The sequence below is a fragment of the Desulfurispirillum indicum S5 genome (genome assembly GCF_000177635.2).
GTDB classification, from domain to species: domain Bacteria; phylum Chrysiogenota; class Chrysiogenetes; order Chrysiogenales; family Chrysiogenaceae; genus Desulfurispirillum; species Desulfurispirillum indicum.
Genome location: NC_014836.1, coordinates 1,882,057 through 1,939,727 on the forward strand (window position 1 = coordinate 1,882,057; position 57,671 = coordinate 1,939,727).

The window sequence follows — 57,671 nt, forward strand, 5'->3', positions numbered from 1 at the left end:
GGGTGGCATCCGCCAGCGAGCAGCTCAGCAGCTCCTCCAGCCAGATGAGCGCCGCCATAAATTCCCAGGCGGAAGGCATCTCCCAGATCGCCACCGCGACACTGGAAATGACCCAGACCGTCAATGAGGTTACGCGAAATATCTCTTCCATTCAGGAAAGCTCCCATCAGGCCCTTGATCAGGCCCGCCAGGGAGGGAAGCTTGTCCAGCTCTCCACCCGTGAAATGGAAGCCATCGCCCGCGAGGCAGCCGAGGCCACGCGTTCCGCCCAATCCCTTGAGGAGAAAGCCGCACGGGTTGAGGAGGTCATTCAGGTCATTAACGACATCGCCGACCAGACCAACCTGCTGGCCCTCAATGCCGCCATAGAGGCCGCCCGCGCCGGTGACGCCGGCAGAGGCTTTGCGGTGGTGGCCGATGAAGTTCGCAAACTGGCCGAGCGCAGCACGGAATCCACCCAGGAGATCATCAGCATTGTGCAGAGTATTCAGGGGGGCGTTGACCAGGTCACAGGTGCCATGTCTTCGGTAAACGAGAAGACCCAGAAGGGCAATGAGCTTTCCCAGCAGGCCAACAGTGCCTTCGTGGAAATCCTCGGAGGAATGGAAAGCCTGCAGGAGCTGATTGAGCAGAACGTGGCTGCCATGGAGGAGATGTCAACCACGGCCGACCATATCAGCAGTGATATTCAGACGATTTCAGCTGCCGCCGAAGAATCCGCCCAGGCTTCAGAGGAAGTCGGGCACGCCTCTTCTGATCTGGCACGGCTGGCTGCTGATGTACAGGATCGCCTGAGTGCCTTCCATACGGAAGACGCGGAACTGTCGGCCCAGCTGCCCGGCTTGCCGCCGGCGCGGCGATGAAAGGACGGGAGTGAAGTTGACACGCGAATCAGGGTACCATATAGCCCAGGTCTTTGATGCTGACCACGGCGTCATTGCCGATTTTTCCGCGCAGGCGGTAGACGAGGGTGCGCAGGCTTCCGGGGGCCATGCCCCCTTCATCCTCAAGGTGAATGCAGATATCGGGGGCGTTGATGACCTGGGCGCGACGACGCAGCAGGTAGTCGAGCAGCAGTTTCTCATTGCGGGTCAGGATGCTGGTTCTGCCTTCGAAAAGTGCCTCACCGGTCACACTGTTATAACTGGCACCGCTTTTCAGGGTGGTAACCAGCCGGCCACGTTGATTCATCTCCTCGACACAGCGGCGCAGGGTCTCCTTGAGCTGCGACATGTTGACTGGCTTGACCAGGTACTCCATGAGCCGCAGTCGCACAGCTGCCGAGACATTCTCAAAATCGCTGTAGGCGGTCAGGATGATGATGGGGAGATCGGGATCATCGCGACGGATCTCGGCGGCAACCTCCAGTCCGCTGAACTGAGGCATCATGAGATCCAGGATGGCGACATCAACACAGTGGCGGGCGTACAGATCCAGGGCCTCACGGCCATCAGTGGCAGTGATGGCCTCGCCAAAGAAAAGCTGCAGCGTTTTCTGCAAAGACGCGCGGGCCATGGCATCGTCCTCGGCAATCAGTACCGTCATTTCTTTGAGTGGCGCCAGACTCGCCTGAAACATGCCAAGCTCCTTCGGAAACTGGTGATGGATAATCGTGAGAATACCATTCCCTGCCATGATTTCCAAGTGTCATAATGTGACAATCCCGTGACATGGGCAGGGTATGATCACGGCTGAAGAAAAATCATCATGAAAACGAATTTCACAAGGATGCCTATGTCAGTTCTGGACGACTCTTTCAAAGACAAAACGGTTCTCATAGTTGAAGATGATTCCATGGCACGGCTTGGCCTGCAGCGTTTGCTGCGATTCCGCTTTCAGGATATTCACCTGGCAGTCCATGGCCGCGATGGCCTGGAAAAAGTCGCACAGTTTCATCCCGATGTGGTGCTGACCGATCTGGAGATGCCAGTGATGAGCGGAAGTGATATGCTCAGGCAGCTCAAAAGCAACTCTCCTGAGCTCCCTGTCATCGTCATCACGGCATTTGCCGACGACGCCAGCCACGTACCTGAAGCCGATGCCGTGCTGACCAAGCCGATTCTCAAGGCAGAGCTGCTGCAGGCGCTGCGCAAGTGCCTGCGCTGAGAGCACACATGGGAGTGTACGGTACACGGACTTTTGATTCTCTGTGGGGTGACTGAATATGTTCTTTCTGCGCGCTTTTCTTCTGCCGTCAGCCCGCCGGGCGCTGAGCCTCATCGCGTTGCTGATGTGCACCGCCACCTCGGCGCTCGGCCAGTCATACACCCTGGGAGTACTGTCCTACCGCCCGGTGGAAATTACCCGGGAACGCTTTCAACCCCTGGTTGACTATCTGAATCAGCATATTCCCCATTTCTCCATTGAGCTGCGCGTCCTGAGCTACGCAGACCTGGAGCGCGCGCTCACCAACGGAGAGATCGATTTTGTGCTGACAAATCCGGCGCACTATATTCTGCTGGCCCGCCAGAACAGTCTGTCCTCCCCGTTGGCGACAATCATCCCCATGGAACATGGCATACCGGTGCGGGGATTTGCCGGTGTCATCCTGGTTCCTGCCGAGCGCGATGAACTGCAGACAATAGCCGATCTGAAGGGAAAAACCGTTGCCGTGGTTACCACAAAATCCCTTGGCGGCTACCAGATGCAGGCGTTCGAGCTACTTGGTCACGGCGTGCAGCCACACCGGGATATCCGCATCAAGGAAACGGGAATGCCCCATGATTCTGCCATCCTGACCATGCTCCATGGCCAGACTGACGCCGCTTTTGTGCGCAGCGGTATCATGGAGTCCATGATACGGGAAGGCAGGCTGCAGGCCTCTGCAATACGGGTGCTCAACCCTGTCGAGGCGCGGGGAATCCCCTATGCTGCCTCCACTGCCGTCTACCCGGAGTGGCCTCTGGCCGCTCTTGCCCATACCAATGAACAGGTTGCGCTTCTGCTGGCATCGGCTCTCTACGCGCTGCCCCACGGCAGCAAGCTGGCGCGCCAGGTCGGAATTTACGGGTTTTCCGTTCCCGCTGACTACCACAGTGTTGAAAGACTGATGCGCGAACTGCGCCTGCCACCCTTTGACCTGGCTCCCGAATTCACCCTCAAGGACGCCTGGGAACGCTGGGAACTGCCCATCGCGCTTTTGCTGCTGGTTGTCATTCTGATTCTCCTGCTCAGCGCAGCACTCTTCCTGGCTCGCCGCCAGGCGCTCCGGGAGCAGCAGCATGGCCAGATTCTCCTGCACCGGCTGGAGGAAGCCCAGCGCATAGCCCGCCTGGGCCACTGGGAAGCCAATCTGGTGAGCGGGCAGCTGTGGTGGTCAGATACCATCTACGCCATTTTCGGCTTTGATCAACAGACCTTCTCGCCAAGCATTCAGGCCTTCCATGACCGTGTTCATCCCGAAGACCTGCCCCTGGTACTGGCCAGCGAGGAGCGCGCCCGCCGCGATGGCATCCACGATGTGCAGCATCGCATCATTCGACCCGATGGTGAAGTACGCTGGGTTCACGAACTGGCACGGCTGGAACGTGATGAACAGGGAAACCTGGTTCGCCTCATCGGTACCGTTCAGGACATCAGCGCACAGAAGCGCGTGGAACAGGCGCTGACAGAGAGCGAACTGCGACTGCGCCAGTTTGCCGAAAACAGTGACACCATATTCTGGGTGCGCACCGCTGATATCATGCACTACATCAGCCCCGGCTACGAAAAGGCCTGAGGACGATCCTGCCAAAGCCTCTACGATGACCCGGCGTCTTTTCTCGCGTCTGTGTGGCACGAAGACAGGCGGCGAGTGCAGAAGTATTTTGACCTGGAGATTGCAGAGCACCTGCCCTTTGACCTGGTGTACCGTATCCAGCGGCCCGATGGCTCGCTGCGCTGGATACACGCACGCAGTTTTCCGGTGTACGACCATGATGGCGCATTCTCCTGCTGGACCGGCGTTGCCGAGGATGTCACGACCCAGAAAGAGTATGAAGACACGCTGGAGCGATTCAATGACGAGCTGATCAAGCGGGTGGAGGAAGAAGTCTCGCGACGCATGGCCACTGAGCAAAGCTACCGGACCCTTTTTGAACACTCACCGGAGGGCATTCTCCTGCTGGACCGTACCGGTCGTTTCTGCGAATGCAATCCTGCTGCAGCCAGGATGCTGGGACGTGAACCGGGTCAGATCATCGGCAAGCGGCCGCAAGACCTTTCCAGTCTCTCTGGGAATTTCTCGTCCCAAAACACCTCGGCGCACGTTGACGCCGTGATCAACCGCTCTTTCGCCGGTGATGTCCAGGTATTCGAGTGGAAAGCCACTACCGCCGATGGTGGCGAAATTCTGCTGGAAGTACTGCTCTCACCCCTTGGAGCGCATCGTCCCGATCACCTGCTGGTGATGTGGCGCGACATCGGCGAGATCAGGAAACTGCAGCGGGAGAAACAATTACAGGAGATTGCCCTGATTCAACAGTCAAAAATGGCAGAACTGGGCAGTATGATGGGGGCCATCGCCCACCAGTGGAAGCAGCCCCTCAACAATATTGCCCTCTACACGCAATTTCTGCCCGAACAGCTCAAGTCCGGCGAGCTTGATGCCGCCACCCTCAATGAGGCGGCCTTCAATATCATGAAACTGGTGAACTTCATGGCGCGCACCATTGACGACTTCCGTGACTTCTTCAAGCCGTCAGAAGTCGAGACGACATTCAACCTGCTTGAAAGCATTCAGGGCGTCCTTGAGCTGATTGGCGGCCAACTGCTCCGGGACAGTGTCGACCTGCGCCTGTGCACCACATGCCGCAGCTACCATGTCCGGGGAGTGAAGAACGCATTCCAGCAGGTGATTCTCAATATAGTCAACAACGCCCGTGAAGCCCTTGTGGAACGCAGAACACCGGAACCTTTCATCAGAATCAGCTGCCAGAAGGTCGCAGGGCACATCCATGTCACCATAAGCGACAATGGCGGAGGAATTGCCGAACACCTGCTGCCTGACAAAATCTTTGAGGCCTTTGTCACCAGCAAGGGTGATGGAGGAACCGGCATCGGCCTGTCCCTGAGCCGAAGCATCCTGCACAAAATGAACGGCTCCATTGGAGCTGCCAACACCGCTGAAGGTGCCTGCTTCACCATCCATCTCCCCGACGCGGGAGGTGACGTTTTTCATTGAGAAAATGTCGGGGAATTCCCATTATTCAGATATTACCTGTTCACTTTCGGAAATCACGGAGCACTATGATGCGACATCTCAAGGCCAGGATCTTCCCCTCCATGATTCTGCAGCAAACGACGCCTGCGCGTATCACCGGATACGCGCAGGGAAGTGCTGTAGCGCCTTGGGGTCGGATCGTCCTGGGCAGGCGCAGAGTTGCCGCGTTTCACACAGAGTATTTCACCTGAACAACAGCTATTGCAGACGGTTTCCGAAAAACATCTCCGGAAATACTGTAACGAAACGTAATAAGCATGCCAATTGATGTTGAATGTTCTTTTTGAAAAGGTGTATACTTTAGGAGTTTTTCTTATCTCCTTTCCGGGAGCGGCATACATGCCTGCTGCCCACACCTGTTGCCATCAACATGATGGAGACACGGGCACACAGGATGTGTGCCGAATCCACAACTGAAGGAGCTTCCCATTCGCTACCTTTTCATTACTGCTCTCATAGCCGGCTGTTTTCTGCAGGGTGTCGGGGCGCGTGAGTTGACCTACGCGCCCCTGCCCCTTGAAAATCCCCGTCAGGTCATGACCCAGAGCCAGCCCCTGGTCAAATACCTGGAAATGGGGATGGGCCAGGAGGTGACGGTACGCCTGCTGGCCCATCACGGACAGGTGGTCAGCGAGTTTGCCGAGGGCAACATTGACCTCGCCCTCCTGGGACCCCTGCCCGTAATGGCGCTGTGGCATATGGAGGTGGATGCCGTGCCACTGGTTTTCTTTCACGAAAGCGATGGAACCCCGGCCTACACCTGCGCCATTGCGGTCCCCTTTGACGGCCATGCCACTCTTGCTGAACTCACCGGTGAAACCGAGGGACCTTTCGCTCTGACACACCCCCTCTCCACCTGTGGGTACTTCGCCACGTACTGGCAACTGCAAAGGGCTGGTGCAGAAATATCCGCTCTTCCCCACGCCTTCCTTGGGAACCACGAAGATGTTGCCCTGGCCCTGGCCCGTGGTCACTATGCTGCCGGCGGGTTGAAAGCCACAGTTGCCAGACGCTATGCCCATATCGGAGTGCGCATTCTGGCGGAGTCTCCGCCGTTGCCCGGATTCTCACTGGTAGCCAATGCCCGCACCATGAACGCTGAGCAGATGGAGGCCATACGCCACTTACTGCTCGACATCCCCCCGGACACTCTTCACTCTTTTCTGCTCGGCCGCTTTGGCTTCAGCCCCAGTACAAGGGAGGATTTCCTGACCATGGAGCAGATGCTGCGGGAACTTGGGATGCCCATGGAGTACTACCTGGAGGTATCCCATGAGTAAACTCTCCCTGAAGCGCAGCCTGCGATTCAGTATCGTGATTTTCCTGGGAAGTCTGCTGGTGGTAACACTGTACCTGGACTATCGCCGCGACGAGGGTATTCGACACTATCTGGATATGACCACGGCAGCCCAGGACATAGCCTGGCAGGCGGCCATCAACCTTCACCGCAACAGTGTTGAAACCTATTTCACTGAATATGTCATGCGTGGGGATATTCTCGAAATTCTGCGCGCAGCCCAGGAGAGCGCCACCCGCGACCGGGCGCGCATGGAGCTGTACCGCAGCCTGTTTGCCATCAACGAACACCTGCAGAGCAAAGGCCTGCGTCAGCTGCACTTTCATCTGCCCGATGGCGAGAGCTTCCTGCGCTTTCACAAACTCGATCTCTACGGCGACAAGCTCTGGGATGTGCGCGAAGCAATCCGCATTGCCAATACCGAGCTGCGGCCTGTCTTTGGCTTTGAAACCGGTCGCATTGTTTCGGGTTTTCGCAATGTCTTTCCCATAATCACCCCTGAAGGCCAGCACCTTGGCAGCGTTGAACTCAGCATGCCCTTTGAAGCCGTGCGCCATGAGGTGGCCAGGCTCCTGCCCGAACGGGAATTCGAAATGCTCCTGTGGAGAGAGTATGTCGACTCCATCATCTTTGATGAACAGCAGCTTCTCTATGAGCCCTGGGTGGGACACCCCGAACTCATGGTGGAAGATCCTTACCGCCAGCTGCCCGACGCGCCACCCCCACTTTCAGAGGATGCTCAGCGCGTCGCGGCACTTCTCCCGGACAGCGTCGCTGCCATGAAAGTTCTGGCCAGGGGCCAGAGCAGCGCAGCGGCCATCAAGCTTGACGGACGCTACCATACGGTGACATTTACGGCCATTTACGATACCCGTCAGCGCCAGGTGGGTTATCTGGCCTCCTATGCCCCGGCCCCCCGCCTGTGCTCCTTAACCTATAATTTTTTCATCAGCCTTGGTTTTTCCACCCTGGTGCTGCTGATACTGAGCGGCGCGCTGTACTCTCTCATGAGGAGCAGGGCGATGCTGGCCCATGAAAGACGCCATCTGCAGGTCATCAACGACACCCTGGGCGAAGGACTCTATGTAATGGACTCCAGCGGCGTGATCACCAATGTCAATCAACGGGCCACGGAACTCCTGGGATATACCCGTGATGAACTGCAAGGTGCCATAGCCCATGATCTCTTCCACTGCCATAACGAGAACGGGCGCATCCCCCTTGAGAAATGCCCCATTTTCAATACGGTTCATCAGGGGGAAGAGTACGACAACAGAGAAGCCTTTCGACACTCCAGCGGGACTATTTTCACGGCGCGCGTCATCAGCCGCCCGGTAATGCATGAAGGACAGGTGGTCGGGTCGGTGACGTCCTTTGCCGATATTACGGAAAAGCTGCGCACGGAGCAGGAGCTGCGCGACAACGAGGAGCGGTTGCGGCTCACCATGGAAGCCGTTTCCATCGGCCTGTGGGATTGGAATCTGCTGGACGATCGGGTGCAGTGGGACGATGTGTGCTATGAGATGCTTGGATATGCTCCCGGCGCTTTCCCATTGCGATATGAAGACTGGCGCAGGCTGATCCATCCCGATGACGTGGACGCGGCAACCGACCAGGTACTGGAGCAACTGGAGTGCGGACGCTCCTTCGTCATCGAATTCCGCTATCGCAAAGCAGACGGAGAGTGGCTCTGGGTTCAGGGTCGGGGCAATGTGGTGCAGTGGGACGCCAATGGAGGCATTGTTCGCGTCCTGGGCACTCACACGAATATCCAGCAGCGCAAAGAAGCGGAACTGGCCCTGGCCCATTCGGAAATGCGTCAGAAAACCCTCATGCAGTCAAGCCCCGCTGTTCTGTACGCCATGCCACCTGGAAATTTCACCCAATTTACCTATATCAGCGAAAATGTGCATTCGGTGCTTGGCTATCGCCCTGCCGATATCGTTTCTGAACCTGGCTGGATGGCTGAGGTGGTCCATCCCGACGACATTGAAGGACTTCTGCAGAAAAACAGCCAGTGGCTGCGGGATGGCGCTGTCGGGCACTGCTCCCATGAATTTCGCGTAAAGACGATCGAGCACCACTCACTGTGGGATGGGCAGTGGATATGGATTGAGGACATCATGTCAGCGGTGCGCGATGAGCGAGGGCGAATTATTGAGCTGGTGGGGGCTTTCCTGGACATCAGCGACCGCGTGCAGTTTGAACAGCGCCTGAGCAAAATTGCCGGCCATGTTCCGGGAATGATCTTCCAGTATTGCCAGCTGCCCGACGGCACGTCCTATTTTCCGTACTCCAGCAACGGGATATGGGATATTTACGGCGCCGGACCGGAGGTTGTTTCCAGAAGCGCCGAGCCGGTCTTTGCCACCCTGCATCCCGACGACAGAGAGTATGTTGCCCACACCATCAGAGAGTCGGCACAGCACCTGAGCTCCTGGCAATGCGAGTACCGGGTACAGCACCCCAGCGGCAGGACACTCTGGGTTCGCGGTGAGTCGACGCCCCAGCGCGGCGCCGATGGCAGCACAATCTGGCATGGCTATATCAGTGACATTACCCGTCGCAAGGAAGCGGAACGACTCCTGGCTGATCGCGAAGAGCGCTATCGGTCCATTCTGGCGGCGCTGGCGGAAGGTATTGTGATGCAGAGCGCCAGTGGCGAGATCATCTCCTGCAATGAAGCAGCGCAGCTGCTGCTTGGCCTCTCCACAGAGCAAATGGAGGGACGCCGATCCACAGATCCCCACTGGAAGGCCATACGTGAAGATGGCACCCCCTTTCCCGGAGAAGAACACCCGGCCATGCATACGCTGCGCACAGGAGAGCCACAGCGCAATGTCATCATGGGCGTGCATCGCCCCGATGGCTCGCTGGTGTGGATTCTCATCAACTCGGAACCGCTGTATGCTGGCGGGCAGGAGGCGCCCTACGCCGTGGTGACGTCTTTTGTGGACATCACCGAACGCAAAAAATACGAGGCTATGCTGGAAGGCTTTAACGACGCGCTCTCCCAGCAGGTGGCAAAGGAGCTCAATCGCGCGTTGGAGCAGGAAACCCGTTTCCATCACCTGTTTAACGCCATTCCCGATGCGGTGGTGGCCCATGGATATGAGCCGGACGGCCTCCCCGGGCGTTTCAGTGAAGTGAACGACAATGCCTGTACGCTCTTTGGCTACACCCGTGAGCAGTTCCTGACACTGACCCCGATGAACCTGCACTGCCCCGAAGATCGGGATGGCGTACTGGCCAACGCGACCGCTCTCCATGAGCAGGGCCGCATTGAATTCGAATGCGACCTGCTCACGGCTGATGGGAGCGTCTTTGCGGCTGAAGTCACGGTACACCGCCAGGAACTTTCCGGCCGCATCATGGCGCTGACCGTTATCCGCGATATCACCGAGAAAAAATACCTTGAGCGCGAACGCCAACTGGAACAGCAGACCATGATTCAGCAGGCCAAGATGGCCGAACTCGGCAGCATGATGGGTGCCATCGCCCACCAGTGGAAGCAGCCCCTGAACAACATCGCGCTGTTGCTGCAGTTTCTTCCCGAAATGTACGAAGCCGGTGAGCTCAACCAGGAGAACATAGACGAAACCGTGCGCGATATCATGAACCTGCTCGGATTCATGTCCAATACCATTGACGATTTCCGCCAGTTCTTCAAGCCCTCCACCGAGATCACGGCCTTTGACCTGTGTCGCTGTGTCGGAGATGTTCTGGAGCTCATCAAAGGCCAGCTGAGCAAGGATTCCATAACCGTTCAGCAGGAATCCTGCTCTCCCGTCATGGTATGCGGCTACCACAGCGAATTTAAACAGGTGGTGCTCAATGTCATCAACAACGCGCGGGAAGTCATGCTGGAGAAACATGTTCAGCCGGCAATCATAGAGATTTCCTTTGAAGTGACTGCCCGCAACGCCATACTGCGTATCGCCGATCATGGGGGCGGAATTCCACAGCATCTCCTGCCCGAAAAGCTCTTTGAACCATTTGTGTCAACCAAAGGAGAGCAGGGAACAGGCATTGGCCTCTCCCTGGCGCGCAGAATCATGCTCAGGATGCATGGCTCCATTGAAGCCGGCAATACTGAAAGAGGAGCGGTATTCACCCTGATGCTGCCCTTGTGCGACCAATCTTCCAACCATCAAGGATACTGAACATGAGTGCCCACATTGTCAAAATTACCATTGCCCAACTTGAGCCGGGGATGTATGTGCATGATCTGAGCAGTGAGTGGACCGACGTCCCCTTTGGAAAACGCTTTCTGGTGACCGACCAGGGCATGGTGGAACGGATACGCGACTTTGGTATCCGTGAACTCTATGTGGATACTCTCAAGGGAAATTATCCCCAGGGAGTCTCTCACCCGCTGCCCCAGGTGGAGCAGAGACTTGATCACGAGCTGCAGCAGGTGGTCAGCGAACCGGAACCGGAACCACAGGTCAGCTACATGGAAGAAATTTCCATCGCCCGGCGGGTCCACGAGGAAGCTGCCGTCAAAGTCACCAGCATTCTCCACGATGCCCGCATGGGAAAGCGCATTGAGGCGGAACACCTTGAACCCGTGGTGGCCAACATGGCTCAGTCCATTTTCCGCAACCCCAGCGCCATGATGAGCCTTGGGCGCATCCGACATGTGGATCAGTACACCTTCGAGCACTCCGTCAGCGTAGGGACTTTTCTGATTGCTTTCGCGAAACACCTGAATTTTGACGAAAACATCATCCACCATATCGGCATGGGAGCCCTGCTGCACGACATCGGCAAGACCAGGGTTCCCGATACCATTCTCAACAAACCCGGCAAACTCAGTGATGAAGAGTTTGTGGTCATGAAACGCCACGCCCAGTACAGTGGCGAGATTCTCTCCCAGTCAAAATCCCTCTCTTCAATCGCCGTTGAAGTTGCGGTGCAGCATCACGAACGATTTGATGGCACCGGCTACCCCAAGGGCCTCAAAGGAGCACAGATCAGTCCCTATGGGCAGATGGCGGCCGTAGTGGACGTCTATGACGCCATTACTTCAGATCGCTGCTACCACAAAGGGGAGGCTCCTACGGCGGTGCTGCGCAAACTGCTGGAGTGGAGCAAGTTTCACTTCAACCCCACGGTGGTGCAGCAGTTCATCAAGTGCGTGGGGATCTACCCGTCGGGAACTCTGGTGAAGCTCAAGAACAAGCAGCTGGCCATTGTCCTGGACTCGGGGCCATCCAAAACACTGCAGCCGACCATCCGGGTTATCTTTGATACGGCTCAGCTCAAGTATGTCCGGCCCTTTACCGTGGATCTGCAATCTGATGAAGGCAAGTTCTACGGCGTGACGGGCTTTGAAGATCCTGCTGCCTGGAAAATTCGAGTGGAAGATTTTATTCCGCGCCAGTAGCGGTCATATTGCCACGGAGACGAAAAACGCTTGCCTGACAGCCCCCTCCATGATACTTCCATGGACAATACTGTTCGCGGGGGAATTATGGTTACACTTCTGCCCAGCTGCGCGCTGCATGGAATCGAAGCCCAGGCGGTTGAGATTCAGGTCTCATCATCCCAGGGCATGCTCCCTTCCATCGTCATCACCGGCCTGCCCGACACCAGTGTCAAGGAGAGCAAGGATCGCATTGATGCGGCCATCCGCAGTATCGGTGAACGTATTCCGCCCCGTCGAATCACCATCAACCTCTCTCCCGCCGACAGGAAAAAAAGCGGAACCCACTTTGACTTTGCCATCGCCGTTGCACTGCTTATGCAGACGGGCAAGATTCCCAAACAGCAGGATAACGTGAAAACCACGTTTCTCGGCGAACTGGGCCTTGATGGCAGCCTGCTGCTTGGCAGACAGGTAAACGGGCTGCTCATAGCCTGTCAGGAACTGGGAATTGAGCGGGTCTTTCTCCCCCGCAGCGCCAGCGAACACATCCACTTTGTACCGCAGATAGAGGTGCTGCTCGTGGACACGCTCTTTCACGCCCTTGAAGTACTCCGCGGCCAGGTTGCGCCTGAAGCCCTGGCCAGAGAGGAGTGTCAGGACTCCCTGCATGCTCCGGCAGATACCCGACTCGATTTCTGCCATATCCAGGGTCAGCATCTTGCCGTGCAGAGCGCGCTGATTGCGGCTGCCGGTCATCATAACCTGCTGCTGTGCGGTCCTCCCGGCATTGGCAAGAGCATGATTGCCGAAGCCCTTCCGGGTATCCTGCCGCCACTGACCTATGGGGAGTACCTTGAAGTACTCAAGGTTTATTCTGTAAGCGGCGAACACTACGCCAGCAGTCGTCCGCCCTACCGCAGCCCCCATGCGTCAACCAGTGAAGTGGCACTCATTGGCGGTGGAACCCACGCCACGCCCGGTGAAATATCCCTTGCCCACCGCGGCGTGCTGCTGCTGGATGAAATGCCGGAGTTTCGCCGCAAGAGCCTTGAGGCTCTGCGTCAGCCACTGGAAAGCGGAACCGTCCAGATTTCCCGCGCTGCCCAGAAACAGTCGTATCCAGCGGGATTTCTGCTGATAGGAACCATGAACCTGTGCCCCTGTGGCAAAAGCGGTCACGATGATGACAGCTGCACCTGTTCAGAGTATGACAAGGAGCGCTACCTGGCCAAACTCAGCGCTCCGGTGCTTGATCGCATTGACCTGCACGTTACGATGCAGCGCGAGCATGGAGCCAGGGCACACGCATCCACTGCCATCATGGCTGAACATGTGTTACTATGCCGGCAAAGACAGATGCACAGGCAACAGTGCCTGAATGGCAGACTTCAGGGAGAAGCCCTCTCGGAACACTGCCAGCTGCGCGGAGAACTCGCGCAGACGCTGCAGACCGCGGCACGCACCTATGACCTTTCCCTGCGAGGACAGGATCGGGTGCTGAGAGTGGCGCGAACCATAGCTGACCTGAGCGGCGCTCCCCATATCGACCGCTCTGCACTGTTGCAGGCTCTGCATTATCGACCCAAGGTGAAAATATGAACTCTGCTTATCCGATTCCCGGCGTCGCCGCAGTAATTTTCAACGAACGCAATGAAGTCTGCCTGGTGCAGCGCAATCAGCCTCCTTCAGCTGGGACCTGGACATTTCCCGGTGGAAAACTGGAGCTGGGTGAAGGCATTATTGAGGGACTGCAACGGGAAATACGCGAGGAGTGCAACCTGGAAATTCAGGTGCTCTCGCCTCACCAGCCCCTGTGTGTCGTTGAACGCATGGATCTGGAATGTCCGGAATTCCCCCACCATTACATTATCCTGGACTATCTGTGCGTCTATGCCGGTGGCAAACTGAAGGCTTCCAGTGACGTGTGTGATGCGCGTTGGGTTCCCTATGAGCAGATCCGCTCTTTCACATCCAACACCAAAACCCTGGACGTGGCCCAGATGGCCTGGAGGAAACTGCAGCGCCTCTAACAGCTTTGCCATAAACGGGAACAGCGAACACAAAAAAAGGCACCCTCAGTGAGGGTGCCTTGAAGTATTGCAGGAAATGAGCTCTTATTTTTGAGCGTCGGCGGCCCACTTCTCCAGCATGGCAGTGGTAACAGACTTGGGGCGCTCGATGGGGTAACCGAGGGCGCGGTCCCAGGTGATGTTGGCAAGCACGCCGATGGCGCGGCCGATACCGAAGAGCACGGTGTAGAAGTCATACTCGGTAACACCGTAGTACCACTGAATAACACCGGACTGGGCGTCAACGTTGGGCCAGGGGTTCTTGGCTTTGCCCTGCTTGGTGAGTACGCCAGGCGCTACTTTGTAGATCATGCTGACCAGCTTGAACAGGGGGTAGTCCTTCAGGCCTTCGGTGTTCAGACAGAACTCGCGCTGAGAAGTGTAGCGGGGATCCGTTTTGCGCAGTACGGCGTGTCCATATCCGGGGATAACCTGACCGCTGTTGAGGGTGTCCCACAGAGCTTTTTCGATGAGCTCTTCGGTGGGCTCGGCTCCACCCAGCTTCTCCATGAAGCCCTGGGTCCAGCGCAGTACTTCCTCGTTGGCCAGGCCGTGGAGGGGGCCAGCCAGGCCGTTGATACCGGCAGACAGTGAGTAGTAGGCGTCGGAGAGAGCGGAGGCAACCAGGTGGGTGGTGTGGGCGGATACGTTTCCTGACTCGTGGTCGGAGTGGAGGATGAAGTACATGCGGGCAACATCATCATAGGGAGCATCAACGCCCATCATGTGGGCAAAGTTTCCACCAAAGTCCAGGTCGGGATTTGATGGAATGTGCTGGTCACCCTTGTACTTCATGCGATAGATGTAAGCGCCGATAGCGGGCAGCTTGGCCAGCAGGTCCGTAGACTCTTCATACATGGGTTCCCATGCGTTCATCTTGTTGAATTTGCCGCTCTTGTAGTAGGCGGAGAATTTGGATTCACGCTGCATGGCAACAATGGCAGCCGAGAACATGGCCATGGGGTGAGAGTCGCGGGGCAGGGCGCGCAGTACATCGATAACGTACTGGGGAACCTGGGAGCGGGCCTTGAAGTCAGCAATAACCTCTTCAGCCTGCTGCGCTGTGGGAGCTTCACCGGTGAGGAGGAAATACCAGAAGGCTTCCACGGAAGGGTAACCTTTGCCAGGTACCTTGGGCAGGCAGGCGAAGGTTTCGTCGATGGTCTTTCCGCGGAAACGGATGCCTTCTTCGGGGTCAAGGTAGGAGATATCAGTTACCAGACACTTGACGGAGCGAGCACCACCAATAGCTTGTTCGATGGTAACTTCACCGATCTTTACGTCGCCGTGTTCTTTCATCAGTTTTGCGGTACGTGGACGATGCTCTTCAATTTTCTGCTTGAGCGTTTCTTTCAAACCCATAAAGGCCTCCTTGAAGTAGAATGAAATAAAATGCGGTTTTCACCTTTATAACAGCAGGGCCGCAGCCGACACTGCTTAACGAGCAACTTTACAGTCCTTGTGCTTGTGTATACAATAACGATAGTATACTCATATTCAGATGGGTTGCAAGAGATATTCGAGATTACGTTTTATTTTTTTCACAACCACCGGAAACCGCCGTCAAATAAGCTATCATGGGCATTTCAGAAGTTGCCCGGCCAACTTTACGCAAAGGAAGAACCGATGAGTATTACCAAATGGAATCCTTTACATAACCTGGTTTTTCTTTACGACAGAATGAATCTCTTCTATGAGGAGGTCAAGGAGAAATCCGGCCAGGAGCAGTGGCATTTCGAGGAACAGTGGCAACCAGTGGCGGACGTTGCCTGCACCGACAAAGAGTACGTGGTGGATATCGCCCTGCCAGGTGTGCCCTCCCAGGATATCCACCTGGAAATTGTCGACAATTCCCTCTGTGTTTCGGGAACCCGCCTGTCCCGCAGTCAACGCGACTCGGCCAGTTGTCTGCGCCTGGAGCGTGAGCACGGCGCCTTCTCCCGTGCAATCAAACTTGAGCGGGCAATATGTGAAGAGAGTGTAAGCGCTGATTACCGCGATGGCATACTGCGGGTAACCCTGCCATTTGCCGTACGCAAGAAGGTGAATATTGAAACCGGATAACGCGTTGGCGGATGGTGCATCAACGGCGATACTCATCTTAGTCGCCAGCGAGCTGGAGCTGCAGGGGTTGACCCTGACACTCCCCTCCCGGGTACAGATCGCCTGCACGGGGGTCGGCAAAATTGCCAGTGCCGTGGAAACGACGCTGCAGATCCGGCAATGGCGACCAGAATTGGTTATCTGCGCCGGCATCGGCGGCTACTACGGCAGCGCCCTGGAACTCGGCGACCTGGCCCTGATCACGCGAGAGCTGCTCATTGATGAAGGAGTCGCCACTGCTGGAGGCTTTCTTTCCATGGAGACCCTCGGCTTTCAGCGATGTACCATACACTCGCCGGCGGCAGTGCCACCGGTGTTTGACCAACTTCCCTTTGCGCAGCGCCATATCCCCGGCGCCACCGTCAGTACCGTCAGCGGCACCCAGAAAATGGCCGATGAGCGCTATGGAGCTTTTCTGCCCGCAGGCATATGTGAAAACATGGAGGGAGCCGCCGTTGCCTGGGCCTGCCAGCGGGCCGAAGTGCCATGGATTGGTATCCGCGCTCTCAGCAATTTTGTTGAAGAGCGCGATCTGGAGCGCTGGAACATCCCCCTGGCCCTGGCCAGCCTGAGCGCCTACCTTGAACTGTTTCTGCAGGAGTATTCACCCCAATGACCCCGCTGCGACTGGGCATCAGCCCCTGCCCCAATGACACCTATATCTTCTTCGCCCTCCTGCGGCACTTTCAGGATCAGTTGCCTGTGGAGGTGCATTTCCACGACATCGAGGAGCTCAACCAGCTGGCCCTTGAGGGCGCCTATGACGCGGTCAAGATCTCCTGCGCCCTGCTGGATTCCGTAAGCGCGGAATATGGCCTGCTGCGCAGCGGAGGCGCTCTGGGCCGAGGCTGCGGCCCCCTGCTGGTCAGCGCTGGCGCGAAGGCTCTTTTTCCGGGAGCCCGGGTGCTCTCGCCAGGGAGGCATACCACCGCCCAGCGACTTTTCCAGCGCTACTGCCCCCTCTCAGTCAACCTTGAATACCGGCTCTTCAGTGACATCATGGAAGCCCTTGCCGCCGGCAAAGCGGATTTCGGCATCCTGATTCACGAAAGCCGCTTCACCTATCAGGAGCATGGCCTGAGCCTGGTTCAGGATCTGGGTGTCTGGTGGGAGGAAACCACGGGAGCTCCCATCCCCCTGGGTGGCATTGTGCTGCGCCGCAGCTGTGACCCCGCGCTGGCCAGTCAGCTTGAGACGCTGATCCGCCAGAGCATCGCCTACGCCCGGAACCACCGCGCGGAGGTGCTGGATTTCTGTCGTCAGTACGCCCAGGAGATTGATGACGCGGTCATGGGCAGCCATATCGAACTCTATGTCAACCAGTACTCCCATGACATCGGCCCCGATGGCATCCGGGCCATTGCCTACCTGCTCTTTGGCGACCACACCGCCGAACCGAATTTCCTCTGGAGTCAAACATGAACATCAAGGGCGTGAACAGCGTACGCGAAGCCCTGCGCTGCGGCAGCAACATTGAAAAGATATTTCTCAGCCGTTCCCTGCCCGACATAGAAACGGCAGCCCGTGAGCACGATATCCCGATCAAAATCCTCAACCGCGACAAGATGGACAGCCAGTTCGGTCAGCATAACCAGGGTGTCGGCGCCATCGTCGGCGCTATCGCGACTCAGGACCCCCTGACGTTTCTGGTTGATGCCAGCTGCATTGTCCTGGCGGATCGCGTGCAGGACCCCGGAAACCTGGGGGCCATTATCCGCAGTGCCGCCGCCTTTGGTGCCGATGTGGTAATCACGGAACACCAGAGTGCCCCCATCAGCGATACCGTTATCAAAGCCAGCGCCGGCAATATCTACCATACCCGCGTCGGACGCGTGGTCAACGCCGCCCGCTATGTGGAAAAGGCGAAGGAAAACGGCTTCTGGACTGTCGCCCTGGATGGAGAAGGCGAATCGCTCTTCCGCCTGAAGCTTGATGGCAAAATTCTGCTGATGGTCGGCAACGAAGGCAGTGGCCTCAAGGATATTCTCCTGCGCCACGCCGACTGGCGCGCCAGCATACCCATGCGTCCCGGTGTGGAAAGCCTGAACGCTTCCGCAGCCACCGCTATCGCCCTCTACGAAATTGCCCGCCAGAACCATGGGTAATCAGTATTTGACCGATTCGCTGCTCTTTCCCTTTGTGGAGCGTTTTATGGAAGACCTGGAGCCCTCTGCTGCCAGCACAGCCATGTTCCGTACCGTGGCCAGCAACCATGGTATACCGGCTGTACGCAGCAGTGTGGCACGCCTGCTGAGCTCCCTGACAGCGCTGTCACGGCCCCGTTCCATTCTGGAAATTGGCACAGGCGCCGGATTTTCCACCCATGCCCTCATGGAGGGCGCTGACAGGAAAACCCTTGAGCGCTTTGTCACTCTGGAATTTAATCACAAGCGCCTTGAAGTTGCCCGGCAGATGGCTGAGCGACTCGGTTGGGCCAACCGGGTGCAGATGCTTCACACCAATGCCCTGGAATTCATGGCGTGTAACAGAGATGATTTTGATTTTATCTTTGTAGATGCTATAAAAAGGCACTACCCGATCTATATGGAATATATCCGCCGCCTCAAGTGGAAGGTGGCGGTGTTCGATAATGTGCTGTACCGAGGCCTCGTGTCCATGCCCAGAGCTGAGGTTTCTCCGGCCCTGCGCAGTTCGCTGCAGGGCATGGAGAATTTCCTTCGCCAGATGCTGGAGGATCCCACTGTCCAGGCAACGCTGATCCCGGCCGGCGACGGAATACTGCTGATGCAAAACCGCCACGGGCAGTTGCGGCCGGAGAACACCTAACACGCTACCAGGGGTGCTTTCACTCAACCGGGGAAACAGACTATGACTCAGAACCGACAGGAAGAATTCAGCGAAGATCTCTCCATGCGCGAAGATGTGCTGAAACAGACGGCTACCGAAAACTACATTCCCTCCGGCGACAGTCTGAGGGATTACCTGCGACGCATCAGCCGCATCACCCTGCTGACTGCGGAAGAGGAAAAGGAGCTGGCCCGCAGGATAAGCGCCGGCGACGAACAGGCGTTCCGGGTTCTGGTGGAGTCCAACCTGCGCTTTGTGGTCAAGATTGCCATGAAGTACCGCGATATCGGCATCAACCTGCTGGATCTGATCAACGAAGGCAATATCGGCCTGCTGGAAGCCGCCCGCCGCTTTGATCCCGAACGAGGCAACCGGTTTATCACCTACGCGGTCTGGTGGATCAAGCAGTCCATCATCCAGGCGATTATCTCTTCCAGCAACACCGTGCGACTGCCTGGCAAGCAGGCCCGGTTTGCCAGCAAACTCAACAGCGCGCGGCGCGAATTCGCCCGCGATCACGATGGCCGCGAACCCACCGAACAGGAACTGCGCGACGAGTATGGCCTGGATATCAGCAATATCGAGGATATCCTGCGGGCGACCCGTTCCTACATCAGTCTTGATACGCCCATCGGCGAAGATGACGAGCGCACCCTCAAGGATGTGCTGGAAAGCCCCGAGGAAAGCTCCACCGAAGAGCAGTATGTCCGGCAGAAAATATCGACGGAAATCCGCTCCATCATCGCCGAACTGGAAAGCCGCGACGCCCTGGTGGTGGATCTGCGCTTTGGCATCAGCGAAGGCATTCCCCAGACCCTTGACGAGGTGGGAACGCGCCTGGGACTCTCCAAGGAACGGGTGCGCCAGATCGAGGAACGAGCCCTGAAGCGCCTGCAACGCAAGGCCATGAATCGTAAACTCTCGGAATACCTGCACTGAAGGGTTCTCCGCAAACCGCACCATCAGGGTGCACGTGAACCAGATCCATGCACTTTCTCCTGCTGATCATCATCCTGCTCATCGCCCTCGCCCTGCCCCAGTGGTGGGCCACCAGGGTCATCGGCCGTCACAGCACAACGCGAGACGACATCCCCGGCACAGGCGGTGAACTGGCCCGTCACCTGCTCGATATCCACCGTCTCGAAGGCGTCGCGGTGGAGTCCACGGAGCGCGGCGACCACTACGACCCCGAAGCCAAAGTGGTGCGCCTGCGTGGCGAAGTCATCCATGGGCGCTCCCTCAGCGCCGTGGCCATTGCCGCCCACGAAGTCAGCCACGCCCTCCAGGACGCGTCGGGGCACCACCTGCTGCGCTGGCGCACCACTTTGGTGAAATTCACGGCCAACGCAGGGAAATTTGCCATGGGGGGCCTGCTCCTTTCGCCGGGAGTACTGGTCATGAGCCCCTCCCTTGGACGCCTGCTGATCGTGGCAGCTGTCCTCAGCATGCTTCTGCCAACGCTGGTTCACCTGATTACCCTGCCCCTGGAACTGCACGCCAGCTTTTCCGTTGCCCTGCCCACGCTGGATCGCGGCGGGTACCTGGGCAGCGCCCGCGATTTCGCGGATGTGCGCTCCATCCTGCTGGCCTGCTCACTGACCTATGTGGCGGCCTCGGCGGCCAGCCTGCTGAACGTGTGGCGCTGGTTTGCCCTGCTGCGCCGCTGACCCTTGACTTCACCGGGGTGAGTCCGTAATATTTTGTCAGTTCGGAAGCTGCTGAAGAATTCCCGTCTGTCGTTTTCAGATTTTCCCATATGTACGAAAAACCGGAGGCTCACCATGATCAGCAAGAAGATGCAAAATGCCCTGAACGAGCAGATTAAACACGAAATCTACTCTGCTCACCTCTATCTGGCCATGTCGGCCCACTGTGAATCAAACGGCCTCAAGGGCTTCGCCCACTGGCTGCAGCTGCAGTACGATGAAGAGATGATGCACGCCATGAAGTTCTATCGCTACGTGCTTGATCAGGGAGCCACGATCGCCCTGCAGGAGATTCCCGCTCCGCCTTCGAAGTTTGAGTCGGTGCTGGAGATGTTTGAAGAAGTACTCAAGCACGAGCAGTTTGTCACGGCATCCATTCATAAACTGGTGGATCTGGCCCTGGCCGAGAAGGATCACGCCACCACTATCTTCCTGCAGTGGTTTGTGACTGAGCAGGTTGAGGAGGAGGCCTCCGCCCAGGATATTATCGATCAGCTGAAGCTGGTGGGTAAAGAAAAGAGCGGTCTGTTCATGATCAACCGCGAAATGGGCACCCGCACGGCAGCGACAGCTGACGCCTGATTCCTTCCACAGTCGAGGTTGCAGGCTGTCCTTCTCTGGGGCAGCCTGAATTTTTTCGGAGTACTTCCATGGCCTACACCCACTATGTATTTGATTTCGACGGCACCCTTGTCAACTCCCTGCCCGACCTGACCGCGGCCATCAACCACGTGGCAGCCTCAGCTCAGATCGACCATCAGTACAGTCGCGAGCAGGTTGGAACCATGGTTGGCGATGGCGTGACCGTGCTGCTGCAGCGGGCCTTTCCCGATGAAGCCCACCGCATGAAGCAGCTGCGCTCCATCTTCGATGAGTACTACGCCCGCAACTGTTCCCAAGGCACGCAGATATACGAAGGGGTCGTGGAAACCCTGAGCACGCTGCATGCCCAGGGCAAGACACTGATCCTGATGACCAACAAGCCCCAGCGCTTTACTCTCCCCATGCTGCAGGATCTCGGGCTGAGAGAGTTTTTCCCGGTGGTCTACTGCGGCGATACCCTGGACTGCAAAAAGCCCGATCCAGCCGTGATGCACCACCTGCTGGCCTCACTGCAGCTCAACCCTTCCGCCGTGCTGATGGTGGGCGACAGTGCCAATGATATCCTGTGTGCCGCTGGCGCGACGGTGGACAGCGCCCTGGTAACCTATGGGTACGGCAACCTCTCGCACCTTGAAGAGCTCAGTCCCACCTATACGCTTACCCGTATCCGCGAACTTCTGTTCCTCTGATGTACGCTTCCGTCGCCATTGCCGGTTTCCGGGAGACCTACACCTACGAAATACCCCAGGACATCTCCCCGGGAACCTTCGTCAGCGTTCCCTTCGGGCGTTCAAAACGCAAGGGCGTCATTATCGGCACTTCGACCCAGTGCTCCTTCCAGGGTAGCGTCAAGGCCGTTGCCGAGATCTACCATCACCTGAAGGCCTCGGACCTGCAGATGAAACTGGCCGCCTGGCTCAGCCAGTACTATCTCTATGATGTGGGAAGCTATATCAACCTGATGGTGCCGTTCTTTGAGGATGACTTCAGCCTCTCCCCGCAGCTGCGCCTGCGGGAGGAGGTTCTGCTGCCATCCAATGCCCATCGCATGCGCGAGGTTGTGGCGCGTCTGCAGGCCGGAGAGCAGCTCTTCGCCCACCAGGTACCCGCCGATCTGCTGCGGCGCATGGTGCAGCGCTCAATTATCCGTCTCGATACTCAGTGCGCCCAGACGCCTTATGTTGCGACAGGCTACTCCAGTCGCCTGAGCCCGGAACAGCAGGCTCTCTATGAACATTGCCTGGAGTCCAAAAAGCAGATCCTGCTGCAGGGGGTGACCGGCAGTGGCAAGACGGAGATCTACCTCTCCCTGATGGACCATGTACTGGCCCAGGGGCGGGGGGTCATCTATCTGGTGCCGGAGATCAACCTGACCCCCACTCTGGAAAAGCGATTGAAAGAGCTGTTTGGGCAACGGGTGGCGCTGATTCACTCCCAGGTCAGCTCCCGCGTCAAACTGGAGCAGTACAAGAAGATGCAGCGGGGCGATATCACCATTGTGGTTGGTGCCCGCAGCGCCATCTTCGCCCCGGTGCCCAACCTGGGGCTGATTATCGTGGATGAGGAGCACGATGGCTCCTACTACCAGACCGAGACCCCCGTTTACCACGGCCGTGATGTGGCCATGGTGCGTGGACAACTTGAAGGGGCACGGGTTATTCTCGGCAGCGCCACGCCCTCTTTCGAAAGCTATCACAATGCCCTGAACGGCAAGTATGAGCTGCTGAGGCTGGATGTGCGTTACCAGGGAGTTCTGCCTGAAGTGCACCTGACCCCCAATCCTCCGTCGCCCCACGATCCCCTGTCACAGAAGCTGCACGATGAACTGCAGGCGCATCTGGCGGCGGGCCATCAGGCCATTGTGCTGCTGAACCGCCGTGGCTTTGCTCCCTATGCCGTCTGCACTGGCTGCCAGCAAACCCTGCGCTGCCCCCATTGCGATATCCCCCTGACTTACCATAAAGCCTATGGCAAACTGGTCTGTCACTCCTGCCAGTATGCCTGCGCTTTTCCATTGTCCAGGCCACACTGCACCAATGCCGAGATTCAGCTGAAGGGATTTGGCACCGAGAAACTGGAAGAGGGCCTGGAGCAGGGTTTTGCCAGCTATGGCGTGCTGCGTATGGATCGCGACAGTGCCGGCCGGCGCTCCAGGGCGGAGGCCCTGCTGAACAAATTCAGCGCCGGCAGCCACCGATTACTGGTGGGAACCCAGATGGTGGCTAAAGGACACCACTTTCCCGACGTGGAGCTGGTGGGCATTGTGGGTATTGACAATATGATCAACCTGCCCGACTTTCGCTGCGGTGAGCGGGTTTTCCAGCTGCTGATGCAGGTGGCCGGGCGGGCGGGCCGCAATGAGCGCCAGCGCGGCCACGTGTATATCCAGACTGACTGCCCGGAGTTCCCTGCGATTCAGCATGTGCTGAATCGCGATCAGGATACCTTTTACCGCCAGGAGCTGGAGGAACGCAGCCAGATGGGCTATCCACCCTATACTCGAATGGCGCTGATGGCCATTTCCGGCAGCCAGCGCGAAGTGGTGCAGCAGTCCATCGAGAGCCTGGCCGCCGCTGTCGCTACCCGTGGCGTTCAGACCATGGGGCCGGCGCCCTTTCTGGTGGAAATGACCCGGAAACGCTATCAATGGAAACTGATTCTGAAGAGCCCTTCGTCAAAAACCCTTCACATTGCCCTTTGCAAGGCGCTGGAGCACTCATTACCCTCATCGGTTCATCTCAAACTGTACGTTGATCCGGTGGGAGTGTTATGATGCGCTGCCATAATGAATCAGAAAAGGAGTCCGCTATGTTCATGGAAACTCTGCGCAGTCGCCGCAGCATACGCAAATTCACCCCTGCAGCCGTGGAAAAGGACAAAATCGACCTGATTATGGAAGCCGCCCTGCGCGCTCCCTCTTCCCGCGGAAAACAGCCATGGCAATTCTACTGTGTACAGAACAAAGCCATTATCGACAAACTCTCCCGTTCCAAAGAGCACGGGGCTGCCTTTCTCGCCGGTGCCCCTCTGGCGGTGGTGATCTGCGCTGACCCATCCATCAGCGATGTCTGGATTGAGGATACCTCCATCGCCGCTATCTGCATTCAGCTGGCGGCACAGTCGATCGGACTCGGCAGCACCTGGGTGCAGATCCGCGAACGCTTCGGCGCCGACAAGGTTCCTTCCGAAGAGCTCGCGCGCGCGGCGGCGGGTATTCCGGAAAACCTGAAGGTCACCTGCATCATCGGCATCGGGTACCCCGCTGAAACTCCCGCACCCTGGCCCTTCAGCGCCTTGCCAGCCTCCAAGGTTCAGTACCTCTGAGCGCCTGCACACGTGCAGGCTCCGGAAAAAAACCAGGGAAAACTAAAACAATGTTTTAATCCTGCGTCAATACTGCTTGCCTGATGCCCCCATTCATACTATTCTGAAATCCGGGCGGCATTACTGGCAAGGGCGTCTCTTTTGCCGTGCCATGTTCGCCGCCTGGCTCATGGACGGTGACTCAAGGTGGCCGGTGAGTGCGATAGCCTCTGTATCTCAGAAAATCCTCAAGAGGGGGAATCACCCTTGTCTTTTCACCTTCTGGACAAAAGCGTAAACGTTATCAGCATTATCTTTGACGCCTATACGGGGCAAATCCTCAGCGCCAACCCGGCAGCCTGCCAGTTCTGTGGCTACAGCAGCCAGCAGATGCTGCAGTTGACCGTCGCCCAGACCCCCCTGCTGCCCCAGGACCAGATTCTGCCCCTTATCGAACGTACGCTCTATGGTGAGCCTTTCTACTGCCTGCTGAGTCTTGATGCCCTTGATGGCAAACAGGATGTGACCCTCTATTCCATCAAGACGCTGTGGAAGGGCCGGGCTGCTATCCGCGTCATCGCCATAGACGTCAGCCTTTCCCTCAAACGTGAAAAACGGCTGCTGCTTTACGGCAGCGCCTTTGCCAACACCGGTGAGGCCATTGTCATCGCCGATCGCCATGGGCGTATTGAAGAAATTAACCCGGCGTTTACGCAAATCAGCGGATACCAGCAACACGAAGTCATCGGCTCCAACATGCGCATGTTGCAGTCAGGTCGCCATGACGCAGCATTTTACCGTCAGATCTGGTCGTCGATAGAGGAATATGGCACCTGGCATGGTGAGGTGTGGAACCGCCGCAAAAGTGGTGAGATATACCCTGTATGGCTTTCCATCGCCCGTATCAGCGATGCAGAGACGGGCGGCACTCACTATGTGGGAATCATGCATGATCTCAGCGAGCTGACAAAAACCCGCCAGCAGCTGGAGTATCAGGGGCTTTATGACGGTCTGACCGGCCTGCCCAACAAGGTTCTCTTCATGCAGCATATCAACCAGGCCATCCCCCGCGCCAATTTCGGCAGCGTGGGTTTCTCACTGCTGTGTATACATGTGGATAACTACAAGGATATCTGCAATCGCGGAGGAACAGAGATGGGAGATCTCTTCCTGCAGTCCTTCAGCCTGCGCCTGCAGAAGTATTTTTCCGCTCCGGCGATCATGGGACGCATTCGCACCAATACGCTGGCACTGCTGCTGCCGGTGATGGAGAACCACTGGGATGTGATGGGGGCCATGCGCATTATCTTTACCTGTGCTTCCCAGCCCGTTGGACTGGGAGAGGGGCGCTTCAGCTCTACGGTCAGCGTTGGCGTCACCGACTACCCTGGTGGAGGAGAAAACGGCTCAGCTCTTATGCGCAACGCGTTAATGGCCATGCACAAGGTGCAGGAAGAGTGCGCTGACAATGGCTACCTGCACTATAGCCATCGCATGCGCCGTGAGATCCTTGAACAGGCTGCCCTGAAGTCTGCTCTGGCCAGTGCCGTGCAAAATCAGGAGCTTGAGATTTTCTACCAGCCCAAGGTCTGCCTGAATACGGGCACCATTTCCGGGGTGGAGGCATTACTGCGCTGGCGCAAAGCTGACGGCAGCTTTATTTCACCAGCTGAGTTTATTCCCGTAGCTGAGCGCAGCGATCTGATTCTGGAGATTGGTGCCTGGGTGCTGAAGTCCGCCTGTCGCCAGCTGAAAAAGTGGCATGACGAGGGTCACGGGCACCTGAGCGTAGCCATCAATCTTTCAGGCAAACAGTTTCACGACGAGCAGCTCCCTGCCATGATCGGGGATATTCTCCGCGAAACCGCTCTACCGCCACAATCCCTGAACCTGGAAATTACCGAGAACATCCTCATAGATAACGTGGAGAATGCCATCCGCATCATGGAGCAGATTTCCGCCATGGGGGTGCACCTGTCCATTGACGACTTCGGTCGCGGCTACTCCTCGCTTACCTATCTCAAGCGCTTTCCCATCAACGTACTCAAGGTGGATCAGTCATTTGTGCGGGATCTGCCCCATGGACACAAGGACGTTGCCATCGCCATGTCGATCATCTCCCTGGGCAGTCGCCTGAATCTGAAAGTGGTGGCGGAAGGGGTGGAGACACCGGAGCAGCTTGCCTTCATGCAGCAGCATAAGTGCACGGAAATGCAGGGATTTCTCTTCAGCAAAGCCATAGACGCCGAGGAGCTGGGGGCAATGCTGCGCAGTGGCAAACACCTCTCCTGCGCCTATCGCCCCTGAAGCACCACGCTGACCCGATCTCGCAGACGGGGCAGCAATTGCGCTTCAAACCAGGGATTCTGGCGGAGCCAGCGATGGTTGCGCGGGCTGGGGTGGGGCAGGGCAATCAGGTGCGGCCACCGCTCCTGCCAGTTTGCCACGGCTGCTGTCACGGAATCCGGCCGGGGCAACATGTGATACTCCTGGGCATACTTGCCGATGACCAGGGTAAGTTGAATATGAGGCAGCAAAGACAGCAGAGCCGCGCGCCAGGTGGCAGCGCACTGTGGCCGCGGTGGCAGATCGCCGTGGGGACCGGTGCCGGGATAACAGAAGCCCATAGGCACAATGGCTATGCGACGTTCATCGTAAAAAACCTCACGCGCTACCCCCATCCACTGACGTAAGCGATCCCCGCTGGCATCATCAAAGGGGATTCCGGAAGCATGGACCCGGCGACCCGGTGCCTGTCCCGCGATCAGAATGGACGCATCACGGTGGACCTGCACCACCGGACGGGCACCAAGGGGCAGATAGGGTTCGCAAAGGGTGCAGCGGCGAATATCCACCAGAAGTGCATCAAGATTCACGTTTTCCACAGAATCTCCCTACGCCTGAGCATTTTCCTCTCCCTGCCTGGTACAGTACATTTCAGCGCGCTCCACCAGCAAGGGGAATAGTGAACGACAGGAGCATATAATCGCGATTCCCCCGAAGCACGATTCCACCCCCATAGGTGATGGAGTAGTAGGTGCCTTCAAGGCTGCCCCCCAGGCGATATCCGGCACCAATGCCCACGGGCACACCAATGAGCCGGTCGAGGAAGACGCCCGTCTCCAGCAGAGCCGAATACTCCTCCTCGTTGAAAAAGCGGCAGCGCCGGTCATCCACCTCCCGCTCCCTTCGCCTGTCCCAGCAGATGCGCTCACCGTCCTCGTTGCGCTGACGTTCAAAATTTTCGGCATCACTGCTGTTGGAAAAGAAGGTCACGCGGGGTTCCACCGATGCGTAGAAGAGCGGATCAGGTAACTTTGACAGCATCAGCCAGACCCCGCCAAGCTCAAAACCCAAGGGATCCCGCCCCCCAAAGGGTTCGTGCTCGTAAATCATGTTCAGCTGCAGCCCGACAAGCAGTCCCGGTCCAGAGCTTTCACGGGTTTGCGCTGTGGAAGGCTGTGTCAGTGCGGAAAACATCAGTACCACAAAGACCAGTCGCATGACGCGCCTGATCACAATTGATTTTTGCCCAAACACCATCATCTCCAGAACCTGTTTGGTGGATTTACAAGAAAAGTTGCACAGAAAGCCACCGTACGCCAATCATGCAACAACAGCCGTGCCACAGCGCGAACATTCCGTGGGCTGGCACCTCCATGCTTCTGCGCGGCACCGATTCTGGAAAAGAATAAAAGCCGAAACAATGAAAAGCAAAACTTAAATTTGACACTTTTCGTCAGACTGCGCGCTGATGGGGCTCAATGACACAATCAGGTGAGAACCATAACTGACTACGCTGGTCCCGATCTTCCCGGCCACCCAGGAAACATTCAGGGCTAAGGAATCAGGATTCTCTGCACAGGACGTTTGCCGGGGAGGATTGGGGCTCCAGGCACCTGAGGATATCCTGGGGCGAGCGGTGACACGCACGGCACACATCCAGCACCTCCAGAAAGTCAAGATTCCGATCGCCATTTTCGTATTTGGCCACAAAGCTCTGGGGCTTGCCCAGCCGCACAGCTAATTGTGCCTGGGTAAGCTCGGCATCCAGGCGCATCTGTTTCAGGGCCTGTCGAAGAACATGATACTGGGGGTTCCACGTATTTCTTTTCATCAGAAAATTATAGGGGGTATTGAGGCATATCCCATTTTAGGATATATTGTATTTTACAAAACGAAAATTTGGTGAAATACCATGCGCCATACCGCATCAGATCAGAGAGAAAAATAGACCACTCCAGAGTGTTACAGAATTTTAACCAGACAAAAGAAAGCATTTTCCTGCAGCATTCTGTCTGAAAATGAGAAAAGAATTGGCCCATGATATCAGGGGAAACAAACAACAGTCGATTGCGCAAGTATCTGCCAGAGCATGCATGGCAAGCTCTGGGCCGTTTCTTCAGCAAAGGAAAGCAGCGTATCCGAGAGCGCAACCACGCCCTTGCGGGCCTCCTGGAAGCCCTCCCCGAGGCGTCCTTTGCCTACATTGCCCAAAACTGCCATAAGCCGGGAAATCTTGTGGCCATCAACGGTCCGGCCTGTGAACTTTTCGCCAGTTCACAGGAGCAGCTTCTGTCCCTCAGTCCTCTTGACTTGTGCCATCCGCACTACTCGGCGCGTTTCCATGTAGATATCACTGAGTGCCCATGCGCCACACGCGATTTCGAAGCCGAATTGCGACGTGCCGACGGCAACAGCTTCCGGGGAGCTGTTCGCATACGACGCATCCGCATGGATGGACAATCCATCGCGATTGCCATAGTGAAAACCCTCCATGACAGCGTTCCGTGGGAACAGCAGCAAGGAGTTCTCCAGCAAAGCAAAATGGCACAGATCGGCAGCATGATGGGCGCTGTTGCCCATCAGTGGAAACAGCCCCTGAATAATCTGGCGATTCTCGCGCAGTGCCTGCCCAGGGACGCAGAGCGCGTCAGCTGGGATGGCAGAAGCATTGAAAGCACTGTCGCCGATATCCTGAAACACGTAGAATTCATGAACAGAACCCTCGACGACTTTCGTGATTTTTTCAGGCCGCAGGCCCAAAGCGAATATTTTGAAGTCGGGGAAAGTATCACCGCAGTCATAGCACTTATGCGTGAGCAGCTGCGCTACGATGATGTAGATGTATTACTGGAGCCCAGCCAGCCGTTTCACGTTGCCGGAGTGCGCAACCACTTCCAGCAGGTTATTCTGAATATCCTCAACAATGCCCGCCAGGCATTCCTGGAAAGGGGAATTCCTGCCAGACGTCGGATCACCGTGAGTATCAACTCAGGTGAGCAGCATGCGCTGATCACCCTGCGCGATAACGCCGGTGGCATTCCCCGCCATCTCCTTCCCGATGCCCTCTTTCAGCCCTATGTGACCACCAAGGAACATGACGGGACCGGCATCGGACTCTCCCTGAGCCGCACGATCATTGAGCAGATGGGCGGCACCATCAGTGCCTGCAACAGTGGACATGGCGCCTGCTTTCACCTGCGACTGCCACTTCGCCGGAAAGATGCTGCGGAGCTGTCAGCCTCAACCCTCTTCCGGTGACACCAGCGCTTCACCCTCCAAGAGTCGGTTCCACCGCGCGCCAGATGCGCTCCATGGCCTCAGCCGCTCCCAGGGGCAGGAAGTGATCCACCACATCGGAAAGCACTGTCGGCTGGGGGTTAATTTCCACCGTGACGCCTCCGCGCCTTTTCACCTGCAAAACCGGTTCAGTGATATAGGGGAACTGGTTGCTGGTGCCGATGGTGATGACCATATCAAAGCCCAGGCGCAGCTGGTGCTGGATGGTGACAATGTCGCCCATGGGCAGGGTCTCGCCATAGAGTACCACACCGGGACGCAGAATGCCCTCGTGGCACTGAGGACAGCGGGGCGGGAAGTCGGTGAAGTGAGCGTAGTTTTCCACGCTCTGCTTGAAGTCACAGTCCATGCAGCGCAGATCAGTGTAGCGACCATGAATTTCCACCAGATTGTGGCTGCCCGCCTGGCGGTGGAAGCCATCAATATTCTGGGTCAGCACCCAGGTGTCCGGCTTGTGCTGCTCCAGCAGCGCGATGACCTCATGGGCCCGGTTGAAGGTGGCGTGGCGACAGCTCTCCTCAATGCGCATGAGATACTTCCAGCTCACTGACGGATCGATCTTCAGCATTTTGGCTGCCAGAGCCTGCTCCACGGGAATGCCATCCTCGGTGAGGTTGTCATTATACATGCCCCCCAGGCCGCGATAGGTAGGCAGGCCCGAGTCGGCGGAAATGCCCGCGCCAGTGATAAAGAGTATGCGCCGGGACTCACTGATGTGGCGCGCGATGGTGTTGATGGAAGTGGTGTGTTCCATAAGTTTCTCCTGCAGGCAGTTGGCAAAAGGACAGGCGGCTACCATCTGCGGCGTTTCTCAGCCGCCTGTCACAACACCGAATTCGCCAGGGGCTTCATCTCATCCAGCGGGGTAAAATCGCTCCTGGCATAGCGATACACGGCGGCTGCTCCGATCATGGCGGCATTGTCGGTGCAGTAGCGAGGAGAGGGGAAGAAAGTGTGGATATGGTGCTTTTCCCCTTGCTCACGGGCCAGTGCGCGGATGGTGGAATTGACGCTGACGCCGCCGGAGAAGGCGAGGCGATTGATGCCTTCGCGCTGGCACAGCTCCATAACCCGTTCGACGATATAGCGGGCAATGGTGTGCTGGAACGAGGCGGCCACGTTAGCGGGCTCATAGTCGGGATTCTGCTGGATATGATTCAGCACGGCGGTTTTCATGCCGCTGAAGGAGAAGTCCACGGGGTTATTTTTGATGCGGGGGATAGTGAACCTGATGGTGGGTTCGCCCTGCTGGGCCAGTTTGTCGATGACGGGGCCACCGGGGTAAGCGAAGCCCATCATCTTGGAGACTTTGTCAAAGGCTTCACCGGCGGCGTCGTCAATGGTGCGGGCCAGCAGGTGGTAGTCGCCGAAGCCGTCTGCGCGGTAGATGCTGGTGTGGCCGCCGCTCATGACGCAGCACACAAAGGGGAACTCCAGGGGATGCTCCAGCAGGGGGGCCAGCAGGTGGCCTTCGATATGGTGGATATCGATGAGGGGTTTGCCGGACTGCCAGGCCAGCCCTTTGGCAAAGTTGACGCCCACCAGCAGGCTGCCCAGCAGGCCGGGGCAGCGGGTGCAGGCGATGGCGTCGATGCTGTCGAGGGCGATATGGGATTGCTCCAGCGCCCGCGCGACAATGGTGTCAATGGCTTCGTAGTGCAGGCGCGAGGCAATTTCCGGTACCACGCCGCCATAGATACTGTGGGTTTTCTCCTGGGAGCTGACCACGTTGGAGAGCACCTGGTAGCTGGTGTCCACCACGGCGGCGGAGGTGTCGTCGCAGGAGGTTTCAATGGCAAGTATGAGGGCCAAGGCTATTTCCCGAACACGGCTTTCTGCAGGGCGTCGATGTCCCGTTTCGACCCCAGGTAGACGGGGATTTTCTGGTGCAGGGCGCGGGGGATGATGCCCAGAATGTCGCCTTCGCCGTAGATGGCCCGCCCGCCGGCCTGTTCGATGATCATGGCCATGGGATTGGCTTCGTACATGAGGCGCAGTTTGCCGCTGGTGTTGATGCGGTCGGAGGGGTAGGCGAAGAATCCACCACCCAGCAGGGTGCGGTGCACGTCGGCCACCATGGAGCCGATATAGCGACCCGACAGTACTTTGCCATAGATATTGTCCGTGGTTTTCAGGCTGTCCACATAGGCGGCCAGTTTCTCGTCCCAGTTTGCGGAGTTGCCTTCGTTAATGGAATAGTATCTTGTGGTGTCGGGAATGCGGATATCGGGGTGGGTCAGGATAAATTCACCGATCTGGGGGTCCAGGGTGAACATGTTGACGCCCTGGCCGGTGGTAAAGGTCATCATGGTGCTGGAGCCGTAGAGCACGTATCCGGCGGCAACCTGTTTGTAGCCGGGCTGCAGCAGATCCTGCAGGGTTCCATCGCCACCTTCGGGGGTCACGCGACGGTAGACGGAGAAGATGGTGCCGATACTGACGTTGAAGTCGATATTGCTGGAGCCATCCAGGGGGTCAAAGAGGATGGCGTAGCGGCCTTTTTTGTATTGGGCGGGCAGCTTGACCGGTTGTTCATTCTCCTCGGAGCCCATGATGCAGAATTTTTCGATATGTTCCAGGGCATTGAAAAAGACGTTGTCAGCGATGACGTCGAGCTTCTTCTGGGCGTCACCGGAGGCGTTGACTTCTCCCTGATAGCCCAGGACATCTTCCATGATACCGGCGCGGTTGACTTCCAAAGACACGATTTTGGCCGCCAGGGCAATCTGGTTGAGGATGGCGGAGAAATCACCGGTGGCGGTGGGAAAGGCCTTCTGGGTTTCGTAGATAAAGCGGGTAAGGTTCATGGGTCCTTGCATATTCTCTTCTCCTGAAAAAAATCATTTTTGTCTGCGCCAGGGCGCGGCTCCTGTTTACCGCAGCAGGCTGGCGATCAGCGGTATGCCCACAAAGGTGCCGATGCTGCTGCCCACGTTGGCGAACACCACCACCAGCAGGATCTTGGTTATGCGATTCTTCCAGAACCCCTTCAGGGAGATGGCATCCTGGGAGAGGTTCATCAGGTCCGAGACCTTGGGCTTGCGCAGCCAGGCTTCCATGAGGCCCGCCACCCAGCCGGCGGCTATGGTGGGGTTGAGGCTGGTGAGGGGAGCAGCCACAAAAGCGGTCAGTATGGTTATGGGGTGGGGCAGGGCAAAGCTCACAAACAGAGCAGCCAGGACGCCATTCGCCAATACCCACAACTGAATCATGGTCCAGGAGACTTCAGCCGATGAAGAAAAAAAACCATAGGCGATGATGCCGATGACAATGGCGGGAATCAGGTACTTGATGGACTTCCACACCGGCGATGGTTTCGGAACGGTGTTCAGCTGACTTAATGAGAGTTCCTCCACCTGCTGGCTTTCGATGAGTCGACGCATGCCCTGGCGATGGCCGGCGCCCACAACCGCCAGTATGACACTCCCGGGAGCTTCAACCACTTTTTTGGCAAGATACTGGTCCCGTTCATCGATGAGGGTGGTTTTCAGGCGGGGGAAGTGGCGGGCAAACTCTTCCAGCATCTCGCTGAGCATATCCTGATTGCGCATCTTTTCCAGATCCCGCTCGGTCAGTTCCTCCTGGGCAAAGAGGCTGGCAATGAGGGTGCTGATGAGCTTCATGCGACCCCAGATTCCCGCGCTGCCCCAAGCGCGCTTGAGGGTCAGCTGCACTTCGCGGTCAGCCAGAATATACCGGGCATCGTTATCCTGGGCACTGCGAATGGCCTCAACCATCTCCTGGCCGGGTTTCACGCCCAGCTGGGCTCCCATGCGTTTCTGGAAGGACGAGAGAATGAGGTTTGCCAGCAGGACAGTGGCTTTGCCCTCCCGCAGCACCTGGAAGATATTCATATTCTGCCAGTGATCTTCTTCAAAGAGGGCGCGATAGCGGGAGGGGCAGAGCTCCACGGCCACGGTATCCGGCTTGATGGCGGCAATGACGGCGCGCACCGTATCAACACTCTGCTGCGAGACATGGGCGGTTCCCAGCAGAAAGAGCGTCTTCCCCTGGTATGTCAGGACTTCCAGATCTGAGTATTGTCGTAAGGCGTCTTGCTGGGCTTCGGAGAGCTGCTGATTCTCAGGGTTGTCGGACGTGTGTTCCATGAAATTCGTTTTTCACCTTTATAGACTGTGTAGGCGACATGATACCCATTGAGGGCGCTTTTGCCGAGCTTTTTTTCAAAAAAACGCCGAACGGAATATGGGGAATTCTTTGCGGAAAGTGCATCGGCGGGTTTAATTCTGTCTGCGCTTCATGTATAGTGCCGCCATCATCCCCAGTGGCTTTTCTGCACAGACTTTAGAAGTCTGCTGGGTAATTCCCCGTTATTCCCACTATACAGGAGATTCCATGAGCGCGGCAGATTTTTCTTCCCTGAGCGAACCCCAGAAAGAGCAACAACTCACCAATTACATCAAGGGCCTGATAATGGATGGCGTGCGCAATGCCAATTCGGGCCATACGGGTGGTGCTTTTTCCTCGGTGGACTTTGCTTACACCCTCTTTCAGAAACACCTGAATTATGATCCCGACGACTGCCGCTGGTATAATCGCGACCGCTTCGTTCTCTCTGCCGGCCATGAGTCCATGCTGCTGTACAGCCTGCTGCACCTGCAGGGTTACCTGGACATGGACGAGCTCAAGCGCTTCCGCCAGCTGGGCAGCAAGACTCCCGGCCACCCCGAATCCCACCTGACCCCCGGCGTCGAAGCCACCACCGGCCCCCTGGGACAGGGAATTTCCATGGCGGTGGGCATGGCTCTGGCCTCCAATATCGCTGCCGCTTATCTGGGGGAAAAGGTCGTCAATAACTACACCTACGTCATCTGTGGTGACGGCGACATCCAGGAACCAGTGGCCCTGGGCTCCTGCCAGCTGGCCGGCCACTACGGTCTTGATCGGCTGATCGTCTTCTACGACTTCAACAAGATCCAGATCTCCGGCGAAGTGTCCCGCAATGACAGCACCGATATCGCCCAGATGTTCCGCGCCTTCCAGTGGAATGTCCTGGAGATTGACGGCAACGACCAGGTGGCTGTCGACCAGGCTATCCGCCAGGCCAAGTCAAACAGCGGTCGCCCCACCATTATCATCGGCCATACCATCATGGCCCGTGGCTGCGCCACCATGGAGGGCTCCGAAGAGACCCACGGTTCGCCCCTGCCCCATGAGGAAATTGCCGCCACCAAGGAGAAGCTGAGCATTCCGGCCGATCAGGCCTTCTTCCTGCCCACCGAAGCGCTGGAGTTTTTCCGTCGCCGCTTCGACGCACTGCGCCAGGGCCGTAAGTCCTGGGAACAGGAAGTGCAGCAGGCGTCCGGCAACGCGCAGTTCGCCAGCCTCTTCGATCAGTTCGCCCGTGGCGTGGTACCCGCCATCAACTTCCCCGACCTCAATCAGAAAATGGCCACCCGCAAGGCCTTCGGCAAGCTGCTGGAAGCCGCTGCCGACAGCTTTGTCGCCTTCGCCGGCGGCTCCGCCGACCTTGAGCCCAGCAACAACACCACCGGCTTTCTGGACAAGGTGGGCGACTATACCCGGGAGAACCACCGTGGCCGCAGCATCCCCTTTGGTGTGCGTGAATTCCCCATGGGAGCCATCACTAATGGCATGCAGCTCTTCGGCATCAAGTCCTTTGGGGCTACCTTCCTGAGCTTTGCCGACTACCAGCGGGCCGCCATCCGCCTCGCCGCCCTGCAGCAGATCGGTACCATGTTTATCTACACCCACGACTCCATCTATCTGGGTGAAGATGGCCCAACCCACCAGCCCGTGGAGCATATCCCCTCGCTGCGCCTGATCCCCAACCTGCTGGTACTGCGCCCCGCCGATGGCGGTGAGACCGCCCGGGCCTTCCAGTTTGCCCTGCAGTCCCAGCGGCCCACGGCCCTGTGCCTGACCCGCCAGGATCTGGAACCTGTAACGACCACCTACTACGGCAGCGGGGGCGATTTCGCCCGTGGCGGGTATATCCTGCGCCGCGAGAACGGCACTCTGGGAATTATTCTGATCGCCACTGGCTCGGAAGTGAAGCTGGCCCTCGATGTGGCCACTGAACTGGAGAACAGCAAAGGCTGTGGGGTGCGCGTGGTCAATATGCCTTGCTGTGAACTGTTCGATGAACAGCCCGCCTCCTATCGTGACGAAGTACTGCCCCCCTCTGTGGCGCGCCGCGCTTCAATCGAGGCCGCTTCCACCTCCGGCTGGTACAAGTATATCGGCCTGCAGGGTGTGGCCATCGGCGTTGACACCTTTGGTGAAAGCGCGCCAGCCAAGGATCTGGAAAAACATTTCGGATTGACTACTGAAATGGTTGCCAAATCGCTCGCGTCATTGTAAGCTCCCGCTTATTTTGCGAATAACTCTCAATGGAGGTTCTGTTATGGCCCAGATCGCACTTAAAGGTAACGCCGTTGAAACCAAAGGGAATCTGCCCGCTGCAGGCAGCATAGCCCCTGACTTCTGCCTGACGCAAAAGGACCTCAGTGACGCCAGCCTGAAGAGCTTTGCTGGCAAGCGCCTGGTTCTGAATATCTTCCCCAGTGTCGACACCGGGGTGTGTGCCGCATCGGTACGCCGCTTCAACCAGGAAGCCTCCTCCCTGGAAAACACCCTGGTCCTGTGCATCTCCCGTGACCTCCCCTTCGCCCTGAACCGCTTCTGCGGCGCGGAAGGACTGGAAAACGTGGTGACCCTCTCCGAAATGCGTGATTTTTCTTTTGGTGAAGCCTATGGAGTGCGCATGACCAGTGGTCCACTGGCCGGACTGCTCTCCCGCGCAGTCGTCGTGGTTGGCGCTGACGGCAAGGTTCTCTACACCGAGCAGGTTCCTGAGATCACCCAGGAACCCGACTACGACAAGGCGCTGGCGACCCTGAAGTAACCCGATTGATATGAAAAGGGGCTGCGGAATTTTCCGCAGCCTCTTTTTTTGTTGGCACTTTAGCGAGACCAAATAACGGCAGGTTGTCGGCACCAACCCTTATGCCATGCTGGAATGACGGGAAAGACAAAAGCAGACCGTTCCCCCTGAGCCCGTCCGGTGAGTGCGACGCCTGGCTGGCAAGACCCGAACGGGACACTCACAGGAAGTGAGTGGTCCGGCAGCACTGCAGGGAGGCAGGGGTCAGGCAACGCAAAGATGGGGCTCTTTGAGCAGCCTGCTGCCGGATCTCCAGAACAGGCGAGAGTTCTGGGTACTTCCCGTTGACCAACGCAAAAAGGCCGCGGCAGAAACCGCGGCCTTTTTGCGTCCATGAGATGCGTGCGTCAGCTGACCTTATTCAGGGTGCGAATGCAGGAGGTGCAGATCTTCACCCTTTTGGTCAAGCCGTTCACTGTCAGTTCCTGTGACTTCAGGTTGGGCAGTGAGCGCTTTTTGGTTTTGTTGTTGGCGTGGCTGACATTGTTGTTTACTTGAGGCTGCTTGCCGCAGATCTCACACCTTCTGGCCATGATGTATATCCTCCGCAATAAGATAACTGTTATGATTCCCTGAGTTTTTACAAAACGCAGAATACTACCACGCTCCTCCTGAAAATCCAATGGGAAATTGCAGACAGCATACTTTTTCATGGCAACGACACCTCGAAGCTGGCGTCTTTCGCGTTTATCGTATAAGTTAGTCTTAAATATTCTTCACAAGAATGGAGGACTGGCCGTGAAAGATCTGGAGAGCGTTGACAGGCCACGTGAAAAGCTTCTGGCGCGGGGAGCCCGCTCCCTTGACACCCATGAACTGGTGGCCATTCTCCTGGGCAGCGGCACGCGGGAAATGGATGTCATGAAACTTTCCCGCCTTGTTGCCAGGGCCATGGAGAAAAACGGCATGACCGTCAGCCAGGATGACTTTCTGGCAATTAACGGCATCGGTCAGGCCAAAGCCTGCCAGCTGCTGGCAGCCATTGAGATGGGCAGACGCCTCTACAGCGCCACCGGCGCCACGGTTCGCAGTTATCGCGACGTCATCCACCTGCTGGAGGAGTTTCGCCATAAAAAGCAGGAGTACTTCCTTTCTATCACCCTTGATGGTGCCGGCTGCGTTCTGCAGCGCCGCATTGTCACCATCGGCACCCTCAACGCCAGTCTCGTTCATCCCCGTGAAGTGTTCAGTGATGCCTTGACGGATCGGGCTGCCTCCATTATCGTCGCCCATAATCACCCCTCGGGAAGTGTCGAGCCAAGCCAGGAGGATCACAACATCACCCGACGCCTGCGCCAGTCCGGTGAACTGTTGGGCATTCCCCTGCTGGATCACATCATCATCTCGCCCAAGGGTGAAGTCAGCTTTAAGGAGTGTAATTACCTCTGATGCTCACCTACTCGCAACCCCTCTATCGCCCCCCCAGTGAAGCCCGCTCCCTGATTTTCCAGATCACCCATGGCTGCTCCCATAACGCCTGCACCTTCTGCGGCATGTATACGGACAAGCGATTTCGCATGAAGCCCCTGGAGACGGTGCTGGAGGAAATCCAAAACATTCCCGCAGCTTACGCCGCTACGGTTCGCCGCGTTTTCCTGGCTGATGGCGATGCGACCATATACCCCACTGAAAAACTGACCCCGATCCTGGATGCCCTCAACGCCCATTTCCCCGCACTTCAGCGGATCAGCGCCTATGTGGGGCGCAAGGCCCTGCGCGCCAAGACACCTGAGCAGTGGCGCGAGCTGCGTCAGCGTAAACTTTCACTTCTGTATTTCGGCCTGGAGAGCGGCAATGAGGAAGTGCTGGAGCTCATGAACAAAGGCGGCAGCGCTGCCGAGGCCGCCAGCCTCTGTCAGGTGGTTCAACAACAGGGAATCGCCCTGAGCGTCATGGTGGTGCTGGGCGGCGGCGGCCGACGCCTTGCGCGCGAACACGCCCTGGATACGGCCCGCTGGGTCAATCAGGTCAATCCTCGCTATCTCAGCCTGCTGACCCTTTTCCTGCGACGCAACACCAGCCTGTTTGAGCAGCTGGAACAGCCCACCTGGGGTTCCCTGGCCGAAGAGACCATCACGCTGATTCAGCATATCAAGGGGAAGAACATCATCTTCCGCGCCAATCACATTTCCAATCTGGTTGACCTTTCCGGCACCCTCCCCCGTGATCGCGAACGGCTTTTGAGCGGACTTGAAGCGCACCGGCAGAAACTGCTGAAGAGCAGAGCCTACGACACGGTGCCCGAGTTCTACGAGGAACTCTGACACCATTTCATGCACCTTTACTCCTGTTCTCTCCGCAGCATTGCCCTGTTAACAGCTTGCTGAAGTACTTCAGAACACGCAGGCAATTGAAAATGCTCAGGTGCAAGGCGCTCGCGGAGCGTGGAATGAAGCGTACTCCCCGTACGTTGCAATGACACGCGACAGCGGGCAACGCCGCAGATGGGGGTTTTCCAGCAGCCTGTTAGCTGCCATGAATATGCATTGACCTGATTATTGCGCTCAGCTATAACTCACATCTCAGCACTCGCCTTACGGGCTTTCCTTTCTCCACCAAGCCTTTGAGAGCATGAGTCAGGCTGCACTTCTTTCACATGCGGGTGTTTCATGTCACAGCAAGTAATGAATCTTCGTCAGATGCAGGTCAGACAGAGGGGGAAAATCGTGCGGGTCACCGCCAGTGGAGAACTTGGCCGCAGAATCCGCGACATGGGCCTGGTCAGCGGAACTGAGTTTGAAGTGGTAGGGCGGGCTCCCTTGAAGGATCCCGTCGCGCTGCGTCTGCGCGACTTCACCCTGACCCTGCGCAACCGCGAGGCGGATTTTATCCAGGTGGAGCTCTGCGACGGGGGTGATCTGTGAAGCGATCACCGGTTTTTGCCCTGGCCGGCAATCCCAATGCCGGAAAATCCACTCTGTTCAATACAATAACCGGCGCCAGGCAGCATGTGGCCAACTATCCCGGCGTAACGGTTGATACCCTCGAGGGTGTCATTGACTTTCAAAAGAACACATTGCGCATCGTTGATCTTCCCGGAACCTACTCCCTGAGCGCCTATTCCCAGGAGGAGCTGGTGGCACGTCGTTTCCTGGTGCGCCAGAAACCCGATGCTGTCCTCAATGTTCTTGATGCCGGCAGCCTGGAGCGCCATCTCTACCTGACGGTGCAGTTTCTCGAACTGGGTGTGCCCGTTGTACTGGCACTGAACATGATGGATGAAGTGCGCAAACGCGGCATCTCCATTGATATTGAGCGTCTCTCTTCGCTGCTGGGCATGCCGGTGGTTGCCACGGTAGCACGCACCGGAGAAGGCAAGGATCAGTTGCTCCAGGAGGCACTGGCCCTTCAGAATCGCGCATGGGAGCCGCTGGTATTTTCCTATGGCCCCGACATAGATCCCGTGCTGGAAGTCATGATCAGCATTATCGAGGAAAATGCCTTTCTCACCTCCCATTATCCCGCGCGATGGGTAGCCCTGAAATACCTGGAATCTGACAGCGCACTGATGGATGAAGGCCTGCGGATCAACTCTGCCATTGATACCCAACTGAAATCTCTGGTTGCCCAGCTGGCGCATCACTGCCAAAAGACCCTGCTGGCTTCACCGGAAGAACTCATCGCTGACTACCGTTACGGATACATCACCGGCCTGCTCAAAGGTGGTGTCATTAACCGCGACGCATCGCGGCGTGAGCGTATGGACATCTCCCAGCGCATTGATACCGTTCTGACCCACGCTCTTCTCGGCCCGATAATCATGCTGGGTGTTCTCTACGGCTTATACAAGGCGACTTTTGCGCTGGGAGAAATTCCCATGGGCTGGATTGAAGACATTTTTGGCTGGCTGGGAGAAACCGTGGGCGCCAGTGTACCCGATGGACTGCTGCAGTCCCTGCTGGTTTCCGGAATCATCGACGGCGTGGGCGGCGTGCTGGTCTTCGTTCCTCTTATCCTGATTATTTTTTTGCTGCTCTCCTTCCTGGAGGACTCGGGCTATGTGGCGCGCATGGCCTATATGCTTGATCGCGTATTCCAGTATTTTGGCCTTCACGGATGCTCCGTGCTCCCTCTGATCATATCCGGCGGCATCGCCGGAGGGTGCGCTGTTCCCGGCATCATGGCCACCCGTGCCCTGCGCAGCCCCAAAGAGAAACTGGCAACCCTTGCCGTTGCACCGTTTATGACTTGCGGCGCTAAGATTCCCGTCATGTTGATGGTGGTGGCAGCCTTTTTCCCTCAGCATGGAGCCGCCGTCATGTTTGGCGTTACCCTTTTTGCCTGGGTAATGGCGCTGCTGGTGGCCCGTCTGCTGCGCTCAACTATCATTGCCGGTGATCCTACGCCATTCGTCATGGAGCTGCCCCCCTATCGCATGCCAACACTGCAAGGCGTTCTCATTCACACCCTGGATCGCGTCTGGGCCTATGTGAAAAAAGCTGGAACCGTGATCCTGGCTGTGGCTATTCTCCTGTGGGCTGCCATGACCTTTCCGCTGCTGCCCAAGGAGGTTACAGCAGATTTTGAGATGCAGCGCTCCAGTGTGGAACAGACATTTGCCAACCACTCATCCCTCAGTGATCTGCTGCTGGAAATTGACAATGTCGAGGCGGAGGCAGCTTTGCGCAACTCCCTGGCAGGGCGCATGGGCACCGCACTTGAGCCGCTGACCTCCCTGGCTGGTTTTGAATGGCGCAGCAATATTGCCCTTATCGGCGGCTTTGCTGCCAAGGAAGTCATTGTCTCCACCATGGGCACCGCTTACTCCCTGGGTGATGTGGATCCTGATTCCGCTGCGTCACTTTCGGGGCGTCTGGCCAGCGATCCCCACTGGGGGACGGCCAACGCCATCAGCCTGATGATATTTGTCCTGCTCTATGCCCCCTGCATGGTTACCGTCATCGTCATGGCCCGTGAATCCTCGTGGCGCTGGGCGCTCTTTGTCCTGGCCTTCAATACGATTCTGGCCTTCAGCCTGGCCATAGCCTTTTACCAGGTAGCCTCACGGCTCTTCTGATCTCACGCGGGAGCGCTGAAAACGGTGCTCCTGCGTGTCCTCTTTCTTCACCTGCAAGAATTCCCCTTCATCCCTTGCATTTGCGGCGAAACCTGTGTATAAATTGTTGGTTTGCCAAAAACGCACGCACTTCAGATATCGCCGTGCCCTTATGGGTACAGGAGTGCGGAGGAAAAAACGGAGGATTTTATGCCGACTATTACCATGAAAGAACTGCTTGAAGCCGGTGTCCACTTTGGTCACCAGACCCGCCGCTGGAACCCGAAGATGAAACGCTACATCTTCAGCTCACGTAACGGCATCCACATCATCGACCTGCAGAAGACCCTGAAGCTTTTCAAGCGCGCCTATGACGAAGCTCGCCTGGACGCCCGTGGCGGAGCGAAGTTTCTCTTTGTCGGCACCAAGAAGCAGGCCCAGGATTCCATAAAGGAAGAGGCTCTGCGCTGTGGCATGTACTTCATCAACCACCGCTGGCTCGGCGGACTGCTCACCAACTTCGGCACCATTCGGAAACGCGTTGAGCGTCTGAAGAACCTGAGTGCCCTGGCTGAAGAAGGCTATCCTGGCTACTCCAAGCTGGAAGCCAGCCGTATGGAGAAAGAGCGCGAGAAGCTTGAGCGCAACCTGGGCGGTATCCGTGACATGGAAAAGATTCCCGATGTCATGGTGATCATTGACCCCAAAAATGAGCATAATGCGGTTCTGGAGGCTCGCAACCTGGGCATCAAGACCATTGCCATCGTCGACTCCAACTGCGACCCCGACTACATCGATTTCCCCATCCCCGGTAACGATGACGCTATCCGCGCTATCCGCCTGATCTGCACCAAGATTGCCGACGCTATCCTGGAAGGCAACTCCCAGCTGGATCAGCAGGATGTTTCTGATTCCGGTGATGCCGCCTACGAGCAGGAAGCAGAAGAGACCACTGAGGAAACGGAAACAGAAAACGCCTGAGGTGTTTCCCCGGAAATATCTCACGCTGTTCCCAATACTACCATTGATTACGTCTTACACAGGAGAAGAATATGACCGCGATCACAGCGAGCATGGTGAAAGAGCTTCGTGAAAAGACCGGAGCCGGAATGATGGACTGCAAAAAGGCACTGGGGGAGACCAACGGTGACCTGGAGGCTGCCGTAGACTACCTGCGCACCAAAGGACTGGCTGCTGCCGCCAAAAAGGCTGGCCGCGTTGCCGCTGAAGGGATGGTGGCGGATTATGTTGGCAACGGTGTGGGAGTTATCGCCGAAATCAATTCGGAAACCGACTTTGTTGCCAAAAACGAAGAGTTCCAGCAGTTCACCACTGACATCGCCCGTATCATCGCCAGTGAAAATCCTGCCGACGTGGATGACCTGCTGCAGAAGCCATTCGGCGATGGCAATACCGTAGCCGAAACGCTGACCCAGAAGATCGCCAAGATTGGCGAAAACATGAGCATCCGCCGCTTTAACCGCATGCAGGGACAAAATGTTGCCACCTACATCCACATGGGTGGAAAAATCGGTGTCATCGTCAATCTCAATGGTGGAGACGGCGAGCTGGCCAAGGATCTCTGCCTGCATATCGCGGCCTCGAATCCCCAGTTCCTGGATCAGTCTTCGGTAGACCCGGAGTTTATCGCCCGTGAAGAAGCGGTCTTTACCGCCAAAGCCCAGGAAGAGGGCAAGCCGGAGAAGATTATCGCCAATATCGTCAAAGGCCAGGTGTCCAAGCGCCTCAAGGACGTCTGCCTCCTGAATCAGCCCTTTGTCAAGAACCCCGACCTGTCCATTGAGCAGCTGCTCAAGGAAAAAGGCGCATCCATCGTGGCTTTCAGTCGCTTCCAGTTGGGCGAAGGGATAGAGAAGAAGGAATGCAACTTTGCTGAAGAAGTTCAGCAACAGGTTCAGGGCTTGCGCTGAACACATCATAACCGCTCAGAGCCTCCGGCTCTGAGCTTTTTTTTGGTTCATATCAATCCAGGGGAGAAACCAAATGGCAAAATACAAGCGAGTACTACTGAAAGTCAGTGGCGAAGCACTGATGGGCAACCTTGGCTATGGCATCGATCCGGCTGTAGCCAATGAGATAGCGGAAGAGATCCGTGACGCAGTGCGGGCCGGTATTGAGGTGGCCATCGTGGTTGGTGGTGGCAATATTTTCCGTGGAGTAGCTGCCAGTGCCAAGGGTATGGATCGCTCAACGGCAGACCACATGGGCATGCTGGCGACCATGATTAACTCTCTGGCCCTGCAGGATGCCCTGGAGCAGATAGGCGTGTTCACCCGCGTCCTTTCAGCCATCGATATGAAAGCCATCTCGGAGCCCTACATTCGCCGTCGCGCCGTACGGCACCTGGAAAAGGGGCGAGTGGTCATCTTTGGGGCGGGCACCGGGAATCCGTACTTTTCCACCGATACCGCCGCGGCCCTGCGCGCCAATGAAATCAATGCCGAAATCATACTCAAAGCCACTTCCGTGGATGGCGTCTATGATGCCGATCCCCGCACAAATCCCAACGCTGTGAAATTCGAAAGCCTCACTCACATGGAGATGCTCACCAGGGAACTGAAGGTCATGGACAGTACGGCTGCCAGCTTATGTATGGACAACAATATTCCCATTGTGGTATTCAGTCTGAAAACCAAGGGCAACATCTTTAAAGCCATCTGTGGTGAGAAAATTGGAACAATCATTGAGGAATAAACATGGTGAATGACGTCTACAGTGAAGTAAAAGAAAAAATGCAGAAAGCCGTGGAAGCCACACGCAAAGACTTTTCCACGCTACGCACCGGACGGGCGTCAACAGCGCTCCTGGATAATGTCAAAGTGGACTATTACGGCACGCCCACTCCCCTCAAGCAGGCAGGCAGCGTTACGATTCCCGATGCCACGACTATTTCCATTCAACCCTGGGAACCCCATATGCTGCCGGCCATCGAGAAGGCCATTGTAGCCGCAAACCTTGGCGTCACGCCATCCAATGACGGTCAGATGATCCGCATCTCCATCCCGCCGCTCACAGAGGATCGCCGCAAGGAGCTGACCCGCCAGGTCAAGAAATTCGCCGAGGATGGCCGCATTGCCGTACGCAATATTCGCCGCTTTGGTAATGACTCTGTCAAGGCACTGGAAAAGGATAAGCTGATCACTGAAGACGAGGCCAAACGCGCCCAGGAAGAAGTTCAGAAAATCACTGACGGTTTCGTCAAAACCATTGATGAGATGGCAGAAGCAAAAGAGAAAGAATTGATGACCGTCTGATACCAACATTGCGGAACCTATGCTATGATCGGCCACAGAGTCACGATTCTGTGGCCTTTTCCTTAGCCCCCGACTGGTGAGTACTTCTATTATGAAAAAACGCATTCTGACCGCTGCCATCGCCATTCCCATCGTATTGTGGCTTGTGATTGGCTCCCCATTTTATGTTTTTGGCTTTGCCTGTGCCCTGGCGGCTGCCATAACCGCATATGAGTATTTCGGATTTACCGGCCACCGTGGCCTGCTGGTACTGTTGTGCCTCTTTCTCGCCGTCTTCACCATGAGTTTCGGCATTCATTTCGGGATGGCAGTATGGGTTGCTTCTGCCTTTATCTGCGTGGCACTGGGCATGATGCGCGCCGATGGCATTGAGGGATACCTGGCGGCAACGGCTCGCTACAGCTTTGCCTTTCTCTACATCGGCATTGGCTACAGTGCCATTATCGTCCTGCGCGAGCACGGTTATGAATTTCTGCTGGCAATGATGCTGAGTGTGTGGGCTGCCGACACCTTTGCCTACTTTGGTGGCAAGCTGCTGGGCAGACACCCCATGTCGCCGAAAATCAGCCCCAACAAAACCCTCGAAGGGCTGGCATTCGGCATAGCCGGAGCAACCATTACCTACTCCGTGGTGATGGCGTTTTTCCCCGTCGCGTTCCTCATTCATCCAGCCTTTATCGGTCTCGCCGTCGGTGCGATCTCCGTGGTGGGCGACCTGGTGGAATCTGCGCTGAAGCGCTCCGCAGACGTCAAGGACTCCGGCAGTATCCTGGCGGGACATGGTGGCATGTTTGATCGCATGGACAGTATGATTTTCACCGCGCCGCTCTACCTTATTCTGATCATTCTCCTGATGGCCAACGTCTCTCAGTAAGGTTTCCCCGCATGCACAGTACACGCCAGTCCCTTTCCATTCTCGGCTCAACGGGCTCCATCGGCTGCAGTGCCCTGGAAGTGGCACGTCAGCACCGCGACAAAATCCGCATCGTCTCACTGGCCGCCGGCAATAATCGCGAAGCCCTGTTAGGTCAGATCCAGGAGTTCCGCCCTGCGCTGGCCAGTATCGCCAGCCGCGAAGATGCCCTCTGGCTGAGTCAGCAGGTTGATATTCCCGTTTTCTGGGGCCCGCAAGGCCTGCGGGAGTGCGTCCACCACCCCGATGTTTCCATGGTTCTGGCAGCCATGGTGGGCAGCGCTGGTCTCGCGCCGGTGATTGAGGCTATTCAGGCTGGCCGTGACATTGCTCTGGCCAACAAGGAGATCCTGGTGGCTGGCGGTGAACTGGTCATGAAACTGGTCAAACAACACGGCGTTCGACTTTTGCCCGTGGACAGTGAGCACAGCGCCATTATGCAGTGCCTTGAGGGTCATCGCCACGCGGAGATATCCAGCATCATCCTCACCGCCAGTGGCGGTGCCTTCCGCGACTGGAGCCTGGAGAAAATGCAGAGTGCCACGGTCAACGACGCCCTGCGTCATCCCAACTGGAACATGGGACGCAAAATCACCATTGACTCTGCCACCATGATGAACAAAGGACTTGAACTTATCGAAGCACGCTGGCTTTTCGATGTCCCACCTGCCAGACTTGATGTGGTGATCCACCCGGAAAGTATCGTGCATTCCATGGTGGAGTATGTGGATGGCTCCATGATAGCCCAGCTTGGTACCCCTGACATGCAGGCTCCCATCGCCTACGCGCTGTTCTATCCCCATCGCTATGCCCTGGATATCCCCCCTTTGAAGTTACATGAAATCGGAGCTCTGCACTTCCAGCAGCCCGATCTGCTGAAATATCCCTGCCTGCGCATGGCTCAGTGGGCCATGGAACAGCAGAGCAGTGCCTCGGTTGTGCTCAATGGATCCAATGAGGTGGCGGTACAGCTCTTTCTCAACGGAAAAATCCCTTTTGCCGGCATCAGCTCCATGGTGGAGCGTACGCTGGAACAACACACCCCGTGCACTCTGAACTGCGTGGAGGATGTACTGGAAATCGATAAATGGAGCCGCCGGAAGGCGCAGGAAGGTATAGTCGCATGAGTTTTGCTGTCGCCATTCTTCTCTTAGGTCTGCTGATTTTCTTCCACGAACTGGGGCACTTCCTGGTTGCCAAGGCATGCAAGGTCGGCGTGGAAGTTTTTTCCATAGGATTTGGTCGCAAGCTGCTCAGCTTTCGCCATGGGGAAACCGAATACCGCCTCTCCATGATTCCCCTGGGAGGCTACGTGAAAATGATGGGCGAAAGCCTGGAGGGTGCCGATGAGCAGGCTGCGGTACCCCATGAAAAATCCTTTGCCCATAAGAGCGTCTGGCAACGCATGGCCATTGTGGCCGCTGGTCCCCTCTTCAACTTTCTGCTGGCCATCGTCCTGCTGAGCCTTGTACACATCAACGGAGTTCCCAGGCTTGAGCCAATCATCGGCACTGTCCAGCCCGATTCGGCCGCCTATGCTGCCGGCCTGCAGCCAGGCGATCGTATCATCACCATCAATGACATGGAGATACACTTCTGGGATGACATCACCCGCCAGATCCACCTGCTGCCTGGCGTAGAAGTCAGAGTGGTCGTCGAGCGCAACGACCAACTCGCCAGCTTTCAGATAACACCGCGCCAGCGCACGGTTCAGAATATCTTCGGCGAGGACAGGGAAGTCGGCTTTATCGGCATCACAGCATCGGAGCAAACCGTGAACGTCCGGTATGGCCCTCTGCAGTCCCTCGGCATGGGCGTGGTGCGCACCTGGGAACTGACCAGCCTCACCTTTCAGTCCATTGTCAAGCTGATCCAGCGAATCATTCCAGCGGACAATATCGGCGGACCCATCATGATCGTCCAGGTCGCCTCAGAGCAAGTCTCCCACGGATTCAACTCCGTGCTCTTCTTCGCGGCACTGATCTCCGTCAACCTGGCAATTCTCAATTTGCTGCCCATACCCATTTTGGATGGTGGGCACCTGATGTTCTACATATATGAGGCAATCCGCGGCAAAGCGCCAAGCCTCAAAGCCAGGGAGATTGCCGCGCGCATCGGCATGGCGCTGTTGCTGTGTCTGATGTTCTTCGCCTTTTACAACGATATCAGGCGAATTATCGTCGGTGGCTAGCACGTGCCGCCAGCCGGTCATGGAGAGCGGTTGTACACCGCCCTCCATTCAGCCCCTGTGTTTTTCCCGCTTCTACCCCCTTCGCTCTTCTATTCCGTGACATGTTCCTACCCCAGTATCAGCATTCCAAGCGTGTATCCCACCAGGCATGCGCTGATGACGCCGATCAGCCCAGGTGCCATGAAGCTGTGATTGAAGTACCACTTGCCGATTTTCGTGGTTCCGGAAGTGTCAAAATTCACGGTTGCAATATCGGAAGGATAGTTGGGAATAAAAAAGTAACCGTAACTGGCTGGCATGATCCCCACCAGCAGCGCTGGGGGAAGTCCCAGGCCAAGGCCGACAGGCAGCATCATGCGGCAGGTGGCAGCCTGACTGTTGACGACCACGGACACGATGAACATCGCCAGGGCAAAGGTCCAGGGGTAGGCGGTCACCATTTCCGTAATACCTCCCTGAAAGCTGGGCAATGCGTACTTAAAATACGTGTCGCTCATCCAGGCGATACCGAAAATCGCAATGGCTGCCACCATTCCTGATTTAAAGACCACCCCTTCGGGTACCAGCGATGGACGGGTTTTGGTCACCAGCAAAATCAGGCCACCGAAGGCCAGCATCATCATCTGGATAACCAGTGACATGCTGACGGGACGATCTCCCTCGCTCAGGGTGCGCAGCTCAGGGTACATGGCAATGATGACGATGACCACCAGCGCCAGAAAAAAGAGCAGCACCGCGTTGCGCGAGGAAGTGGGGAGCTTTTCGCCAAGGGTGGTTGCCGTGGTCTCTTCGATGCGCTTTCTCCACAATGGATCCTGCAGACGACGCTGATACTCTTTATCATCCTTGAGCTCAACTCCGCGCCTGATACTGTAGAGCGACATCAGAACCGTGCCGATGAAAGTCGCCGGAACGGTGACGGCCAGAATGGACAGCAGGGTGATGTTCGGGGCTATTCCACTGAGCTGCGACAGATAGTAGACAACCGCTGCTGAAATCGGACTGGCGGTAATGCCGAGCTGGGACGCCACAGAGGCAGCTGCCATGGGACGCTCAGGGCGAATGTTGTTTTTCAGGGCCACGTCTCCGATGATCGGCATGATGGAATATACCGCGTGACCGGTTCCCAGCAGAAACGTCATGGTATAGGTGACCATGGGTGCCAGAAGGGTGACATTTCTGGGCCGCGAACGCAGCAGGCGTTCAGCGACCTGCAGCATGTACTTCAAGCCGCCGGCTGCCTCAAGGATGGCGGCGCAGCGCAGGTCACCACCGCGATGATGATCAGCATCACATCAATGGGAGGACTGGTTGGCGGCATCTTGAAGAGGAACACTTCAATAACGAGGCCGATACCGGAGACAACACCCAGCCCGATACCGCCGTAACGACTCCCCAGGTAAAGCATGAGCAGGAGAAAGAGAAATTGAATGTACAACATGATGGACTCCTTTCGCATCTCAGGATCACAATATGTGAATCATTGCACATTCCATGGTGCGTCACGGATAACATAAAGTAAATAAAGGGGAAATTAAGGATATTAATTCTCTTTCGGCGATTGTGCTGATTATGTTCACGGGCGACGGGCTGGAAAAAATCCTTTCAGCGGCGCAGATAGCGGCGTTCCGGCCTCCCCACAGCGCCATAGATGAGATCAGCTTTGAGAAATCCCTCGGCAACCAGAAACTCCAGGTAACGACGGGCAGTAGAACGACTGGTACCGATGGCACGACCCATTTCCTCGGCATTGATATCCGTCAGGGCAGAGTCGTCGAATACTTTCCGAACTTTGCTCAAGGTCAGAGGGTCGATGCCTTTGGGCATGGTGCCACTTGAAGGGTCCGGCGTATGCTGGATGTGCAGAAATCGATCCACATCCTGCTGATCCAGGAGGTTGCCGGATTGCAGGTGCTGAAAATAGGTGTGGTAATTCAGCAGCGACTCCTGGAAGCGCGGAAAGGAGACTGGCTTGATGATGTAGTCGAAAACTCCTCCACGCAAGGCTTCCTGGAGAGAGGCGATCTCTCGGGCAGCGGTAATGAGGATGATGTCACATGGTTGCTTCCTGGATCTGATATGAAAAAGCAGCTCCATGCCATTGCCCTCGGGAAAAAAGAGATCCAGCAGCACCACATCGGGCTGCAGGATTTCGACCATTTCCATCGCATCCACGATGCGGTTGGCGATGCCGACAGTTTCAAAGTGCTCAAGTTTTTCAACAAATCGCTGGTGCAAGTTGGCAATGCGAAGGTCATCATCTACGATGAGAATGCGGATTTCTGGGATCATTGGCCTTCTCCTGTTGGTGTACTTTTGGAATTATGACGGTGAAGAGAGCTCCCCCCAGCTCTCCCGCGCCAAAGATGATCTCTCCTCCCAACTGTTCAACAGCCTGCTTCACCAGAACCAGGCCAACGCCGCGACCACGTCCGCTCTTTGTGGTCACACCCCGCTGAAAAAGAGTGCGGGCAATGGATTCAGCAACACCGCTCCCCGAGTCCTCCACCTCAATAACCAGATCCGGCCCCAGATCGGTGAGATAGAGGCTGACCCGTGCGGGATGGCCCTGTTGGTCACGGGCGGCGTCAAAGGCGTTGTCCAGGAGGTTGCCAATGATGGTCACCAGGGATTCCCGGTTCACCTGGGACGGGACATCGGAAAATGAATTCTGCGGGTCAAAGGCCAGGGAAACCTTGAGCTCACATGCGCGGTTGTATTTCCCCAGAATGAGACCGGCAATGACCGGATCCGGTACAGCGCAAACCAGGGAGCGCACCAGATTTTCGTATCCGCTGGCCTCATTGATGACCAGGTCGAGGGCTTCCTGGTACGCTTCCAGCTGTATAAGCCCTGCGATGGTGTGCATCTTGTTGGAATATTCATGGGTCTGTGAACGCAGCAGCTCTGAATAGGCATGCATATGGGTGAGTTCCTGCGCCAGCCGGTCCAGCTCATCCTTTGGACGGAAGCTGATCACCATTCCGGTGCGTGGGTCCTCAAGGGGAAGAATATTCACCACCATGACCCGATTTGCCAGGATCATTTCACGGTCAAGCTGCTGCTCGCGATTTTTGACGATTTGCCGGAGCTCGGAGCAGGAGTGCACATCATCCAGGGGCAGACCATGAAAGGATGTCTGCTGATCCATACCCAGGTAGGCATAAGCAGCCCGGTTGGCATAGGTAATGGTTCCCGCGCCATTGATGGCAATGATCCCTTCGCGGATCGCGCTGATGATCGCGTTGCGCTCATGGAACAGCGCGGCGATTTCGTAGACCTCAAGGCCCATGATGGCGGCCTTGAGACCACTGGAAATTACCGCTGCTCCCATAAGGCCGAAGAGCAGGACCACAAGGATATAGCCCAGTATCTCCATCTGCTGGCGACGGACCATAAGATCCATGTCACTGGTCAGGTAACCCACCGCCACAAATCCGATGATCTGTTCCTGCGCATCGCGAACGGGGACAATACCCCGCAGCGAAGGACCAAGGCTTCCTATGGCGCTGGACACGTACGCCAGCCCTTCATTCAGGGCAGGACCAAGGTCACCACCAAGAAAACGCTGACCGATTCTCTGCGGATTCGGATGTGACAGACGAATTTCGTTGCGATCGCCAACGACGATATACTCGGCACCAACGGTCATTCGCAGAGATTCGGCAAAATCCTGCACAGAACGGGAATCTCCCTGCTCAATTCCCTGGCGAATCAGAGGATTCTTGGCCACCGAGTGGGCAAGGTCCAGCGCTTTACTCGACATCTGGTCATGGAGCAGGTTCTTGGTGAAATCAGAAAACAAGGCACCTATCAGGCCGACCAGGATGATAAGCAACACGGTCACCAGCAGGCTGAGTTTCGCTTGTAAACGGCGTGGCAGAAAGCGGTCAATGCGCAGGAAGAGGTTGTTCAGACAGCACCCCCATTTCGATAAATACCGGCAGCAGATGGAGATGTTTCAATTTCCGGAAACCACATTACAGGGAAAAAGTACCAGACCACGACACAGAACATGACCCATAAAGATACGAGCACCGTGGTTGCGGCCCTGAACCGGCACACAGGATCCTGGATGGTCTGATCATTCCCAGCACGGGCCCCGGTTTTCCTGGCGCGGACAGGTGGTGTTCAACACGTACAACAAAAAAAGCCCGACCAGTAAAGGCCGGGCTCTGCAACTGCAGGTGTATCTTATGCGTTATCAACGCGCTCGCGCAGTTCTTTTCCAGGTTTAAAGTAGGGAACTCTTTTGGAGGGAACGCTGACTTTGTCACCAGTCTTGGGGTTTCTTCCTTCACGTGGTCCGCGCTCACGGGTCTTGAAACTTCCAAAACCGCGCAGTTCAACCTTATCGCCCTCCTCAAGGGCGTCAATAATACACTCGAAAAGACCGTTGACGACCGCCTCTGCCTGCTTCTTATTGACCGAGTCAGTTTTTTCACAAATACGTTCTACAAGATCAGCCTTAGTCATCATTCCTCCTTAAATATATACTCGACAGGCTAAATACTGAAATGGCAACGCATTAACTTATTCATCGCTTGCCAGAACACAGGATAGTTACCATACTCCCCATACCATGTCAAGGCTTACAAATTCTTTTCCTAAAAGGAATTGCTGCACAAACGGTTCTAGAAAACCATACGTCAAAGTGACGCACCTTAACGCCGCCTCCAAACAAGCATGTCATTATGACGCACCTCTCGTTTTGTTATATTTTCGCAGCAGCACGCCAATTTGACACTTATGGCCCGCATAATTTCCTCCTGAAGTTCAGCAAACGCTGCACAGACGGCAAAACAGGAAACTGGCACATAATATGCAAACAGAATTACGCACCTGGAGAGTTTCCTCTCCTCCTTTCCTCTCCGGGTATGGGATGTTCGTGGAAAAATATTTACGGAAGAAGAGCCTGCACCATGCAGGCTCTTTTTTCGTTTCAGGGTGCTTTACACCTCGTCCATGATAGTTATAATGCAGGGAAAAAGACTTTTTTTCTTCTGGAGGTACCTGAAATGAACATATACCGTCTGCTTACTGGTATTCTGCTCAGCACGCTGGCGATCCTGCTCCTCTTTGCCCCCGTGGGCGCCCAGCAGTTTCCTGACCTCACCCAACTGGTAAAAAAGGTTGAACCCTCTGTGGTGAACGTCTCCACCAGCAAGCAAGTGGAAGTTGGCCAACGCGAGCTGCCATTGCCTGAGGAATTCTTCAACCGTTTCTTTGGCGATGAGTTTCGCCGCTTCTTCGGCGACCCGGGGCACCCGAATGGCCAGCAGCGTCGTTCCAGCAGTCTGGGCTCTGGCTTTATCGTGTCCAGTGATGGTTACATTGTAACCAACAACCATGTGGTGGAAGGTGCCGACGAAATCACGATTATCCTCAGCGATGAGCGGGAGTTCAAAGCGGAGGTGGTGGGAACCGACGCCACCTACGACTTGGCCCTGCTCAAGATCAACGCCAGTAATCTTCCCGCCCTGCCCCTGGGGAATTCCGACACCATCGAAGTGGGACAGTGGGTCTTTGCGGTGGGGAATCCCTTCGGCCTCAGCGGAACGGTCACTGTCGGTGTCATCAGCGCCAAGGATCGCTACATCGGCCAGTCCGTCTTTGACAGCTTCCTGCAGACCGATGCCTCCATTAACCCCGGCAACAGCGGTGGCCCGCTGCTGAACCTCAAGGGCGAGGTCATCGGCATCAATACCGCCATTGTCTCCAGTGGCCAGGGCCTTGGCTTTGCCATCCCCATCAATACCCTCAAGTCATCCTATGAACAGCTCAAGGAGAAGGGTCGCGTGTCGCGAGGTTGGCTCGGAGTATCCCTGCAGCGCCTGACCCCTGAGCTGGCACGCTCCATGGGTGCGGGAGCCGAGACCACCGGAGTGCTTGTCACTTCCGTTGAGCCGGATCAGCCCGCCCAGCGTGGGGGGCTGCGCGAAGGCGATATCATCACTTCCTTTGATAACCAGCGAATTGATCGCTACCAGGACATCTTCCGTTTTGTTGCGCGCGCAACTCCCGGCAGTACAGTCCCCATGGAAATCCTTCGTGAAGGCCGCCGGCAGACACTGCGCGTTACCCTTGGAGAAAGGCCCGACGAGCGCAGGGCGCAGGTGCGACCACGGCAGGCGGAACCTGCCCCATCTGCCGCCTCCTGGCAGTTCCAGGGAATTCACTTTGAGATGCGTGACAACCGCGTCGTGGTACAGCAGGTGGAAGCGGGCTCCAAAGCCTATGAGGCGGGAGTTCGCCGTGATATGGTTATCCTGCGCGCCAACAATGTGGTGGTGAGCGACCTGGCGACACTGGAAAAGGCTATCAAGGAGCGCTCCCGCAACGGCTTCGTGAATCTGCTGGTTCAGCACCAGGGCGCGAACCGCTTTATTCCATTTCAGATTCAGCAATAATACTGCATTCAGCGAGTGAAAGGATATTCTATGCGCTTCATGGTTACCGGCGGCGCCGGCTTTATTGGTTCCAACCTGGCTTTTGCCCTGAAACAGCAGGGCCACGATGTGGTCGTGGTGGACGACTTCTCCAGCGGCCACTACAAAAACCTGATCGGTTTCACTGGTGAAGTGGTCACCATGGACATGGCGCGCATTGAGGAGCTGGCCGAGGTGGAGAGCCTTCTGCCTCTGGATGGCATCTTCCACCAGGCCGCCATCACCGACACCACTGTCATGGATCAGAAGCGCATGATGAAGGTCAACAATGACGCCTTTCGGCATCTTCTGGAATGGGCAGTGGAAAAAGAGATTCCCGTCGTCTACGCCTCCAGTGCCGGAGTATATGGCAACTCACCCGCTCCGAACCGCGTTGACCAGGGGCTGCTGCCGGAAAATATCTACGGATTCTCCAAGTACGCCATGGATATGACCGCCAGGTCGTTTATGGAGCGTCACCCGGAGCAGCGTATCGTCGGACTGCGCTACTTCAACGTTTACGGGCCCGGCGAATCCCACAAGGGTCACGCCGCCAGCATGGTCTACCAGCTCTATCACCAGATTCTGGCCGGCAAACGCCCCCGCCTGTTCAAACATGGGGAACAGAAGCGCGACTTTATCTATGTCACCGATATTGTCCAGGCCAACCTCCGGGCCATGTTCAGTGAAGGAGATGTTTCCGGAGTCTATAATGTGGGAACGGGCACGGCGCGCACCTTCAACGATATGATCGCCATTATCTGCCGCGAACTGGCCACAGAGAATACCGTCGAGTACATCGACAACCCCTACGCCTTCTATCAGAACCACACAGAAGCCGATATCAGCGCCACACAGGGCAGGCTGGGATACCGCCCCGAATACACCTTTGAAGCGGGCATCGCCGCCTACCTCAAGGCCCTGCAATCGGCCCGATGAAAATCCTGGGGGTGGTGCTGGCGGGGGGACTGAGCAGCCGCATGGGCCAGGACAAGGCGTCCCTTCCCTGGAACGACAACCAGGATCTGCTGCATCGTGCCATCGAGATTCTGAAAGTGAGCCAGCAGGAGGTGTGGATTTCCGGACGCGAGGTGGCGGGGTTTCACTGTGTGCTGGACATCGTCCCCAGGCAGGGCCCTCTGGGTGCCATGCACGCCCTGTCCCACGCCCTTGCTGCCACAGACTGGGACGCGATTGCCGTGCTCCCCTGTGACATGCCTCTGGTGGAAGGAGGCTGGTATGGCGAAATGGCCGACTTCCTGCGACTCCATCCGGAGTACGAAGCCGCGGTGCTCGCCCATGCCGGCAAGGCATTCCCCCTGACCGGCATATACCGTGTCAGCGGACTCACCACCATGGCGTGCTCCTTTGAAAGTGGCAACCGCAAGGTCATAACGGCCTTGCAAGGTTTATCCCATGGGACTATACTGAAACCCGAACACAGACTCATGAACATGAACCAGCCCGAGGACTACCAACGGCTGCTGCGCGAAGGAAAACAAGGAGGAGAACATGGCATCTGATCATCATGACGAAATCCAGGAAGAACCCCTCAAGCCCGAGGATATTGCTCCACTGACCATGGGCTTTATCGGCACCATCGTCTTCGCAGTCGTCACATACTTGCTGGTCATCAGCTTCGGCTGACACCTTCACAGGCGGAGGGAAACCTCCGCTTTTTACATTCAGGCGACAGCGTCCGGCATGGCTCAGCCCATGACTGCTGATTTGCTTGCATGTTTACCATCTGTTGCCCTACTATGCCAACGGAGCTTCAGCTCTCTTTATTACCCTTCGTAAAGCAGTGAGATGTACAGAACCATGCTCATATTTGCAGCCCTCGTCCTGCTGGGAGGCTGTGCCGCAAAACAACCCAAAAATATTGACAATATCTGCGCCATTTTTGACCAGAAACCCCACTGGTATGACTACGCCAAAAGGGCTGAAAGTCGATGGGGCACTCCGACACATGTACAGATGGCTATCATGTATCAGGAATCAAGTTTTCGCCATAATGTGCGCCCCGCTGAGCGCACACAGATTCTCGGAGTCATTCCGGGTCCGCGACGCTCCTCAGCTTTCGGTTATCCCCAGGCCAAGGATGAAGTCTGGCGCGAATTCGCAAGGGATACCAGCAACCGCTTTGCCGACCGGCGCAGCATGAAGGACGCGCTGGATTTCATCGGCTACTATAACGATATCAGCCACCGCCGCCTCCGCATTTCAAAAAGCAATGCCGAACACCTCTATCTGGCCTATCATGAAGGCCATGGCGGTTACCAGCGCCGCACCTACCAGCAGAAACCCTGGCTTATGCGTACAGCCAAAATCGTCGGCGACCGTGCCAAAACCTATGAACGGCAACTTGCTTCGTGTGAATCCCGCTTCAAGTGCCGCCGTTTCTACCAGATCTGGCCCTTCTGCCGGTAAAGCCCATGCAGGCACCTTTCTTTCCCGTACTTGGTTTCGCCTCGCTGGCACATATCCTGCTGATCGCGCTCAGTGCCTACCTCTACACCGACAGCTACCGTATTGCCCCTGGCGTTCACGCCCACGGACTTATCGGCATCGCGGGATTCTGCTACTGCATGTTTCTCTCTTTCCTGATCACCCGCCAGCGCTATGGTAACCTCACCATGCCCCTGCAGATCCTCTTTGCGCTCTTTTCACTGATAATGGCGACTGGTGCACTTCTGTCCGAGTATTTCCTGCTGAATCTGGCCGCCTCGGCCTCTCTGTTTGGCTGCCTCATGTTGTGGCACTTCTTCCGCAATACCTCCAATCAACGCGAAAATGTCTTCATGCGCGCCGCTGTCATTATCTCTGTACTGTGCTGGGTCTACTTTCTCTATTCCCTGAATTTCGAATATTTCTTCATGTTTGAAACGCGATTCTCA

53 protein-coding genes and 2 pseudogenes (2 of these 55 only partly in view) are annotated in these 57,671 nt (G+C 56.6%); 41 read left to right on the top strand and 14 right to left on the bottom strand.

All coding sequences use genetic code 11. The features are described 5' to 3' along the window. A protein-coding gene (locus SELIN_RS08885; RefSeq protein WP_013506329.1) for a methyl-accepting chemotaxis protein crosses the window boundary here: on the top strand, positions 1 to 863 show its 3' portion. Its footprint begins 61 nt before the window's first position; only the last 863 of its 924 coding nucleotides appear in the window; its start codon lies beyond the left edge, outside the window; its stop codon occupies positions 861 to 863. A 28-nt stretch (positions 864 to 891) separates the two neighbouring features. Here SELIN_RS08885 and SELIN_RS08890 read toward each other — a convergent pair whose 3' ends face one another. After that, positions 892 to 1,578: a response regulator gene (locus SELIN_RS08890; protein WP_013506330.1), complete on the bottom strand. Its 687-nt coding sequence runs from the start codon at positions 1,576 to 1,578 to the stop codon at positions 892 to 894. A 156-nt stretch (positions 1,579 to 1,734) separates the two neighbouring features. Between SELIN_RS08890 and SELIN_RS14065 the strand changes: the two genes are divergently transcribed. The 8 genes and pseudogenes from SELIN_RS14065 (at position 1,735) to SELIN_RS08930 (ending at position 13,898) form a co-directional block, all read left to right on the top strand. Continuing rightward, positions 1,735 to 2,106, top strand: a complete 372-nt coding sequence (locus tag SELIN_RS14065) for a response regulator (protein ID WP_013506331.1) — start codon at positions 1,735 to 1,737, stop codon at positions 2,104 to 2,106. Positions 2,107 to 2,164: 58 nt separating this feature from the next. Then, complete coding sequence (locus SELIN_RS08900; protein ID WP_013506332.1) at positions 2,165 to 3,718, top strand: PhnD/SsuA/transferrin family substrate-binding protein; 1,554 nt, start codon at positions 2,165 to 2,167, stop codon at positions 3,716 to 3,718. A gap of 12 nt (positions 3,719 to 3,730) precedes the next feature. Then, a pseudogene (locus tag SELIN_RS15510) lies at positions 3,731 to 5,161 on the top strand (PAS domain-containing sensor histidine kinase); the annotation flags it as partial. A gap of 437 nt (positions 5,162 to 5,598) precedes the next feature. Next, complete coding sequence (locus SELIN_RS08910) at positions 5,599 to 6,480, top strand: PhnD/SsuA/transferrin family substrate-binding protein (RefSeq protein WP_013506334.1); 882 nt, start codon at positions 5,599 to 5,601, stop codon at positions 6,478 to 6,480. Then, positions 6,473 to 10,660 carry a PAS domain S-box protein gene (locus tag SELIN_RS08915; RefSeq protein WP_013506335.1) on the top strand — a complete coding sequence of 1,396 codons (4,188 nt, stop codon included), beginning with the start codon at positions 6,473 to 6,475 and terminating at the stop codon, positions 10,658 to 10,660. Before SELIN_RS08910 ends, SELIN_RS08915 begins: the two co-directional genes overlap by 8 nt. 2 nt (positions 10,661 to 10,662) lie before the next feature. Continuing rightward, entirely contained in the window at positions 10,663 to 11,886 is a 1,224-nt protein-coding gene (locus SELIN_RS08920; RefSeq protein WP_013506336.1) for a cyclic di-GMP phosphodiesterase, read from the top strand. A gap of 87 nt (positions 11,887 to 11,973) precedes the next feature. Continuing rightward, complete coding sequence (locus SELIN_RS08925; RefSeq protein WP_013506337.1) at positions 11,974 to 13,467, top strand: YifB family Mg chelatase-like AAA ATPase; 1,494 nt, start codon at positions 11,974 to 11,976, stop codon at positions 13,465 to 13,467. Further along, complete coding sequence (locus SELIN_RS08930) at positions 13,464 to 13,898, top strand: NUDIX hydrolase (RefSeq protein WP_013506338.1); 435 nt, start codon at positions 13,464 to 13,466, stop codon at positions 13,896 to 13,898. The genes SELIN_RS08925 and SELIN_RS08930 overlap by 4 nt, the downstream gene beginning before the upstream one ends. A gap of 84 nt (positions 13,899 to 13,982) precedes the next feature. Here the strand turns inward: SELIN_RS08930 and SELIN_RS08935 are convergent, their stop codons facing one another. Continuing rightward, positions 13,983 to 15,299, bottom strand: coding sequence for a citrate (Si)-synthase (locus tag SELIN_RS08935; protein WP_013506339.1), 1,317 nt, complete (start codon positions 15,297 to 15,299; stop codon positions 13,983 to 13,985). 264 nt (positions 15,300 to 15,563) lie between these two features. Between SELIN_RS08935 and SELIN_RS08940 the strand changes: the two genes are divergently transcribed. From SELIN_RS08940 to SELIN_RS08995, 12 genes are all read left to right on the top strand, one after another. Beyond that, complete coding sequence (locus tag SELIN_RS08940) at positions 15,564 to 16,001, top strand: Hsp20/alpha crystallin family protein (protein WP_013506340.1); 438 nt, start codon at positions 15,564 to 15,566, stop codon at positions 15,999 to 16,001. Continuing rightward, positions 15,988 to 16,656: a futalosine hydrolase gene (gene mqnB, locus SELIN_RS08945; RefSeq protein WP_013506341.1), complete on the top strand. Its 669-nt coding sequence runs from the start codon at positions 15,988 to 15,990 to the stop codon at positions 16,654 to 16,656. The genes SELIN_RS08940 and mqnB overlap by 14 nt, the downstream gene beginning before the upstream one ends. After that, the gene (locus SELIN_RS08950) at positions 16,653 to 17,462 is read left to right on the top strand and encodes a 1,4-dihydroxy-6-naphtoate synthase (protein ID WP_013506342.1); all 810 of its coding nucleotides are present in this window, start codon (positions 16,653 to 16,655) and stop codon (positions 17,460 to 17,462) included. Before mqnB ends, SELIN_RS08950 begins: the two co-directional genes overlap by 4 nt. Then, positions 17,459 to 18,145, top strand: a complete 687-nt coding sequence (gene rlmB / locus SELIN_RS08955) for a 23S rRNA (guanosine(2251)-2'-O)-methyltransferase RlmB (RefSeq protein ID WP_013506343.1) — start codon at positions 17,459 to 17,461, stop codon at positions 18,143 to 18,145. Before SELIN_RS08950 ends, rlmB begins: the two co-directional genes overlap by 4 nt. After that, positions 18,138 to 18,827 carry an O-methyltransferase gene (locus SELIN_RS14075; protein WP_013506344.1) on the top strand — a complete coding sequence of 230 codons (690 nt, stop codon included), beginning with the start codon at positions 18,138 to 18,140 and terminating at the stop codon, positions 18,825 to 18,827. The genes rlmB and SELIN_RS14075 overlap by 8 nt, the downstream gene beginning before the upstream one ends. A 42-nt stretch (positions 18,828 to 18,869) precedes the next feature. Further along, the gene (locus SELIN_RS08965; RefSeq protein WP_013506345.1) at positions 18,870 to 19,787 is read left to right on the top strand and encodes a sigma-70 family RNA polymerase sigma factor; all 918 of its coding nucleotides are present in this window, start codon (positions 18,870 to 18,872) and stop codon (positions 19,785 to 19,787) included. Positions 19,788 to 19,834: 47 nt separating this feature from the next. Next, the gene (locus tag SELIN_RS08970) at positions 19,835 to 20,515 is read left to right on the top strand and encodes a zinc metallopeptidase (RefSeq protein WP_013506346.1); all 681 of its coding nucleotides are present in this window, start codon (positions 19,835 to 19,837) and stop codon (positions 20,513 to 20,515) included. Positions 20,516 to 20,629: 114 nt separating this feature from the next. Next, positions 20,630 to 21,136, top strand: a complete 507-nt coding sequence (locus SELIN_RS08975) for a ferritin (RefSeq protein ID WP_013506347.1) — start codon at positions 20,630 to 20,632, stop codon at positions 21,134 to 21,136. 68 nt (positions 21,137 to 21,204) lie between these two features. Then, the gene (locus SELIN_RS08980) at positions 21,205 to 21,846 is read left to right on the top strand and encodes an HAD-IA family hydrolase (protein ID WP_013506348.1); all 642 of its coding nucleotides are present in this window, start codon (positions 21,205 to 21,207) and stop codon (positions 21,844 to 21,846) included. After that, positions 21,846 to 23,930, top strand: a complete 2,085-nt coding sequence (priA, locus tag SELIN_RS08985) for a replication restart helicase PriA (RefSeq protein WP_013506349.1) — start codon at positions 21,846 to 21,848, stop codon at positions 23,928 to 23,930. The genes SELIN_RS08980 and priA overlap by 1 nt, the downstream gene beginning before the upstream one ends. Positions 23,931 to 23,965: 35 nt before the next feature. Beyond that, on the top strand, positions 23,966 to 24,481 hold the full coding sequence (locus SELIN_RS08990; RefSeq protein ID WP_013506350.1) for a nitroreductase family protein: 516 nt from the start codon (positions 23,966 to 23,968) through the stop codon (positions 24,479 to 24,481). A 246-nt stretch (positions 24,482 to 24,727) separates the two neighbouring features. Then, positions 24,728 to 26,767 carry a sensor domain-containing protein gene (locus SELIN_RS08995; RefSeq protein ID WP_013506351.1) on the top strand — a complete coding sequence of 680 codons (2,040 nt, stop codon included), beginning with the start codon at positions 24,728 to 24,730 and terminating at the stop codon, positions 26,765 to 26,767. Here SELIN_RS08995 and SELIN_RS09000 read toward each other — a convergent pair. From SELIN_RS09000 to SELIN_RS09010, 3 genes are all read right to left on the bottom strand, one after another. Next, on the bottom strand, positions 26,755 to 27,345 hold the full coding sequence (locus SELIN_RS09000; protein WP_013506352.1) for a uracil-DNA glycosylase family protein: 591 nt from the start codon (positions 27,343 to 27,345) through the stop codon (positions 26,755 to 26,757). The two genes, SELIN_RS08995 and SELIN_RS09000, sit on opposite strands and share 13 nt — an antisense overlap. A gap of 52 nt (positions 27,346 to 27,397) precedes the next feature. Beyond that, positions 27,398 to 27,964: a hypothetical protein gene (locus SELIN_RS09005; protein WP_013506353.1), complete on the bottom strand. Its 567-nt coding sequence runs from the start codon at positions 27,962 to 27,964 to the stop codon at positions 27,398 to 27,400. Positions 27,965 to 28,307: 343 nt separating this feature from the next. Next, a complete protein-coding gene (locus tag SELIN_RS09010) occupies positions 28,308 to 28,577 on the bottom strand; it encodes a helix-turn-helix transcriptional regulator (RefSeq protein WP_013506354.1) in 270 nt (89 codons plus the stop codon). A 206-nt stretch (positions 28,578 to 28,783) separates the two neighbouring features. On the opposite strand from SELIN_RS09010, the gene SELIN_RS09015 reads away from it, so the two are divergent. Further along, positions 28,784 to 30,004 (top strand): PAS domain-containing sensor histidine kinase, encoded by a 1,221-nt coding sequence (locus SELIN_RS09015; RefSeq protein ID WP_013506355.1) that lies wholly within the window; start codon positions 28,784 to 28,786, stop codon positions 30,002 to 30,004. Between the two features lie 10 nt (positions 30,005 to 30,014). Here the strand turns inward: SELIN_RS09015 and SELIN_RS09020 are convergent, their stop codons facing one another. The 4 genes from SELIN_RS09020 to SELIN_RS09035 form a co-directional block, all read right to left on the bottom strand. Next, positions 30,015 to 30,797 carry an SIR2 family NAD-dependent protein deacylase gene (locus SELIN_RS09020; RefSeq protein ID WP_013506356.1) on the bottom strand — a complete coding sequence of 261 codons (783 nt, stop codon included), beginning with the start codon at positions 30,795 to 30,797 and terminating at the stop codon, positions 30,015 to 30,017. Positions 30,798 to 30,865: 68 nt separating this feature from the next. After that, positions 30,866 to 31,855, bottom strand: coding sequence for a tRNA (adenosine(37)-N6)-threonylcarbamoyltransferase complex transferase subunit TsaD (tsaD, locus tag SELIN_RS09025; protein ID WP_013506357.1), 990 nt, complete (start codon positions 31,853 to 31,855; stop codon positions 30,866 to 30,868). Positions 31,856 to 31,857: 2 nt separating this feature from the next. Continuing rightward, the gene (fbp, locus tag SELIN_RS09030; protein ID WP_013506358.1) at positions 31,858 to 32,862 is read right to left on the bottom strand and encodes a class 1 fructose-bisphosphatase; all 1,005 of its coding nucleotides are present in this window, start codon (positions 32,860 to 32,862) and stop codon (positions 31,858 to 31,860) included. Positions 32,863 to 32,916: 54 nt separating this feature from the next. Further along, on the bottom strand, positions 32,917 to 34,152 hold the full coding sequence (locus tag SELIN_RS09035) for a TraB/GumN family protein (RefSeq protein ID WP_013506359.1): 1,236 nt from the start codon (positions 34,150 to 34,152) through the stop codon (positions 32,917 to 32,919). Positions 34,153 to 34,399: 247 nt separating this feature from the next. On the opposite strand from SELIN_RS09035, the gene tkt reads away from it, so the two are divergent. Both tkt and tpx read left to right on the top strand, forming a co-directional pair. Beyond that, positions 34,400 to 36,388 carry a transketolase gene (gene tkt, locus SELIN_RS09040; RefSeq protein ID WP_013506360.1) on the top strand — a complete coding sequence of 663 codons (1,989 nt, stop codon included), beginning with the start codon at positions 34,400 to 34,402 and terminating at the stop codon, positions 36,386 to 36,388. A gap of 43 nt (positions 36,389 to 36,431) precedes the next feature. Then, the gene (gene tpx, locus SELIN_RS09045) at positions 36,432 to 36,932 is read left to right on the top strand and encodes a thiol peroxidase (protein WP_013506361.1); all 501 of its coding nucleotides are present in this window, start codon (positions 36,432 to 36,434) and stop codon (positions 36,930 to 36,932) included. 386 nt (positions 36,933 to 37,318) lie between these two features. Here the strand turns inward: tpx and rpmB are convergent, their stop codons facing one another. Further along, positions 37,319 to 37,504, bottom strand: a complete 186-nt coding sequence (gene rpmB, locus SELIN_RS09050) for a 50S ribosomal protein L28 (RefSeq protein ID WP_013506362.1) — start codon at positions 37,502 to 37,504, stop codon at positions 37,319 to 37,321. Positions 37,505 to 37,709: 205 nt separating this feature from the next. On the opposite strand from rpmB, the gene radC reads away from it, so the two are divergent. From radC to rseP, 11 genes are all read left to right on the top strand, one after another. Next, complete coding sequence (gene radC / locus SELIN_RS09055) at positions 37,710 to 38,360, top strand: RadC family protein (RefSeq protein WP_013506363.1); 651 nt, start codon at positions 37,710 to 37,712, stop codon at positions 38,358 to 38,360. Further along, positions 38,360 to 39,235 (top strand): radical SAM protein, encoded by an 876-nt coding sequence (locus SELIN_RS09060; RefSeq protein ID WP_013506364.1) that lies wholly within the window; start codon positions 38,360 to 38,362, stop codon positions 39,233 to 39,235. Before radC ends, SELIN_RS09060 begins: the two co-directional genes overlap by 1 nt. 345 nt (positions 39,236 to 39,580) lie before the next feature. Then, on the top strand, positions 39,581 to 39,835 hold the full coding sequence (locus SELIN_RS09065) for a FeoA family protein (protein ID WP_013506365.1): 255 nt from the start codon (positions 39,581 to 39,583) through the stop codon (positions 39,833 to 39,835). Continuing rightward, positions 39,832 to 41,988, top strand: coding sequence for a ferrous iron transport protein B (gene feoB, locus SELIN_RS09070; RefSeq protein WP_013506366.1), 2,157 nt, complete (start codon positions 39,832 to 39,834; stop codon positions 41,986 to 41,988). Before SELIN_RS09065 ends, feoB begins: the two co-directional genes overlap by 4 nt. A 189-nt stretch (positions 41,989 to 42,177) precedes the next feature. After that, positions 42,178 to 42,948 (top strand): 30S ribosomal protein S2, encoded by a 771-nt coding sequence (gene rpsB / locus SELIN_RS09075; RefSeq protein ID WP_013506367.1) that lies wholly within the window; start codon positions 42,178 to 42,180, stop codon positions 42,946 to 42,948. Between the two features lie 71 nt (positions 42,949 to 43,019). Further along, the gene (gene tsf, locus SELIN_RS09080; RefSeq protein ID WP_013506368.1) at positions 43,020 to 43,898 is read left to right on the top strand and encodes a translation elongation factor Ts; all 879 of its coding nucleotides are present in this window, start codon (positions 43,020 to 43,022) and stop codon (positions 43,896 to 43,898) included. Positions 43,899 to 43,971: 73 nt separating this feature from the next. Then, positions 43,972 to 44,682: a UMP kinase gene (gene pyrH, locus SELIN_RS09085; RefSeq protein WP_013506369.1), complete on the top strand. Its 711-nt coding sequence runs from the start codon at positions 43,972 to 43,974 to the stop codon at positions 44,680 to 44,682. A 2-nt stretch (positions 44,683 to 44,684) separates the two neighbouring features. After that, complete coding sequence (gene frr / locus SELIN_RS09090; protein WP_013506370.1) at positions 44,685 to 45,242, top strand: ribosome recycling factor; 558 nt, start codon at positions 44,685 to 44,687, stop codon at positions 45,240 to 45,242. Between the two features lie 91 nt (positions 45,243 to 45,333). Beyond that, the gene (locus tag SELIN_RS14080; protein ID WP_013506371.1) at positions 45,334 to 46,116 is read left to right on the top strand and encodes a phosphatidate cytidylyltransferase; all 783 of its coding nucleotides are present in this window, start codon (positions 45,334 to 45,336) and stop codon (positions 46,114 to 46,116) included. 11 nt (positions 46,117 to 46,127) lie between these two features. Beyond that, positions 46,128 to 47,282, top strand: coding sequence for a 1-deoxy-D-xylulose-5-phosphate reductoisomerase (locus SELIN_RS09100; protein WP_013506372.1), 1,155 nt, complete (start codon positions 46,128 to 46,130; stop codon positions 47,280 to 47,282). Further along, positions 47,279 to 48,346: an RIP metalloprotease RseP gene (gene rseP / locus SELIN_RS09105; protein WP_013506373.1), complete on the top strand. Its 1,068-nt coding sequence runs from the start codon at positions 47,279 to 47,281 to the stop codon at positions 48,344 to 48,346. The genes SELIN_RS09100 and rseP overlap by 4 nt, the downstream gene beginning before the upstream one ends. 107 nt (positions 48,347 to 48,453) lie before the next feature. Here the strand turns inward: rseP and SELIN_RS09110 are convergent. The 4 genes and pseudogenes from SELIN_RS09110 to SELIN_RS09125 form a co-directional block, all read right to left on the bottom strand. Further along, a pseudogene (locus SELIN_RS09110) lies at positions 48,454 to 49,787 on the bottom strand (anaerobic C4-dicarboxylate transporter). A 164-nt stretch (positions 49,788 to 49,951) separates the two neighbouring features. Next, entirely contained in the window at positions 49,952 to 50,638 is a 687-nt protein-coding gene (locus SELIN_RS09115) for a response regulator (RefSeq protein ID WP_013506374.1), read from the bottom strand. Then, positions 50,604 to 52,187, bottom strand: coding sequence for an ATP-binding protein (locus tag SELIN_RS09120; protein WP_013506375.1), 1,584 nt, complete (start codon positions 52,185 to 52,187; stop codon positions 50,604 to 50,606). Before SELIN_RS09120 ends, SELIN_RS09115 begins: the two co-directional genes overlap by 35 nt. Positions 52,188 to 52,540: 353 nt before the next feature. Further along, on the bottom strand, positions 52,541 to 52,822 hold the full coding sequence (locus SELIN_RS09125; RefSeq protein WP_013506376.1) for an integration host factor subunit beta: 282 nt from the start codon (positions 52,820 to 52,822) through the stop codon (positions 52,541 to 52,543). Between the two features lie 542 nt (positions 52,823 to 53,364). On the opposite strand from SELIN_RS09125, the gene SELIN_RS09130 reads away from it, so the two are divergent. The 6 genes from SELIN_RS09130 to SELIN_RS09150 form a co-directional block, all read left to right on the top strand. Continuing rightward, a complete protein-coding gene (locus SELIN_RS09130) occupies positions 53,365 to 54,756 on the top strand; it encodes a Do family serine endopeptidase (RefSeq protein WP_013506377.1) in 1,392 nt (463 codons plus the stop codon). A gap of 30 nt (positions 54,757 to 54,786) precedes the next feature. After that, the gene (gene rfaD / locus SELIN_RS09135; protein ID WP_013506378.1) at positions 54,787 to 55,713 is read left to right on the top strand and encodes an ADP-glyceromanno-heptose 6-epimerase; all 927 of its coding nucleotides are present in this window, start codon (positions 54,787 to 54,789) and stop codon (positions 55,711 to 55,713) included. Then, entirely contained in the window at positions 55,710 to 56,297 is a 588-nt protein-coding gene (mobA, locus tag SELIN_RS14085) for a molybdenum cofactor guanylyltransferase (RefSeq protein ID WP_013506379.1), read from the top strand. The genes rfaD and mobA overlap by 4 nt, the downstream gene beginning before the upstream one ends. Next, positions 56,287 to 56,421, top strand: a complete 135-nt coding sequence (locus SELIN_RS15460; RefSeq protein ID WP_013506380.1) for a hypothetical protein — start codon at positions 56,287 to 56,289, stop codon at positions 56,419 to 56,421. Before mobA ends, SELIN_RS15460 begins: the two co-directional genes overlap by 11 nt. Positions 56,422 to 56,595: 174 nt before the next feature. Beyond that, a complete protein-coding gene (locus tag SELIN_RS09145; protein ID WP_013506381.1) occupies positions 56,596 to 57,204 on the top strand; it encodes a transglycosylase SLT domain-containing protein in 609 nt (202 codons plus the stop codon). 5 nt (positions 57,205 to 57,209) lie between these two features. Beyond that, positions 57,210 to 57,671, top strand: the beginning of a protein-coding gene (locus tag SELIN_RS09150; protein ID WP_013506382.1) for a hypothetical protein. Its footprint extends 600 nt past the window's final position; the window shows 462 of its 1,062 coding nt (coding positions 1–462); it begins with the start codon at positions 57,210 to 57,212; its stop codon lies beyond the right edge, outside the window.

Coding starts and splice junctions, on each gene's coding strand:
- SELIN_RS09145 (WP_013506381.1), top strand. CDS start 56,596: ATGCTCATATTTGCAGCCCTCGTCCTGCTGGGAGGCTGTGCCGCAAAA.
- SELIN_RS09065 (WP_013506365.1), top strand. CDS start 39,581: ATGTCACAGCAAGTAATGAATCTTCGTCAGATGCAGGTCAGACAGAGG.
- SELIN_RS09115 (WP_013506374.1), bottom strand. CDS start 50,638: ATGATCCCAGAAATCCGCATTCTCATCGTAGATGATGACCTTCGCATT.
- SELIN_RS09125 (WP_013506376.1), bottom strand. CDS start 52,822: ATGACTAAGGCTGATCTTGTAGAACGTATTTGTGAAAAAACTGACTCG.
- SELIN_RS08920 (WP_013506336.1), top strand. CDS start 10,663: ATGAGTGCCCACATTGTCAAAATTACCATTGCCCAACTTGAGCCGGGG.
- rfaD (WP_013506378.1), top strand. CDS start 54,787: ATGCGCTTCATGGTTACCGGCGGCGCCGGCTTTATTGGTTCCAACCTG.
- SELIN_RS08930 (WP_013506338.1), top strand. CDS start 13,464: ATGAACTCTGCTTATCCGATTCCCGGCGTCGCCGCAGTAATTTTCAAC.
- SELIN_RS09005 (WP_013506353.1), bottom strand. CDS start 27,964: ATGCGACTGGTCTTTGTGGTACTGATGTTTTCCGCACTGACACAGCCT.
- tkt (WP_013506360.1), top strand. CDS start 34,400: ATGAGCGCGGCAGATTTTTCTTCCCTGAGCGAACCCCAGAAAGAGCAA.
- rpsB (WP_013506367.1), top strand. CDS start 42,178: ATGCCGACTATTACCATGAAAGAACTGCTTGAAGCCGGTGTCCACTTT.
- tsf (WP_013506368.1), top strand. CDS start 43,020: ATGACCGCGATCACAGCGAGCATGGTGAAAGAGCTTCGTGAAAAGACC.
- SELIN_RS08975 (WP_013506347.1), top strand. CDS start 20,630: ATGATCAGCAAGAAGATGCAAAATGCCCTGAACGAGCAGATTAAACAC.
- SELIN_RS08925 (WP_013506337.1), top strand. CDS start 11,974: ATGGTTACACTTCTGCCCAGCTGCGCGCTGCATGGAATCGAAGCCCAG.
- SELIN_RS08890 (WP_013506330.1), bottom strand. CDS start 1,578: ATGTTTCAGGCGAGTCTGGCGCCACTCAAAGAAATGACGGTACTGATT.
- SELIN_RS09010 (WP_013506354.1), bottom strand. CDS start 28,577: ATGAAAAGAAATACGTGGAACCCCCAGTATCATGTTCTTCGACAGGCC.
- rlmB (WP_013506343.1), top strand. CDS start 17,459: ATGAACATCAAGGGCGTGAACAGCGTACGCGAAGCCCTGCGCTGCGGC.
- rpmB (WP_013506362.1), bottom strand. CDS start 37,504: ATGGCCAGAAGGTGTGAGATCTGCGGCAAGCAGCCTCAAGTAAACAAC.
- SELIN_RS15460 (WP_013506380.1), top strand. CDS start 56,287: ATGGCATCTGATCATCATGACGAAATCCAGGAAGAACCCCTCAAGCCC.
- SELIN_RS09130 (WP_013506377.1), top strand. CDS start 53,365: ATGAACATATACCGTCTGCTTACTGGTATTCTGCTCAGCACGCTGGCG.
- priA (WP_013506349.1), top strand. CDS start 21,846: ATGTACGCTTCCGTCGCCATTGCCGGTTTCCGGGAGACCTACACCTAC.
- frr (WP_013506370.1), top strand. CDS start 44,685: ATGGTGAATGACGTCTACAGTGAAGTAAAAGAAAAAATGCAGAAAGCC.
- SELIN_RS08940 (WP_013506340.1), top strand. CDS start 15,564: ATGAGTATTACCAAATGGAATCCTTTACATAACCTGGTTTTTCTTTAC.
- SELIN_RS08900 (WP_013506332.1), top strand. CDS start 2,165: ATGTTCTTTCTGCGCGCTTTTCTTCTGCCGTCAGCCCGCCGGGCGCTG.
- SELIN_RS14080 (WP_013506371.1), top strand. CDS start 45,334: ATGAAAAAACGCATTCTGACCGCTGCCATCGCCATTCCCATCGTATTG.
- SELIN_RS08980 (WP_013506348.1), top strand. CDS start 21,205: ATGGCCTACACCCACTATGTATTTGATTTCGACGGCACCCTTGTCAAC.
- SELIN_RS08990 (WP_013506350.1), top strand. CDS start 23,966: ATGTTCATGGAAACTCTGCGCAGTCGCCGCAGCATACGCAAATTCACC.
- tpx (WP_013506361.1), top strand. CDS start 36,432: ATGGCCCAGATCGCACTTAAAGGTAACGCCGTTGAAACCAAAGGGAAT.
- pyrH (WP_013506369.1), top strand. CDS start 43,972: ATGGCAAAATACAAGCGAGTACTACTGAAAGTCAGTGGCGAAGCACTG.
- SELIN_RS08965 (WP_013506345.1), top strand. CDS start 18,870: ATGACTCAGAACCGACAGGAAGAATTCAGCGAAGATCTCTCCATGCGC.
- SELIN_RS09015 (WP_013506355.1), top strand. CDS start 28,784: ATGATATCAGGGGAAACAAACAACAGTCGATTGCGCAAGTATCTGCCA.
- SELIN_RS08915 (WP_013506335.1), top strand. CDS start 6,473: ATGAGTAAACTCTCCCTGAAGCGCAGCCTGCGATTCAGTATCGTGATT.
- SELIN_RS14065 (WP_013506331.1), top strand. CDS start 1,735: ATGTCAGTTCTGGACGACTCTTTCAAAGACAAAACGGTTCTCATAGTT.
- fbp (WP_013506358.1), bottom strand. CDS start 32,862: ATGCAAGGACCCATGAACCTTACCCGCTTTATCTACGAAACCCAGAAG.
- SELIN_RS09100 (WP_013506372.1), top strand. CDS start 46,128: ATGCACAGTACACGCCAGTCCCTTTCCATTCTCGGCTCAACGGGCTCC.
- SELIN_RS08970 (WP_013506346.1), top strand. CDS start 19,835: ATGCACTTTCTCCTGCTGATCATCATCCTGCTCATCGCCCTCGCCCTG.
- SELIN_RS08935 (WP_013506339.1), bottom strand. CDS start 15,299: ATGGGTTTGAAAGAAACGCTCAAGCAGAAAATTGAAGAGCATCGTCCA.
- SELIN_RS14075 (WP_013506344.1), top strand. CDS start 18,138: ATGGGTAATCAGTATTTGACCGATTCGCTGCTCTTTCCCTTTGTGGAG.
- SELIN_RS09035 (WP_013506359.1), bottom strand. CDS start 34,152: ATGGAACACACGTCCGACAACCCTGAGAATCAGCAGCTCTCCGAAGCC.
- mobA (WP_013506379.1), top strand. CDS start 55,710: ATGAAAATCCTGGGGGTGGTGCTGGCGGGGGGACTGAGCAGCCGCATG.
- rseP (WP_013506373.1), top strand. CDS start 47,279: ATGAGTTTTGCTGTCGCCATTCTTCTCTTAGGTCTGCTGATTTTCTTC.
- SELIN_RS08950 (WP_013506342.1), top strand. CDS start 16,653: ATGACCCCGCTGCGACTGGGCATCAGCCCCTGCCCCAATGACACCTAT.
- SELIN_RS09020 (WP_013506356.1), bottom strand. CDS start 30,797: ATGGAACACACCACTTCCATCAACACCATCGCGCGCCACATCAGTGAG.
- SELIN_RS09060 (WP_013506364.1), top strand. CDS start 38,360: ATGCTCACCTACTCGCAACCCCTCTATCGCCCCCCCAGTGAAGCCCGC.